Raw genomic sequence first — 57671 nt, 5'->3', positions numbered from 1 at the left:
CGTAGTAGGGTCAAATTGGCAAGAATCTGGTAGTGTAGCATCTACTTTCTGGATCAGAAATGGTGCTTACATGCGTTTGCGTGATTTTAATGTTTCATACGGGCTACCGCAATCTATTGCAAATGCTATGAAAATAAAGAGCGTAAATGTATTCTTCAATGGAACTAATTTATTTGTGTTATCACCTATGACAGAGTTTCATGATCCGGAACAAAAGATGTATGATTCCTACCCAGTGATGAAGACATTTACATTAGGTTTAGATGTTAAATTTTAATGATTATTACTATGAAAAAGATATTATATCCTATACTAGCCCTAGCCTTAGCGACATCTTCCTGTAAGGATGTCCTTGATATTCCAAATTTAGGTTCATTGGATGAAGAAAGAGTATGGAATGACCCTAATTTAGTTAATGCTTATTTAGCAAATCTATATCCATTATTCGGAAACTGGTCTGCAGGAGCAGATAACAATTCAGATCAATTGATAGGAATTAATTTTCCTCTAGATGCGGTGACGGTAAATAATTCCTCTTATAAAGCTTGGGATTATACAACTATAAGAAGAATAAACACGGCAATTCAGAATGTGAATGCAAGTACAGGTTTGTCTACAGAAGTCAAAAACAGTGTGCTTGGCCAAGCCCTATTTATGCGAGCATATATGTATTTTAATATGGTCAAATTTCACGGTGGTGTTCCCTACATCACTGAACCACAAGAGCTAAATAGTGAAGATTTAGAAACACCAAGAAATAGTACGAAAGAATGTTTTGAATTGATTGTTAAAGATTTAGATCAAGCTATATCCTTTCTTCCATCAACTATTCAAAAAGGATCTACTGATTACGGCAAGGTAGATGGAAACTTTGCTGTAGCATTCAAAGCTAAAGTGTTGTTATACAAGGCGTCACCACAATATAATCCTAATAATCCATATGGAAATGAATACTGGGCAGAAGCAAATGCAGCTAACAAAACAGCCTATGAACGGCTTATAGCGAATGGCTATAGTCTTACACCAGATTATTATAATATAGCTTTACAAGAGAAAGGGCCTGAAGTAATCTTTGCTGTGATCAATACTTATCCCAATAAAGTTGCGAGTTACGACTATGGTGTTCGTCCGGGATCAGAAAGTAGAGGTACAGCAAGCTCAGTGCCTTCATGGGAATTCGTAAAATCTTTTCCTATGAAAGATGGTAAGCTTTATTCGGATCCTACAAGTGCATATTACAAAACTGATGCACAATTTTTACAATCATATTGGGAAGACCGAGATCCAAGATTTGAAAAATCAATTGTTTGGAATGGTAAAATTTATGAAGTTTCTGGTAAGATGGGCAAAAGACAATACACTTCCGTAGGTGTTGCGGCGGCATTAGACGATTTTGGAATTAATCCAAACGCACGTACACCATCCGAAAACTTAAATCGCTATAGTGGTTTTTTTATCTTAAAGAATTCTAAACTTTCATTAAAACAAACTGAAGTAGAAACGCAATATGATGTAGATTACGTAGTGATGCGCTTGGCTGAAGTCATGCTGAATTATGCTGAAACTGCGAATGAAACTGGAGATTTGAATACAGCAAAAGATCTACTGAAGAAAATTCGGCAGCGTGCTGGTATTGATGCTGGATCAGATGGCAACTATGGTATCTCTGCTAATACTAAAGAAGGTATAAGAGACGCAATTCTAGCTGAAAGAAATATTGAATTCTCCTTTGAAGGACACCGTTTCTGGGATTTAAGAAGATTGCGTAAGCTTGATGTACTGCACAATAAAACCAAATTTGGTGTAGAAGCAATTGCTATAAATCCTGATGGTTCGGAAATGAATTTGGAACAGGCGGCTAATTTAGCGCGTAATTTTCAACTTGTTGAGAATCAGTTTAAATATATTCTATTGCAAGTCCCCCGTACTGGAGCGCAGGTAAATATTCTGCCTGACACATACTATTTCTTCCCTCTATCACAATCAGTATTGGATAAAAATTCAAAATTGGAGCAAAATAAAGATTGGGGAGGAACATTCGATCCAACGATAAATTAGTCTCTGAAAAAGAGTTAAAGCAAAAGCATCAAGAAATTGGTGCTTTTCATATTTATAGATAATTTGTAATATCTAACATGTATTTTATATTTTTTATAAATAAATAAGGCTATTTTAATAAATGCAAAACTTGTTAATATTATAGCATATTTGGATCACTAAATAATTGTCTAAAGGAGTGCAGGCTATGCAGCATAGGTTATTTTGTCATTTTATATTTAATCTAATCTTAATATTACAATAATAAATAGTTTGTCTTTGAAAAATACTTTTGCAGAAAGTATAACTATTTATGAAATTTAAAATATTATTAGGGGGATGTATTTTAGCGATTGGTGCTGCTAATGCACAAGAAATTGCTAGGGGAACCGTATACCATGATGCAAATCAAAATGGTAAAAAAGATAGAACAGAATTAGGTATTTCGACTGTGTCCGTTAGTAATGGACATGATGTGGTACAGACGAATTCTAACGGAGAATATGAAATTCCTGTTGGGAAAGATAACATGATCTTTGTTGTTAAACCAAGTGGTTTTGGCTTTCCACTAAATGACAAGAATTTGCCGCAATTCTATCATGCCCACAAGCCTCAGGGTGCCCCAAAGTTAAAATATACGACTTACTCACCTACGGGAAAATTACCAAAGCGTATTGACTTTCCGTTATATAAACAAGAAGAAAACAATAGCTTCAAAGCATTAGTATTCGGAGATCCACAAGCATACAATCTGGATGAAATTGCTTATTTCCAAAAAGGAATAATTGATGATATTGAAGTTGCTAATGATATTGCATTTGGTATTAGCTTGGGTGACTTAGTAGGTGATGATTTAGTGTTGCATAAACCATATCAAGATGCAATTCAAAAAATTGGTAAACCTTGGTATAACGTCATTGGTAATCATGATATGAACTTTGATGTGAAATCAGATTCTTTGTCTGATGAGACGTTTGAGTATCATTTTGGGCCAGCGAATTATTCCTTCAATTATGGCAATGCCCATTTTATTGTTCTTGACAATATTATTTACCCTAATCCACGTACCGGTAAAGGTTATTTAGGTGGTTTTAGAAAAGATCAATTGGATTTTATTGAGAACAATTTGAAATTTGTACCAAAAGACAAGTTGATTGTTTTAAATTTTCATATCCCATTGGCGCATACAAATTCTGATGTATTTCGTAATGAAGATAGACAACGCCTTTTTGATATTTTAGCATCCTATAAATATACTGTTTCGATGTCTGCACACACACACTATCAACAACAAATTTTCTATGGAAAGGAAGATGGATGGCGACAAGAAATGCCACATCACGAGTATAATGTAGGGACAACATCGGGTGATTGGTATTCTGGATCCTTTAATGCGCAAGGAGTTCCTAATTCTACAATGCGCGATGGTACACCAAGAGGGTATGCAATATTGAATGTGGAGGGTAACAAATACTCTTTCAATTATAAGGTAGCGGGTGAAAGCAAAGATTATCAAATAAAAATCATTGCACCTAAAGTGATTGATAAGAAGCATATCAAAAGATATAAAATTACTGCAAACTTCTTCCTTGGTAAGAAAGGTGATAAAGTTCAATTCCGTATTGGAAATCAAGATTGGAAAGATATGTCTTATATAGAAGCTGTAGATCCTTCATATCAATATGAAGTTTTAAAATTTGATAATGCAGAAAACTACATTCAAGGTAGAAGACCATCGACTCCTGTTAATTCTTCGCATTTGTGGGAAGCTAAATTTCCAAATTCTTTAGAAGTAGGCAAACATCAAATTGAAGTTAGAGCTACAGATATGTATGGAAACACCCATCACCAGTTGACTTCATTAGAAATCCTTAAATAATTCATAAGTAATACGTTTCAATGTTTAGGATGGAATTTATATTCCATCCTTTTTGTGGTTAATCCATATTGTAAGGGATTTTGGACGGGTTAAATCAATTAATAAAATGTTTTAATAACGACTACTTAATATTCACTAAACATAGTCTTTCTATCCTTGCAATAGAAAAAAACAAATTAATTTAACCCATTATTCCATGAATCGCTACCTATTGAAGGGCTGTATCATCAGTGCCTTAATTAGTTTTTCGAGCTGTGAAGATGAACGCAAATTCACAGCTGTTGAGTATGATCCAAATAAGGAAGTTAAGCTGACCTCATTCTTTCCTACGGAAGGAGGTGCACGCGATAAAATTTTGTTAGATGGTGAAAACTTTGGTCAAGACCCATCTAAAATAAAAGTCTATTTCAACAAGGCGCGAGCTACTGTCGTTTCATCAAGTGGAAACCGTATTTATGCAATTGTACCACGTTTACCGGGAGAGAATCCTTCAATCTCTGTTGTTGTAGGTTCTGATTCTGTTGTCTATGAAAATTCTTTCGTTTACAATACACAAGCTTTGGTGAGTACCGTCACTGGTAATGGCATCAAATCATTTACACCAGGTCCATTATCGGAAGCAACAGTTTATGGTAAATATTTAGAATTAGACCGTGAAGGAAATATTTTCATGTCTTGGCGAGATGGGAATACTGTAGGTAGCACCGAAGCAACATTCGGCGTTGCTCGTATCAATGAAGCAGAAAATATTGTAACGCCACTAATTCAATCACCAGCAACGGGAAGAGTTTTGTTTGCTAATGGTCTCACTGTAGATCGGGCAACTGGGGTTGTGACCGCAGCGCATGAATCTGTACAAGAAGTTATGTTCACTTTTGATCCTAAAGAAGCTTGGTATCCACGTCAACGTAATGCTAAATATTCTACTAGTGATTATGCATCTATTGTTGTGGCTGACCGCTATAAAAACTTTATAACATTCTCTCCTTGGGATGGGAATTTATATACACGTTTTAGGGATGGCAAAGTCGCTCGTATAAATCCACAAACTTTAGAAGCGAAGATCGTACATCAAGGCCCTTATGGTTCTCAATATGGCCAAGCTATCAACCCAGCAAAACCTTGGGAGCTATATATCACGTTGCATTCTAACGCGAGTCCAATCGAATTTAGGCAAGGAATTATGGTCTTGGATCTAAGAGATCCGGATGGAACAGGTGGATTCAAAAGATTGAATGCGCCAGGAGGATCGGCTTTCAAAGATGGGCCAATTGAAGATGCACTTTTTAACCTTCCAAAGGACATTAAGTTTGATAATGATGGAAATATGTTCGTTGCGGATTATGGAAATCATGCGATACGTATGGTATCACCTGACAGAATCGTTACGACTGTGGCAGGACAGCCAGGTAAAGCCGGATTTAAAGATGGAGGGCCTGCAGAATCACTTTTTAATCAACCTTGGGGTGTAGCTGTGAATGAATCGGGGCACATATACATTGCAGATTGGAGTAATGCCAGAATCCGAAAATTAGTAATCGAATAATAATCAATCATTAAAAATGAAAATCATAAAAATATTCTCCTTGTTGTTGTTCTGTGTATTTATTACGCCAGTGGCTGCGCAGCAAGGGAAAGAAGTGTCTATTGCAGGGAAAGTAATAGATGTCAACAATAATATATTACCAAACGTGTCAATATATATAAAAGACAAGCCTTCTTCGGGTCTTTCTACAGATAACTCAGGTAATTTTAAAATTAAAGCAATCTATGGAGATAAGGTGGTTTTCACTTCTATAGGCTATAAGACCCAAGAGTTTGTCGCAATTACTGATACTGTAAATTTAGTAATCACACTCGATGAAGATAATGCGGCGATTGATGAAGTAGTAGTTGTCGGTCTCGGTAATGTACAGCGTAAAATTAGTAATGTCGGAGCAATAACAACGGTTGATGTCAAAGATTTACAAAGTCCTGCACCTTCTATTACAAACCTTTTGGGGGGGCGAGCAGCAGGTGTGATTTCTATGCAGACAAGTGGCGAGCCGGGTAAAAACAATGCAGATTTCTGGGTGAGAGGTATTGGAACTTTTGGAGCCAACAACAGTGCATTAGTATTGATTGATGGATTGGAAGGGAATTTAAATACATTGGATCCCGCAGATATTGAGAGCTTCTCAATTTTGAAAGATGCTTCTGCTACGGCAGTATATGGTGTTCGAGGTGCTAATGGAGTTGTTTTAGTTACTACTAAGCGTGGTTTAGTTGATCGTATTCAATTAACAGCACGTGCAAATACGACTTTATCTGCGTTAAATCGCTTGCCAAAGTATTTAGATGCCTATGATTATGCAAAATTGGCCAATGAAGCAAATGTAATACGTGGTAACACTCCTTTGTACAATGATGTAGAAATGGGTATTATCAGAGATGGGCTAGATCCAGATTTATACCCCAATGTTGATTGGCAAGAAGAAATATTAAATAAGAATTTCTGGTCTAACAGTTACTATGTAAGTGGTCGTGGTGGATCGGAGGTTGCACGTTACTTCCTAAGCTTAGGTGGTAAAACACAAACCGCAGCATATAAGGTTGATAAAAACTCTGTATACAGTTCTAACGTGGGTTTCAATTCTTACAATTACCGAATCAATTTGGATGTGAACCTTACTAAAACAACAAAAGTCTTCTTAGGTTCTGACGGATTTTTATCAGCGTTAACGCAGCCAGGTCTAGCCAATACGGATAATATATGGGGAGCGCAATCACGCCTTACGCCATTAACTATTCCAACTCAATTCTCTAATGGTTTATTACCAGGACGTGGTACAGGAGATCAATCTTCACCTTATGTGATGATCAATAGAACAGGTAAAGCTCTGGATGAAGAGTACAGAGGTAAAACAACCTTAGCGTTGAATCAAGATTTGTCGGGTGTGTTAGATGGTTTGAAGTTTAGAGTGCAAGGAGCGTATGATATTTACAGCTATTTCAACGAAAGACGTCACGTTCAGCCCGCATTGTATAATGCTTTGGGTAGAGCTGCTGATGGATCGTTGATCACAATCTTAACAGTGCCAGAACAAAAAGCTTCGTACAATAAAGATATAAGACAATTTCGTAAGTACTTCCTCGAATCTGTAATCAATTACGATAAAGTATTCAATGAGGATCACCGTACTTCTGCATTGATTTATTATTACATGAGTGATGCCAAAGATACTAAAGATGCTAAAAGTAATTTAGATGCAATTCCATTACGTTATCAAGGCGTGTCCAGCCGTTTCACTTATGGTTATAAAGACAGGTATTTATTAGATGCAAATTTTGGTTACACAGGCTCGGAGAACTTTCAACCGGGTAGACAATATGGTTTCTTTCCTTCTGTAGCATTGGGATGGGTGCCATCTAGCTATGAGTTCCTAAAAGAATCAGCACCATGGTTGGATTATTTCAAGATTAGAGCTTCGTATGGCTCGGTAGGTAATGACCGTATTTCGAGTATTCGTTTCCCTTATTTGACAAAAGTAAATCAAGGTAATTCAAATATCGGTGAGGGTACTGATGTTTGGGGAATAGGTGGTATTGAAACTGTTAATGAAACACGTATTGGCGCAGATAATTTAGCTTGGGAACGTGCTATCAAGACAAACATCGGTTTTGAAGGTAAATTATTCAATAACAAAGTTGATTTCGTGTTCGATATCTTCAAAGATATGCGTAATGGTATTTTCCAACAACGTGTACAGGTTCCAGATTACGTAGGGGTTATTTCAAATCCTTTTGCAAATGTAGGTCGTATGCAAAGTTCGGGTGCGGATGGTAACATTTCCTATAAAGGAAGAATTACTTCGGATTTGGATTTCACTGTCCGTGGTAATTTCACATACTCAAAGACTATGGTTAAAAATTGGGAGCAAGCATACCTTGAACATCCATATTTAGAATACAATAACTTTCCACACAATTCCATCCGCGGTTTACAAGCAATTGGATTATTTAAAGACCAAGATGACATCAAATACAGTCCGCAACAAACTTTTGGTGCGGTGATGCCAGGTGACATCAAATACAAAGATGTTAATGGTGATGGTATGATTGACAATTTGGACAAAGTGCCATTGACACATAGTGACGAACTGCCGTTAATTATGTATGGATTTGGAGGAGAGTTTCGTTATAAAAAGCTTTCACTGGGGGTATTATTTAAAGGTACAGGAAGTAGCCCATTCTTTTATGGTGGAATAGGCTACCGTCCATTCTACGAAGGAGCACTTGGAAATGTATTGGACATTGTTGCAGATCCTGCAAACAGATGGATTCCTATGGATTATGCCATGGCAAATGGTATTGATCCATCTTTAGCAGAAAATCCAAATGCGAAATTCCCACGATTAGCTTACGGCGGAAGCACAAACAATAATCAAACATCTACATTCTGGCAAGGAGACGCCAAATACATTCGCTTGCAAGAGGTAACAATTAGTTATAACGTAAATCCTAATTTCCTAAGAAAGGCTGGTATAAAATCTTTGGATTTACAATTTGTTGGAAATAACCTTTATACGTGGGATACGGTGAAAATATTCGATCCAGAGCAAGCAAGGTTTAATGGTCGTCGTTACCCAATACCATCTACGTATTCGGTGCAAGTTTATGTTAATTTTTAAGAAAGAAAGATAGAATTCAAATAAATGAAAAAGTCAATTCTAAAAAGAGTTTTTGGAGCATCGGTTCTACTAATTTCCTTATCTATGACATCATGTAAGGATTATTTAAACATTGATAATTACTTTGACGATGAGTTTCAAATAGATTCAGTTTTTAGCAATACGCGAAACATGGAAGCCTATATGTGGGGAGCTGCCGCCATGTTTTTGGATGAGTCTAGTACTGTTCGTAATGCACATACACCAGGGCCTATGGCTTCTGATGAAGCATTCAACGGTTTAACAAACGCAAATGGTTCGGGGAATATTTATCATGGGATGGACTTTGCAACAGGACGTATCACGCCGGATTTCTTTGGTGAAGGAACACCCAATTTAAATCAATGGGGTAGGTACTATAAGATTATTCGCAAAGCAAACTTTATATTAAGCAATCTTGATCAACCACAAGACTTGACAAATAGTGATCGTGCTAGAATTGAGGGATACACACGTTTTATAAGAGCTTATGCTTATTATTATCTGTTACTAGACTTTGGACCTCCTATTATTTTGGGTGATGAGATTGTAAATACAAATGAAGATCTTCCATATTATGATAGAGAGCGCGCAACGTTTGATGAAGCAATGGATTATGTTTGTGGGGAATTTGAAAAAGCTGCATTACTTATGCCTTCAGATGTTGGCATTTTAGATTTCGGCAAACCAACAAAAGGTGCTGCTTATGCATTGGTAGCTAGGCTGCGTTTAATGCACGCTAGTCCATTATACAATGGTGGACAAGCGGCTGCTGCTTATTTTGGGTCGTGGACACGTGCTTCAGATGGGGTACACTACGTCTCACAAAATTATGATGAATCAAGATGGGCGCTAGCAGCCGCTGCCGCAAAACGTGTAATGGAAATGGGTAAATACAAATTGCATACCGCAGATGCTGACGAGTTGACCGCTCCACTACCAAAAGGAGTAACTTCTGATCCAAACTTTTACAGCAGCTATCCCAATGGTGCTGGTGGTATAGATGCATTCAAATCTTATTCCGATATCTTTACAGGGGAGGAATATGCTGCTGTAAACCCAGAGTTTATTTGGGCTAAGAATGCGCCATACATTAATACTACAATCAATCAAGGGGCATTTCCACCCTCACTTGGTGGATGGGGACGTTTTTGTGTGACTCAAAAGGTTGTGGATGCCTATTTAATGGACGATGGTCGTACAAAAGAAGAAGCTTCAGCTGATGGTTATTATTCCGAAAATGGCTTCACTTCCCAAGCAAAAAGATTTTCTGGTTACCCACTGAATGCTGGAGTTTATAACATGTATGCTAATAGAGAAATGCGATTTTATGCATCGGTCGGATTCAATGGTGCAGTATGGCAGAACCTAAGTGTCGTGTCAAAAACAAATCATGCAGCAGACTATTATTACCAAGGTGCTGATGGTCGTGGTGGTGTAACAGCTTCTTCTCCAAATTATCCAATCACTGGTTATGTAATCAAAAAATATAATCATCCGATGGATGCGTTGACAGGAACAGGGGCACGTAGAATTGACAAGGCATATTCAATAATTCGCTATGCGGAGATATTGTTGATTTATGCAGAGGCACTAAATAATTTAACTGGAAGTCATACGGTGCAGTTGGGTAATCAAAGTTATACCTTAAGCAGAGATATAGAAGAGATCAAAGCATCATTTAATTTAGTGCGTTATCGTGCTGGACTTCCAGGATTGACAGCTGCGCAATTGAATAATGTAGACTTGTTGCAAGATCAAATTGAGCGTGAGCGCATGGTAGAATTCTTATGGGAAAATCTTCGTTACTATGATGTACGTAGATGGGGAATATATGAAGATACAGAACGTGAGCCTATGAGTGGCATGAATCCTGACGGTGCTACGCCAGAAACCTATTACCGTCGTGTTATTCCAGGTTCATCTTCATTTTTAAAACGTGAGGTTAATAAAAAATTAGTTTGGCTTCCTATTCCTCGTGCCGAGCTACGAAGATTGCCATCTGTGGTGCAGAACCCAGGCTATTAGATTAAAGTAATAACATAAAATAATAATCATGAAACGCAGTATAATAGCGCTACTTAGTTTACCTTTTTGCATGATTTCTTGTAATGATACAGAAGTCTTTGAACAAGAAATGTATAAAAATGTGGTAGCATTGATAAGTAGTTCATACCATAATAATTTTGAAGAAGTAGTTCCTTTGAATGGAGAGGAAGTTACAGGGTATATTTCAGCCTCCGTTGGCGGATCATATGCACCAACAAAAGATCTATCATTAAACTTAATAGAAGAAAATACGCCGTTTAACAGATACAATTGGTCATTATATGACGCCGATTCTTCGCGATATGCTAGACTTTTGCCAAGTGATAAATATGAAATACCCGATTACAAACTTGTGATAAAAGCTGGTGAACGTACAGGTCGTACTTTAATAAAACTTCGCCCAGATGGTTTATCACCAGATTCAACTTACTTCATAAGCCTTGTTGCTGCAGATGCAGAAGGGCTGGAACTTAATCCAACGAAGAAGAATATTTTGTATAAAGTGTCAATATATAATCAATATGCTTCTCAGTCTGCAAATTCGTTTTATAGTATGACAGGATTATTGAACGGTGCAATAACTGCTGCAAGTAAACAATTATTCCCAATTTCTTCAAACAGTGTACGTGTGATAGCAGGTACCGAGTCATTTGTAAGTGATGAAGAAAATATTGCAAATTCAGCAATACTCCTTGAGGTTGATGCGGAAAACAAAGTAAAAATCAAACCCTACAAGAATATAGAAGTAGAGCAAATTGACGGAAATTCACGTTTCCCAAATACTTTTCATGTCGAAGAATCTTTCGGACGTAAGTTTAACGTCTTCTTATTATCCTATCGTTATATTCTCAACAATGAGATTCGTGAAATGCAGGAAGAATTGCGCATGGAAATAAGAAAGTAATGCACTAACCAAAATCTATATCATTTTTCATTAGGCTGCTGTTAGTTACAGCAGTCTGATGAAAAATTAGTAAGGTCTCTTAAAACCTTACAATCTCTTCAATCTGCTCTTTAATAAATTTTTGAGTGATCGGGTCGACAAATACTCCATAGCTGTTCAGTTCGTCTTTGATATGAGGTATGTGGATTTTTAGAGGTAATACGTGCATACGCACATAATTGCAAACACCCGTGAAATGATCTACTCCACGAATATTGCCATATTTACCTGTAGAAACACCAACCAAAGCGGCTTTTTTGTGGTAAAAAGAAGCTGGGTAAGCGCAAGCATCCACGAAAATTTTTAGTGCTCCAGGGTAGCTGCCATTATATTCAGGAATAATAAAAATGAATTTTTTAGCGGCTGAAACTTTAGTCTGTATACTTGCAAAAGCGTTAGATCTTTTACCGTACAAATCGGTATACAAAATGTCGTGAGGCAAATCTTCCAAAGAGAATATTTCCCATTCTTCACCTTTACTGTGCAATTCTTCTTTGTAATAGTTAGCTACTTTTAAAGAGTTACTACCCAGCCTATTTGTACCTGATATAATTAAATTCATTGTGACGTTGCAACTTATCGTAATCGATACACGATTTGTCTAATCGTAAACCAATTTTTTGTATCTTAGCATCCTGAGTAATAGTATCAGGAAGTTCTCAAAAATAGTAAATTTAACATCATTTAAGTATTTAATACCTACAGTAACTGTTAATTTTATCAGAGAACTGCAATTGATAGTATAAAAATTGTAAAGGTTCGGTATCTCATGGGAAAAATAATTGCAATAGCAAATCAAAAGGGCGGCGTAGGGAAAACAACAACTTCGATCAACTTGGCCGCAAGTTTGGCTGTTTTAGAATATAAAACGTTGTTGGTGGATGCAGATCCACAAGCAAATTCTACTTCAGGGATTGGTTTTGATCCACGTGGAATCAAGGCTAGTGTATACGAGTGTTTGGTAAATGATTTGAATCCTCGTGATGCCATTAAAGCAACCGACACGCCACATTTGGATTTGCTGCCAGCACATATTGATTTGGTAGGAGCGGAGATTGAGATGATTAATCTGAACGAACGCGAATACAAAATGAAGAAAATGTTGGATGAAATCAAAGATGATTATGATTTCATCATCATTGATTGTTCACCATCATTAGGGTTAATTACGATTAATGCCTTGACAGCGTCTGATTCAGTCATCATTCCAGTGCAATGTGAGTATTTCGCTTTGGAAGGTTTGGGTAAATTATTAAATACCATCAAAATCGTTCAAAATAGATTAAATACCAATTTGGAAATTGAAGGTATTTTGTTGACGATGTATGATGTACGTTTACGTCTTTCTAATCAAGTCGTAGAAGAAGTTCGTACACATTTTACAGATTTGGTTTTCGAAACCATTATTCAGCGTAATACACGATTAAGTGAAGCTCCTAGCTTCGGTATCTCTGTTATCATGCACGACGCATCATGCAAAGGCGCGATAAACTATTTGAACTTAGCTCGTGAGATTTTACAAAAGAACGGATTGGTAGAAATAAATAAAGAAGAAAAAGCAATCGTATAATGGCAGCATTACAACGTAAAACAGGATTAGGAAAAGGACTTGGTGCGCTATTGCAGGATGATTTGAAAATATCTCCTAATACTTCTTCACGAGAGATCGGTGATACAGCCGCACCTTCAGCAGGTAGTATTAATTTTATAAAAATTGAAGAAATTGCTGTAAACCCATTTCAGCCGCGTACAGATTTTGATGAGAATGCTTTAAAAGAGCTTTCTGAATCTATTGTGTTGCAAGGGTTGATTCAGCCAATTACAGTAAGGCAAGTCAGCAAAAATCAATACCAACTCATCAGTGGTGAGCGTCGTTTACGTGCGTCTATGCTAGCCGGAATTACAGAGATTCCAGCTTATGTGCGTACGGCAAATGACCAACAGATGTTGGAAATGGCGTTGATTGAAAACATCCAACGTGAGAACTTAAATGCTATTGAGGTGGCATTAAGTTTCCAACGTATGATTGAAGAGTGTAACTTGAAACAAGAAGAACTTGGTGATCGTGTATCTAAAAATAGATCTACGGTAACAAACTATCTTCGTCTTTTGAAATTGCCACCAGTGATCCAAATTGGTATCCGTGATGGTAAAATATCAATGGGTCATGCACGTGCACTAATCAATGTTGGTGATATTGATAAACAACTTTTTGTGTATCAGGAAATAATCGACAAAGATTTATCTGTTCGTATGGCTGAGATTTTGGTGCGAAATATTCAAGAGCAGCTAAAACCTAAAAAAGGTAAAGGAGTTGGAAAGCAAATGGATTTTCAATATCAAAAAATTGAAGATGATTTGGCATCTAAATTCTCTACACGCGTACGTCTAAACTTGAAAAACACAAAAGGTAAGGGGGCAATAGAAATTCCTTTTGAATCAGAAGATGATTTAAGCCGTATTTTAGAATTGTTAGATTGGTAATGCCGAAATATTTAATCTTATTTTTTTTTCTTTTAAGTTCGTTTAGCAGCTTTTCACAAGTTGATACAACGAAGAAAGTACCTTTGGACAGCACCGCTTTAAATGCTTTGGATAGTGTAAAAGCAGCGCAGGATACGGTAAAGAAAAAAGAAACGCGCGCAGAGCGTAAAGCACGAGAAAAGGCAGAGAAGGAGCGAGAAAAATATTATTACAAAGATATTTTAAAAGACTCAACTCGCTTAGCGATTGAGGAGCTTTCAACAAAAGCTTGGCGACGGTCTCTTATAGCACCAGGATGGGGACAAATCACTAATGGTGGTAAGTATGTATGGATAAAGTTGCCCGTCATTTATGGTGGACTGGTTGTAGGTTATTTAACGTTTGATTTTTGGAACTGGCATTATCGAAAATTCGTAGATGAAGCCGCTTATCGGATTAATAATAACGGTGCTCCAAATGATCCTGACTTAGAATTCAGTTTTCCATCCACAGAAGGATTAATACGTGCTAAAGATAATTATCGCCGTTACCGTGACATGACTATTTTAGTCACAGCAGGCTGGTGGGGATTAAATGTATTGGAGGCGTACGTGGATTCTATGTTGCGCTTTCGGTATAATATAGGGGATGATTTGGGGTTCAAAATCATTCCTACGATGTTGCCAACATCTAATTTGGCATATAATATGAATTTTGGCCGTCAATTTACACCTGGTGTGAAGTTGACGTTTAATTTTAAATAGATAAACCTTAAATATGAAAATCGTTATACTAGGTTATGGCAAAATGGGACAGCTAATTGAAAAATTTGCGCTCAAAAGAGGTCATGAAATAGCATTAATTGTTGATGCGCACAATAGGGAAACACTTACTGCTGAAGATTTAGCCGACGCTGATATTGCCATAGATTTTAGTACTCCAGACGCAGCTTTAGAGAATATTAGTCTTTGTTTTGAAGCGGATTTACCTTTAGTAGTTGGTACTACAGGTTGGTACGAGCATTTGCAAGAAGTGAAGGAAACTTGTTTGGAAGCAGATCAAGCATTATTATATGGTTCTAACTTTAGTATTGGTGTAAATATCTTTTTTCATATAAATAGATTATTGGCAAAAGCCGTTAATCCTTACCAACAATACGATGTGCAGGTTGAAGAAATTCACCATATCCACAAGCTGGATGCACCAAGTGGAACTGCAATCACTATTGCTGAAGGTATTATTGACAACAATGATGTTAAGAAATCTTGGGTAAATCAAGTCGTAGGGTCAGAAGAAGAAGTAGTCAATAAGCCTAATGAATTATTAATTGAAAGTCTTCGTATAGAAGAAGTGCCGGGTACGCATACAGTATTGTATAGTTCAGAAGTTGATCAAATTGAATTCAAACATACAGCGCACAATCGTGACGGTTTTGCATTGGGCGCAGTCGTAGCTGCTGAGTGGTTATACGGCAAGAAGGGTTTTTATCAAGTAACAGAAATTTTTGATTTTAATAAATAGGCACCGAATACCTTCTACCTAGTGGGTTTTCTATGTTAAAATAAATAAATATGTGGTATATAATATTTGGAGTCTTAACAATTGTAGCCCTTTACGGGTTATTTCTTTTGTTTAAAAAGGCTGGCAAACAAGGTTGGGGAGCATTCATACCTTTCTATCGCGAATATGTAATGACGCAACTGGTAGGTAGACCTGCATGGTGGGTTGCTTTATTGTTGGTGCCGATTGTCAATATTTTTATTTTCTATAGTCTATATTTAGACCTGTTGAAAGCATTTGGAAAACAACGTTTTTGGGAAACAGCTGCTGCAGTGTTAGTTCCTTTTGTTGTATTGCCGATGTGGGGAAGAGATCCCAACGTTAAATATAAAGGTCAATCAGCTACAGATGAATTCAAGAAGCTATATCCATACAAGAAGTCTGTAGGTCGCGAATGGGCTGACGCTATTATTTTTGCTACAGTAGCGGCTTCTTTAATTCGTGGTTTTTTAATCGAAGCGTATATGATCCCTACAGGATCCATGGAAAGAAGATTATTAGTTGGTGATTTTTTGTTTGTAAGTAAGTTAAATTACGGGCCACGTATTCCAAATACACCAATAGCATTTCCTTTTGCTCACCATACTATGCCATTGACTGGCGGTAAAGCTTATTCCGAATTAATTAATATTCCTTATAAAAGATTGCCCGGTTTTCAGGGGATAGAACGAAATGACGTGGTTGTTTTCAATTATCCAATGGAAGCTGATGAGCCATATAACCGTCCTGTGGATAAACGTGAGAACTACATTAAACGTGCAGTAGGTATTCCAGGCGACGAAGTGTCTATGAAAGATGGTCGTTTATATGTGAATGGTGCTATTTCATATGATTCTAAAGATTTACAAACTTCTTATATTGTTTTTGCTGAACCGTATGGGATTTCAGAAGATAATTTGGTAAAGAACCGTTTTGAAGTAGATTTTGGAAATACTGATCCGTCTCAAGGTATTTATGTTTTGCATATAACCCCTGAAGAAGCAGAATCAATACGTTCCTGGTCTAATGTGAAAGAAGTGAGAGAAGTTATATACACGGCGGATAATCCAGATTATATATCATTCCCAAATTACGATTGGAATGAGCGTCAATGGACTTACGATAATTTTGGTCCAATAAAAGTGCCTGCTAAAGGATGGACAGTGAAATTAGATAAATGGACGTTGCCATTATATCAGCGTGCTATTACAGTATATGAAGGTAATACGTTAGAGATAAACGGAGATGATATTTTGATAAATGGTCAGAAAACAGATTCATATACGTTCAAGATGGACTATTATTGGATGATGGGTGATAGTCGTCACAATTCGTTGGATTCTCGTGGTTGGGGATTTGTACCAGAAGATCATATCGTAGGTAAAGCGTTATTTACCTGGTTAAGTTGGGATGCTGATGGTACTTTCTTATCTAAGATTCGTTGGAATAGAATTTTCAAGGGTATTGAATAATACCTTAGTATATAAAAATAGAAAAGCTCTGATTGACTTTCAATCAGAGCTTTTTCTATTTCATAGTAACTATAACTATGCCTTTAGAGCGGCTAAGTAGCGTTTAATAGTTTCTTCTAAACCTAAATATATCGCATCAGATATTAGTGCATGTCCAATACTTACTTCTAATAATCCTGGTATATGTTGGTTGAAATAAGCTAAATTATTTAAATCCAAATCGTGACCTGCATTTAATCCTAGTCCGACTTCTCTTGCTTTTACAGCTGCTTTGAAATAAGGCTCAATCGCTTTTTCTTTATCAAAACCAAATTCAGAAGCATAGGCTTCTGTATACAGCTCGATGCGGTCAGTTCCAGTTTCGGCAGCAGCTTCAACCATTTCTTCAATCGGATCTACAAAAATGGAAACACGAATACCAGCATCTTTAAATACCTTTACGGTTTCCTTTAGATATTCTTTGTTTTTGATAGTGTCCCATCCATGATTTGACGTCAACTGTCCCAATGCATCGGGAACTAATGTTACCTGTCCGGGTTTATTTGCCAATACGAGTTCGACAAATTTTTGTTCTTGACAATTACCTTCGATATTGAATTCAGTTTTAATTTCAGCTTTCAAATCGTAGACATCTTGGTAACGTATATGACGTTCGTCAGGACGTGGATGTACGGTTATGCCTTCAGCACCAAAACGCTCACATGCTAGTGCAGCAGCGACCAAGTTAGGTACATTTCCACCACGTGAGTTGCGCAGTGTAGCTATTTTATTAATATTTACGGATAGTCTTGTCATGGTTTACTGTATTATTGGTCAAAGGTAAAGAATTATTACGAGTAAGTTGATGGTAGACCTTAACTCGAATTGCCAATTTTCTCTTACAATATTGCAACATTGACCAAAATTCCTGCTATAAATTTTATAAATTGCATAGTAAATGGATGGAATAAGCTTCAATATATTAGAAGGATTTAGATTGCTTGATATCATTGATATCATGTTGGTCGCAGTGATCATTTATTATATTTACAGTCTAATCAAAGGAACGATTGCTGTGAATATTTTGATTGGTGTAGGGTTGTTTTACGGGATTTATTTGGTCGTAAAACAATTGGAAATGCGCCTGTTGACTGAAATATTTGGTGGGTTTATATCCGTTGGTTCCATTGCACTCATAGTTGTATTCCAACAGGAGATTCGTCGATTTTTATTACATATAGGTAAGAATATTTCTTTACGTCGTAAGAAGTATCTTTTGAATTTTATAGGTTCAAAACGCACTGTAACGGAGGATCATACTGAGCAAATCAAGATTATCGTGGATGCGTGTCGTAGTATGTCGAAGGCAAAAACCGGTGCTTTGCTTGTTTTTTCCCGTTATTTCGATGAAGAGTATTATCAATCAAGTGGTGAATATATTGATGCGCCCTTATCAAAACGTTTGTTAGAGAGTATTTTTTTCAAAAATAGTCCATTACACGATGGTGCGGTAGTTATTGTAGATTTTCGAGTAATGACAGCCAGCAGTGTTTTACCTCTTTCTGATAGTGAAGACTTACCGCCACAGTTTGGTTTGCGTCACCGTGCGGCCATAGGTGTGACCGAAGTTTCAGAAGCCGTAGCCGTGATTGTTTCGGAAGAAACTGGTGAAATATCTTTCGCCAAAGACGGAAATATCAATATGAATCTTAGTGCAGAGGAGCTTGAAGAATTATTAAAGGATGAATTGTAGTTTTTGAATTTAATTTAGATAAACTGTGATATATTCGAATTATATTCGATCGTTTCGCTTTTCATCCGTAAGAAAATCAAAATGTTTTTATTAAATTTACCTAAGTATAAACATAAATTTTGGTATCATGCATTTTGAAGAAAATAATCCTTTGGACATTGTTTTAAACGATTTATTCGAACATTATCGTAAGAATGTCGCAGACGTAGATAAAATCACAAAAGCATTATTGGAAAAAGAAGTTGTAGGTTCACAGGATGATATTGTGAATGATCATATTGCTTTCCGTACGTTGGGTGTTCCCAATTTAGGTATTGCTTCTTTCGAAAAGATATTCCAAGCATATGGTTATGTGAAGCGTGATTATTATTATTTCGAAGGTAAAAAATTAGATGCCTACTGGTTTTCTCCACCAGCAGAAGGTTATCCCCGCATTTTCGTATCTGAGTTGCGTGTGCGTGAATTGAGCCAAGAAGCGCAAGATATCATTTATAAATATACATCTGCGATTACTTCAGATCCGGTTGGTGATTTGGATTTGACAAATGGTCAAGAAGCTGCTGCATTTTTGCAAAAGCCTTTATGGGCATTGCCGACTTCAGAAGAATACCAAACTTTATTAAATGAGAGCGAGTATGCTGCTTGGGTAATTTACAACCGTTATTACTTAAATCATTATACGATTAGTATTCATGAATTAAAAGATGGCTACAATACATTGGAAGAATTTAACGACTTCTTGTTGAGTATTGGTGTGAAGTTGAACAACTCTGGTGGTATAATTAAAACCAGCGATGATAAGCTTTTGCGTCAAAGTAGTACAGTTTCCGCTTTGTATGATGCTACTTTTGCAGATGGCAAGACACTTGAAATAGCAGGTAGTTATGTCGAATTTGCCGAACGCTCGGTGTTACCACAATTTGCACACTTACTCAAAGAAGATATCAAATCGAAACATCGTCGTGATGGGTTTGAGACCAATAACGCAGACAAAATTTTTGAAAGTACGTATACAACACAGATAAAGGGTTCGTAAGGTGGAAGAAAAGTTGCAGAAATTAAAAGAATCGCTTTCGGGCGATCTTTTTTTCGATGAGAAAATGCGTTTGCTCTATGCTACAGATGCATCAGCTTATCGGGAAATACCTTTGGCTGTTGCTATTCCTAAATCCGAAGCCGATATTCAGCAATTGATCGCTTTTGCAAGAGCTAATAATACATCTTTAATTCCAAGAACAGCAGGAACTTCGTTAGCAGGACAAGTCGTGGGTAGCGGCATTGTCGTGGATGTTTCGAAGCATTTTACCAAAATATTAGAAATCAATACAGATGAACATTGGGTTCGTGTGCAGCCAGGTGTCATTCGCGATGAATTGAATATGTATCTACTCCCGTATGATTTGTATTTTGGTCCTGAAACATCTACTGCCAATCGTGCGATGATAGGAGGGATGGTCGGAAATAATTCGTGTGGTTCTAATTCTTTGATTTATAAGAGTACCCGAGAGCATACACTTGAAGTAGAAGGCTATCTTTCAGACGGCTCGAAAGTAACTTTCAGTGATTTGACTTTCGAAGAATTCCTAGCAAAATGTGAACTTCCCACTTTGGAAGGTAAAGTGTATACGCATATGCGCTCGATTTTGAGTGATTATCGTAATCAAGAGGAGATACGTCGGGAATTTCCGAAGAAATCTGTAGAACGTCGTAACACAGGCTACGCAATTGATTTACTTTTGGAAACAGATCCTTTTACCGTTGGGGCGGGGAAGTTTAATTTTTCGAAATTAATCTGTGGTTCTGAAGGCACACTTTTATTTATTATTTCGATAAAGCTGCACGTTAATACACTTCCCAAAAAACCTACGGGCTTACTTTGTGTACATTTTCAATCATTAGATGATGCGTTGAAAGCGAATTTAATTGCTTTGAAGCATAAGCCATTGGTTAGTGAACTGATGGATGATTATATTCTAGGATGTACAGAAAATAACTTAGAACAACAGCAAAATCGTTTTTTTGTCAAAGGAAATCCTAAAGCCATTTTGATTGTAGAATACGATGGGGAAACAGAATCAGTGTTACAACAAAAAGTAGATGCTGTAGAAGCAGATATGCGTGCAGCAGGATATGGTTATTATTTTCCATTAATAGTAGGCGCAGATAAAAAGAAAGTTTGGGATTTGCGTAAAGCAGGGTTAGGATTATTGAGTAATACGCCCACGGATGCGAAACCTGTTGCTGTCATTGAAGATACGGCAGTCGATGTAGAAGATTTGCCAGCTTACATTTCAGAATTCAACCAAATTTTAGCAAAATATAACCTGTATTCGGTGCATTATGCGCATGCTGCTACTGGCGAATTGCATTTAAGACCAATTATCAATTTAAAGACCAAAGAAGGAAATCAACTTTTTCGAGATATTGCTTTTGAAATAGCTAAACTTGTCAAAAAATATAAAGGCTCATTGAGTGGTGAACACGGTGATGGACGTTTGCGGGGTGAATTCATTGCCTATATGATTGGTGAACGTAATTACCAGCTACTAAAGGATATAAAGAGAACTTGGGATCCCTATGGCATTTTCAATCCTGGAAAGATTGTCGATACACCAGCCATGAAGACCTTTTTACGGTATGAACCAGGTATTGAAACTCGCAATATAACTTCTACTTTTCGTTATAAAGGTCAAAATATTCTTCAGCATGTAGAGCAATGTAATGGCTCGGGGGATTGTCGCAAGACAGAGTTGTCTAATGGCACTATGTGTCCTTCGTATATGGCGACTCGCAATGAGCATGATACGACACGTGCGAGAGCGAATATCTTACGTGAATTTTTGACAAATTCAACTAAGGAAAACCCCTATAATCATCCTGAAATAAAGGAAGTCATGGATTTGTGTATAAGTTGTAAGGGTTGTAAGGTGGAGTGTCCGTCGAGTGTGGATATGGCTAAGGTCAAAGCTGACTTTTTACAAGCGTATCACGATACAAATGGACTACCACTACGAACGCGCATGGTCGGAATGGTGGATCAATTGACGGCGCTGATGTCTTATATTCCGAGTATTTACAATTGGGGGACATCGAATAAGTTTACAAGTAAGCTTGTAAAAAATATTTTAGGTTTTGATAATAGACGTAATATTCCGAAGATCGCTTCTCAGTCACTTCGCAAATGGTTTTTGAACCGAGAAAAACCTTTGTGGAATGATAGAAAGCCAATCAAAGAAGTATATTTCTATTGTGACGAATTCACAAACTATAATGATGTGGAGTTGGGTAAGAAAGCCATTTTGTTGCTGGAAGCTTTGGGATATGAGGTTTTGGTGATAAATCATGCTTTTAGTGCTAGAGCATTAATTTCGAAAGGAATGTTGCGCGAAGCGCGAAAACTTGCTAATGAAAATGTGCGTATCTTCTCCTCGCGCTTGACAGATGAAATCGCTCTGGTGTGTGTAGAGCCATCTGCGATTTTATGTTTTCGGGACGAATACGTGGATTTGGTGGACGAAGAGCTTGAGGCAGACGCACAGCGGATTGCTCCTTTTGCTATGGTGATAGAGGAGTTTTTGTGGAAAGAGATTGAAAAAGGCAATATTAGTAAAGACGTTTTCATCGAGCTGCCACAAAATATATTATTGCACACACATTGTCAGCAAAAGGCTTGGAAATTGCAGCAATGTACATCTTCGCTATTAGCTTTCCCACAAGGGTATGAGGTGGAAGTGATTCCGTCAGGTTGTTGCGGAATGGCAGGTGCTTTTGGGTATGAGAAAGAACATTATGACATCTCTATGCAGATTGGAGAATTAGTACTTTTCCCGCAAGTTCGTGGAAAAGCTCAGGATACAATCGTCGTTGCTACAGGAGGTAGTTGTCGACATCAGATTTACGATGGAACAAAGGAAATCGCGATTCATCCCGTTGAAGTCTTATATAAAGCATTAAAAGACAAAAGTCATCTTTTATAAGATGACTTTTGTCTTTTAAGATATTTGATTCTTACAAATTATTTAGCTTCATTAAGTGCTTCTGTATTCAATTTGATATACTCACCATTATTAGCTTTTTTTGCCATTTCAATACCTTCTTGTGCGGCTTTTCTAGCACCAACTTTATCACCAGCTTTATTTAAAATTCTTGATTTCCAATATTTGATATGTGCTGCGCCAGTATTTCCTTCATCCGCTAATTTTACCCATTCCGCAGCTTTTTTGATATCTAGATTATTGGTGAAGTAATGTTGAGCAGCTTGGAAATAAGGTTTTTTCTCGCCTTGCATCGCTTGTTCAATACTAGCCATGATTTCTTTAGACTGATCTGTCGTAATAGAAAATGCTACTTTCGTATTTTCCCAAGCTAATGAAACACTCGTTGAATTCGTAGTAACATCATCAAAAGTAATGGTGAATGTTTCTACTTTATTAGCCAATTTCTGTGGTTTTACTTTGAAACGTAAGAAATCATCAGCTTGATTGTATTGATAAGCGCCCCATTGTTTTGGATTTTTACTTAAAATAACCGTCCATTCTGTTGGCGTTGGAATGGTGAAAATACCGTACGTACCTGCAGGAACAACATTTCCCTCGATATTAACCTCTTCATCCAATGTCAACGTAGGGATATTGTTAGCACCTGTACGCCAAACTTCATTATATGGAACTAACCCACCGAATATTTGACGACCTTTCATACTTGGGCGTTGATAGGATAAGATAATGTTTTTAATACCTAACCCCTGTATAACTGTGGTGGTACTACTTGCAGGAGGTAACTGCACCTGCGCTTGGCTCAATTCTGTTCCTAAGAATAATAAAGCTACTGTTGCTATTGATAAAATAGTTTTTCTCATTTTCCCTTTGTATATTTTTTAGTGTGAATTTAATAAATTTTTCAGGCTTTTGACCTGTGCAGGTATTAAATCGCGATTAATATTTTTGTTACTGAATTTTTGAATCTCCTGTTCTAAAGATTTTAGCTCTTCCATCTTCCCTTCTTTTGACAATATAGCACGTAATGCTTTGATTTTTTCAACGGTTTGAATGCCTTCACGCAATTTTTCAAAACGAATACTCGTTTCGTTTTCTGGATAGACCAAATATGTGTCCCCAGCTGCCCATGAGCCAAAACGGGTATCTTCAAGTGGATTCCCATTCCAACAGTCGTAAGCCCAACGCAAATATCCATCAAAACCACGTTGAATGGTATTCACGATCATATAAATTGGCTCATGATACCCCGAACTTGTGAATGTATTGGGGAATATTTCGGTACAACAGGTGTAAGCTGTCGTCTTGTAACCCTTCGCTTTGCGCGAAGCCAAAATATCTTCTGCCATCGTATCGTAAAATGGAATTGCGTAATCAATGATGTCGTCCGATAATTCGGGATGGTAGTAGCCTGCCAGCGAGATTTGAAAGTTCGGATCTGCTTTTTTGATAATTCCAATAGCGGCTTGCATATCTTTCATAGGACGCTCATCCATTGCAATAGTAGTTTTCTTAAACCAACCTTTTTTCTTTAGGTGCGCTGCAAAATCTTTTAAGAAAGGATACCAATGATCTTCGTATGCTTTTTCACTTGGTTTAGCTTTCAAAACTTGTCTTTGTTGTGTTGCCTCATCGAAATAATAAAATGACAAGTTCCACGGAATCATACTATAGCAATTGATGTAATCCGATACTCCTACCTCATGCATATATTCCACCCAACGATCAAATAAAGTATAATCGTAATGCCAAGTTCCATCTGTTTTCTTGGTCCAACGAATCATCGCGTCGTATTTGTCAAATGTTTGGCTATTCCAAGGATCATAGATCAAAGTAGTGGTAATGTTCTTTTGCCCAGCATTAGCTAAGCGTTCCATTGAAGGTTTTATTTTTTCTAAATGTTCTTTTGAAAAAACTTCTAAATCGTAATAACGTGCAGAAGAATATGGGTTCTGCCATAAATCCAAATGGAAATCCCAATCTTTTGCTGCATCTAATTTATGTTTTGAAACATTGATAATATAAGGCAATGTGAGCTCTTTGGTTTGATTGCTAGATGTTATTTTCACGTTCACTTCTCCCTTATAAATTCCAGGTTTGGCATCCTGAGGAACTGTTACACTCAACCACAATGGTCTTGTTTCCTTTGAATTGAAAGTATAAGTAGTTGAATTTAAAATACGGTCGGCCACTAATGTAGAATCTAAAATTACATTAATCCCACAAGCCGATTTTAATTTGGATGGATCATCACTGATTACATATGCGATGGGAGCGAATTGAATATTATTTTTGGTAATGCGATTTTTGTTTGATTTAAGATCTGAAACTGAAAGTTCTATAGTTGAATTATCAAATTTCATATCCTTAGTCCAAACAGCGAGTTGTGAATTTATGGTTTCACCTGCCCACGCCTCTGCTTTCCAAGTTTTGTGTATTACTGTTGTGGGAACATTGTGTTTAGATACACTGAAATCAGGATCAATAAATGAAAATTGAATTCCACTTTGGAGTTTGTCCCATGGGTTGTGGTCGGCTAAATGTTTTTTTGGATCGGCAATTTCTTTAAATTGTGCGAAGGATGAAGCACAAATTAAAGTAAACATCAAAGTAAGAAGTCTTTTCATAGTCTATAATTTGATGCTCAAAATACGAAATTAATTCTTCTTAAATAAGAAAGGCTTTCGATTGAAAGCCTTCACGTATTATTGTTTGTATAATATTCTAAATTTGATTGTATTTTCGATCTTCTTGAGCTGTGTGATTAATTTTTTATCATAATTCGAATCAATATCTGTAACCACATAACCTAAATCACCACGTGTCATCAAAAATTGCGATAATATGTTGATTTGATTATCCGCATAAATATTATTGATACGTGCTAAAATGCCTGGTACATTTTTGTGAATATGTAATAAACGGTGACCTTTTAATTTTTTAGGTAAAATCAAATGTGGGAAATTACGACTTTGATCTGTATCACCATTGTTGATAAAATCAGCCATACGACGCGGCACAAATTCAGCATTGGTGTGTTTTTCTTTTTTATCATCAAAAATTACAATACCTTTTTGCGTACACAACGTTCTGCTTACATTACCTTTTACATCACCTAAGTAACCCAAAGTTTTCAATTTATCCGCTCGAGACAATTGTTCGTTTGATACTTGTACACCATTACCTAACAACAACATTCCAACATCTTTGGTGTATTTTTCTTCAAAAGTATCTTTCACACGGATAGAGAAACCATCTCGCTTCAAAATGTGCGCTGAAATCTCAGGAACATCACCTACAATCAGACATAAAATACGATTCTTTGGGTAAGAAATTGCCGAAGGCAATTGATTGACGTACAAGAATTCGTCAAAACTTGGGGTAACGTGATCCGCATTGTCCGTAACACTTTTGCGTGAAATATTCTCTGTGAACGCGAAAAATTTCTCAATCAATCCCGATTCTTTCAGCTGAAAATCAGAATAACCATCACCGATACCATAAATAGTACCTTGGATGTTTAGATCTTTCAAAAGCTGTACTTTACCACCTTCATTCGAAAGCGGATTAGTATCGTCATAGCCAACAATGTAGCCGTTTTCATCAAATTTGAACGTATTGGCGTAAATGTTTTCTTCCAAAATCCCGTAAGGTGATACTACAGGAATAATGAACTCTTTGAAACCACCGGATACAATCCAAGCAGTCTCCGAATTTTGTTTGAAAAATTCCCGATTTCTGTCAAAGGATTTCGAAACTTTTTTCTTCAAATGCTTGATCAGCTTTTGTAAATGCTCTTTATTTGCTCGTAATAAAGCAATACGACCAGCCAGAGCCTCACGGAAAGAAATTTTTCCTTCCATCGCTAAGTTGGTAAAGCGTTCGATCTCTTTGTAAACCTTTTCTTGATCTGGACTACCTTCTAATGATATACGAGCCAGCTCGTCCAATGCCTCCACTTGTGTGAACGTACTGTCGAAATCAATGATGTAATAATTTTTCACTGCTGTTTAGATTGTTTGTGTTTTGTTGTTATTATAATATGTGTTCGCTATTTCTTCTAGCGTGTGATTCAAAGGTTTGAATGAATAATTAATCGTCGAGACAATCTTTTCATTCGAATAAGCCAAAAGATCGGAAGCTGCACGAGTAGATTCTTCGGTAATGACAGGCTTTTTACCTGTAATCATTGAAGCTACTTTTGCAGCACGCCATGCAAACGAAAGCATCCAAGAATTCGCACGAATGGTAGGAGCTTTTTTATTTATCAATTTTGCTATACGCGATAGCAACTCTTTATTCGAAATGTTTTCCGAATTCAGAATAAATCTTTCGCCTGATATGGATTCGCTATTCATCAGTTGCACCATGATTTTACTCACATCTTCTACATCTACGATGCCTACCGAACCGCCTGTAAATATTTTGATTCCATTGTTCACCAACTCGAATATTGCACCTGAACCTTTTTTGTAAGATCCTATACCCATAATCACGGAAGGATTAATAATTACCGCATCCAGTCCTTCGTTAATCCCACGCCATACTTCCAATTCGGATTTGTATTTCGATAAGGAGTAATTGGATATTTTGGGATTGAATTCCCATTTGTCTAGTTCGTTGACAGGTTTATTGTTTTTACTTGTACCCAATGCTGCTATCGAACTCACGTGAAGCAGTCTAGCTTTGTGTGCCAAACATAAATTTACAATATGTGAAGTACCTTCTACATTGATCAAAAACATTTCTGGGGCATCTTCCTTTTGGTAAGATACTTTAGCGGCGCAGTGATAAACTTGCGAAATCCCTTTGAATACCTCCTCCAATGCAAAATAATCCGTCACATCGGCATCCACCCATTGTATCAATGAAGAAGATTTTAATTTATCTGGAATACTTGAAGATGACCTCTTTGTCGCCACGACTGCATGCCCTTGATCGATTAACAATTTGATGAGCGCTGACCCTAAAAATCCTGTTCCTCCAGTTACTAATATCACGTGCTTTGTTATATAATGTTTTAGCCATTCAAATATAGATTTTTAGGCTATGGAATGCAAAAGTTATACGGTATTTATATGATTTGAATACTTTTAAAAGTTTTATGATTTGGATGAATAAATGCATATTTGCATAGCGATATACCAAATATAGTTTTTCGTTATTAATAATTTCCAAATATGTCATTAGCAGATTTTTTTTCACCCATTAGCTTGTCGGATATTTCTTTGAAAGATGAATATCTAAATTCTCAATTTGGACGTGTTATTCAAATCTATCAAGATGAATTCCCGAATTGGGAGGATGAAGAAAACAGACCAAATCTAGCTATCATAGGTGTAGAAGAAGATCGTGCTTCGATCAATAACAAAGGAACCGCGAAAGCACCTAATGCTGTACGCAAACATTTGTATGAGCTGTACCAAGGCGATTATAAAACAAAAATTGTTGATTTTGGAAATATCATAGCTGGCAATTCGATCAATGATACCTATGCAGCACTGAAAGTTGTTGTGGAGGAATTGGTCAAGAAAGATATTGTTCCGATTATTATTGGCGGAGGTCAAGATTTGACGTACGCGCAATACCGAGGTTATCAGGAGTTGGAGCAACGTGTGGAAGTTGCGGTTATTGATGCGAAGTTTGATTTGGATCAAGAGCATACGGAGGATATGCCGCTGAATTCGCAGACCTATCTGAATCATTTAATTTTGCATCAACCAGACTATCTTTTCAACCTTAATAATGTCGCGTATCAGACGTATTTGGTGAGCAAAGAATCCATCAATATGTACGACAAACTGTTCTTCAATGCACAGCGTGTCGGTATGATTGCTGGAAAACTGGATCAGGCGGAGCCAATAATTCGTGCTGCGGATATGGTTTCATTTGATATTGGTGCTATCCGTGCATCCGAAGCTCCAGGCAACGCTAATGCGGTACCGAATGGTTTATTTGGCGATGAAGCGTGTCAATTGGCGCGATATGCGGGTATGTCGGATAAATGTAGTTCAATCGGTTTTTATGAATTTAATCCCACATTTGATCCAATGGAACAAACTGCAATGTTAGTTTCACAAATGATTTGGTGTTTTGTGGATGGCTATTACAACCGTAAAAACGATGCACCTCTAGTTCCGAAATCGGCTTACATCATTTACCGTACGCCATTAGAAAATGAAGAGCACGAATTGGTTTTTGTGAAAAGTAAAAAGTCCGATCGTTGGTGGATGCAAGTGCCTTATTTTGGTACAAAATCTGTAAACGAGCGTTTTTACTTAGTGCCATGCCGTTATGAGGATTACCAACTTGCCGTTTCTGGCGAAATGCCTGATATTTGGTGGAAAACACATCAAAAATTACAATAATATTCGATGGTCTTTTCAGACCATTTTTTGTTTAAATAAGATTTATGGAATATATATTAATTGCACTAATTGTTTTATTACTTGTTGTTTGTATTTATTTTGCATTGCAAAAAGCAAGAGGAGTTTCTAAATCAGAATTCGATAAGCTTAGTCAGTATAAGCAAGAACTGGAAATTGAATACGCGAAAGTAAAGCAATTTGCTGAATTGCAAGCACAGGAAAAGGAGGAGCTGAAACGATTGCTCGAGCGTGAGCAAAATGAGCGCAATGCCTTAGAACGAACGTTGGAAGGGACGAATGCATATTTGCAAGCACAACAAGAAAAATTCGAGGAGCAAAAAGAAGAAATTCAGCGTACCAAAGCGCAATTTAACAATGAGTTTCAAGTTTTGGCGAATAAGATATTAGAAGAAAAGACCCAAAAGTTTACGGCCCTGAATCAACAATATTTGGGTGTTATCTTAGATCCTCTGAAAGAAAAAATTAAAACTTTCGAAGAGAAAGTTGAAAAATCTTATGCTCAAGAATCCGCTGAGCGAAATGTATTGAAAGGTGTCGTGGAACAATTGATGCAACAAAGTTTGCAAATTAAAGACGAAGCTAATAATTTGACACGTGCTTTGAAAGGTGATTCCAAGAAGCAAGGAAATTGGGGCGAAGTGATTTTGGAACGCGTTTTAGAACGTTCGGGGTTAACAAAAGATCAAGAATACAGATTGCAAGTTTCTTTGCAAGATGAGCAAGGGCGACGATTGCAGCCTGATGCGATTATAGATTTACCAGATGACAAGCAGTTGATTGTCGATTCTAAAGTTTCTTTAGTTGCCTATGATAATTACATCAATGCTGAGACCGAAGAAGAATTGAGTTTGCATTTAAAATTGCATGTGCAGTCCATTGAAAACCATGTGAAAGAACTTTCGGCTAAGAATTACCACAGTTTGTACGGCATTCATTCACCAGATTTTGTCATGCTTTTTATGCCAATAGAATCCGCATTGAGTGTTGCGGTGATGCATAAGCCAGAATTATTTTCGGATGCTTGGGATAGACGAGTTGTGATTGTGAGCCCTTCAACATTGTTGGCGACATTGCGTACAATTGCTTCCATGTGGAAACAAGAACGTCAGAATCGAAATGTCTTAGAAATAGCACGGGAGGCAGGCGCGCTTTATGATAAGTTCGTCGGATTTTTGACCGATATGCAGCAAATTCAAGTGCATCTAAATAAAGCTTCAGAAAAGCACGATGAAGCCATGAAGAAGCTTTCAACTGGCGCTGGAAATGTAGTGCGACGCGTAGAAAATTTAAAATCGCTTGGCGCGAAAGCGAATAAACAGATAGATGATAAGTTTTTGGATTCGTAGGAAACAATAAAGGGAAGATTTCCATCTTCCCTTTATTGTTTAAGTCAATACCGTTTTGCTTAATATCCCATTGCCGTATCATCACCACGATGATCTGCTCCAGCCTGTAATTTACCGTTTGGTAATACAATAATATTTTCTACCCGGCCGATATTTCCTCTTATGTGAATTTTATAACCGTCTTTTTCTAAACTTAAGCGCGTTTTTTCATCGATAGCTTTTGCTTCTACGTCTATACGATCTGGTTTCCATTGGTGATGAAATCGTGCTGTACTAACAGATTCTTGTGCTGTCATGCCAAATTCCAATACATTTAATATTGTTTGAAAAACCGAAGTAATAATTGTAGAACCGCCAGGTGTACCAACGACCATTTTCAACTTGCCGTCTTTCTCCACAATAGTAGGCGTCATAGCAGACAACATACGTTTTCCAGGTTCAACAGAGTTCGCTTTGCCGCCTAATAAACCATACATATTTGGTGTACCCGGTTTTACGGAGAAATCATCCATTTCATTGTTTAACAAGAAGCCCGCTCCGTCAACCCATACTAATGATCCATATGATCCGTTGATAGTCGTTGTCAGCGAAACCGCATTTCCTTCTTTGTCGACAATGCTATAATGTGTAGTTTCTTCAGATTCGTAGCCAGGAAATTTGCCTGCTTTGATCGTTTCACTATCTGTTGCTTTTGCTAAAGATACATTTACCATTCTACTTTGATTGTAAGCCGCAGAAGTTAAATGTTCTACTGGAACACGGTAAAAATCTGGATCACCTAAGTGTGTTGCGCGATCTGCGTACACACGACGCTCTGCTTCGACCATCGCTCTGACAGTGCTGTCTGATTGAAAACCCCATTGTGCTAACGGGTATTTTTCGACAGATTGCAATAAGGCCAATAGTGCCACACCACCACTCGAAGGTGGAGGCATAGAAATAATTTTATGGCCTTTGTATTCACCTACAATTGGTTTACGCCAAATAGCTTGGTAATCTTCTAGGTCTTTGTGCGAAATAATACCGTTGCCACGTTTCATTTCGGCTACGATATAGTCGGCAGTTTTACCCTTATAAAATCCATCACGACCTTCGCTCGCTATACGTTTTAAAGTTTCTGCTAATTCTAATTGTACAAAATTATCTCCTTCTTTCCAATCTTCCGTTTTGATAATAGCCGCACCATTAGGATTGTGTTGGATAAATCGAGCTTTGTAATTATTGAACTCACCAGCTTGTTGTTTTGTTATTGGAAAACCTTTCTCTGCTAATGCTATTGCGGGAGCAACAAGTTCTTTCCATGGCAAGGAAGCATATTTTTTAAAAGCTTCATCCATTCCCGCAACTGATCCTGGGACACCTGCAGCGAGCTGGCCATATAGACTTAAGTCTGTTATCGGGTTACCATCTTTGTCCAAATACATATCCTTAAAAGCTGCAGCAGGTGCTTTCTCACGAAAATCTAATGACGCTACTTCTCCAGTCTTACTGCGGTAAACCATAAAACCACCACCACCAAGATTTCCTGCATTGGGATATACAACAGCCAAAGCAAATTTGACTGCGATCGCTGCGTCTACTGCATTACCGCCTTTTTTCAAAATATCAACCCCCACCTTAGAAGCCAAAGGATGCGCTGTTACCACAGCTCCATTATCATAAGTACTACTGATAGGTTGCATTTCAGTTCGTTGAATCGAAATACAACTGTAACTCAGAAAGGAAACTACGATAAAATAAATGATGTTTTTCATATGATATGTAAGGTTTGCTTGTTTGTGCCTAAAGATACTTATATTCAGAAAAAAAAGGTAATATTAAGCATAAACTCTAATTATCAGATTTTATCAACTAAAAATGGAGCGTATCACGCTCCATCCATATTTTATAATGTTAATGCTAATCGGGTAAATGCAAATCGACCGTTGAAACCAAACTGTTGTCCTGTTCTGGAATACAAAAAGTATCCTGCCCCTTGTAAGGAGCTTCCGTCGCGTACTTTATCTGGGTATACATCAAACAAATTGTTTGCTCCGACAGTCCATTTCAAATTCTTGGTTAATTGGTAGCCCAAACTTAAATCAGTTACAACTTTACCACCGAAAGTTTGTCTATCTGCATCGACATTCGTTGCGCCTTCCACTTCACCGAAGTACACATTACGTAGAAACACATTGAATTTATCAAGTGTGTAATTGAATGAAAGATTGATCTTTTGACGAGGGACAGCAGATTCTAAATAAATGCGAGAAGCCTGATCAAAATAGATGTTTTCTTTGCCAGCTAATTTCTCCGAAGATTTCACTTCACCCAAGATATTTGTTTTCACAAATGTTCCAGATAAATCCGTTCGCAAAGTTCCTTTTCCAATGTTTTCGTTGTACGTTAAGACTACATCCAAACCCTTTGTTTCGGTGTCAATTGCGTTTGCAAAGAAACGGGCAGAAGAAGCGTTCGCGGTTTGTAGTAAGCTGTAAATTTCTTTGTCTTGTTCGCTTGCTCCAGCTGCATTTGAACCAGTAAAGTTTCCAGTATAGACGATACGGTCATTTATACGAATGTAATATCCATCAATTGTAGCTTTTAGTTTTCCAAAATTTCCAGTCAATCCAGCGCTGTACGAATGCGAAGTTTCTTGTTTCAGTGACGGAATACCTAACAATTGTGCTGGACGGCTATCGTTTGTGAAAGTTCCAGAATTAATAATTTGTCCGTCTACGAATAAACTTGAAGTCGCATTAAAATAACGTTGGTGTAGAGAAGGTGCTCTAAAACCACTACTTGCTGCTGCTCTAAAATTGAATCGTTCGTCTATTTTGTAGCGTGTACTAATTTTCCAATTTAAAGTAGACCCAAAATCAGAGTAATTTTCGAAGCGCAATGCACCTGTCAATAAGAAACTAGGAGTGAAGTTCACTTCCACATCTCCATATGCAGCTATAGAAGAGCGTGATTCGTTAATGGCATTGTCAGGTCTGAAACCGCCAAAAGCTTGTGCTCCTGAAGCGTATGCTGAGCCATTAGCTGCAAATCTAGTCTGCACATTGCCCTGGAAATTTGGAATCAATATTGGATTACCTGCTCCGTCCGTGCCTACTCGAATTGCTTTACCATAGTCCGCATACGAAGCTTCTTCACCTGCCACAATTTTATAATTTTCGTAGCGATGTTCTAAACCAAATGCAACGTTAATTCCAGCTAATGTTTGTTCAAAAAATCTATTAACATCAAAATTGGTCGTATTTTGTGCAAAACGGTAGCCGCCATCATCGAAGGATGTCGGAGAGGCTTTTAGCAATGAGGCGTTTAGTGAGTTTTCAGTTTTAAAATCAATGGCATTTCGACCGAACGAATTGGAGAAATCCGCATTCCAATTTCCTATTTTACCTTTGATGCCTGTCGCAAATGATTGGTCGTAATTGTCTGTAACAATTAATGGAAGAAAACCTAAAGGATAAATTTCACTAATATTCTGTGTAAGCTGTGCTGGTTGTCTTCTGAAAGCTGCAGATTCGCCATTGCGGTAGTTCAAACCACCAAAAGCGTAGAATTCTGCATTTTCACGGAGAGGAATAGCCGAATTGAAGAACAATGCACCTCCTCGCGTCTGCGCCTGTCCTATACGCGATACAAAGTCAGCTCTTGTCAATCCTCTTTTTGCTAATTCAGCATCTGTTATATTTGCGCCAGTAGGTGAAGGATAATCTGTTGGATTGTTATAGTCATTAAATATAACTCCCGTGAATTCTTTTTGTCTGTTTGTTGGTTCGCGGAAATCATAAGAACCAGAGAAGTTAATATATCCGCCTCGGTCACCTAATGGTAAACCAAAATTTAGGTTAGCCTGTACTGACTGTCCATCGAATTTGTTTTCCGCATTTTCAGAGGCAAATCCACCATACGTAGCTGAAGCACGCAATTCTTGTACATTATCTTCTAAGATAATATTGATTACACCAGCAATAGCGTCCGAGCCATATTGTGCGGCAGCACCATCGCGAAGTATTTCTATACGTTTTATCGCTGCGGTAGGAATAGCATTCAAATCAGTACCTACAGAACCTTTACCAAATGTTCCGTTGATATTTACTACAGAAGTCGTATGACGACGCTTTCCGTTGATTAATACCAATACTTGATCTGGGCCCAAACCTCGCAACGACGCTGGGTCTATATGATCCGTTCCATCCGAAATAACTTGTGTATTGGAGTTAAATGATGGCGCAACATAGTTTAGTAATTGATTCAGAGAAACTTGTGCCACATCCTTAGTTAAGTTTTTGATGTCAATAACATCTACAGGAGCTGGAGTTTCCAAATTGGAACGCGGAACAGCTCGACTACCGACTACAACTACTTCATCCAATGAAGTCGCATCTAGATCAAAGTTTAGCACATTATTGATTGCTTCTGTAATATTTTTAGTTACAGATTTATAACCAACATAAGATACAGTAATTGATTTTGTATTTGCTGTAATATCAATTGTATATGCGCCTTGCGTATCTGTGGATTGTGAAATTCCATCATTAGTGCGTACGGTAGCACCTAATATGTTCTCGTTATTTGATTGTACTAGTCCAGTTAGTTTTTGAGTTTGTGCGAAAACATTTACGGTTAGTAAAGTGAACAATAAGAGGGTGTTGATTTTGAGGGTGTAAGTTTTGTATATCTGCTTCATATCTCACAATTTTAAATAGTTAACGCTGCAAATATATAAAATCTATCTATTAAGTAGATTAAATTATTTTGAAATTATTTTTCTTTTCGAAAATATTCGTTTGTTCTAGATTTCGAAAGGATATATTTTATCTAAATTTTTAATTTAAAAACTTTAGATAGTATAAGAAGTGTGTTATAAAGGGATATGGAATAATTCAACTATGCTACTTCAATTTCTCATTATTTTTATGCCTATCGCTATCACGGTTTGTTTTCTTATCCAAATTCTTCTGCAAAGCTTCCGTCAAGTTTACGCCTGTTTGATTAGCTAGACAAATTAATACAAATAAAACATCAGCCATTTCATCCGCTAGATTCACTTCCTTATCTGAATTTTTAAAGGACTGCTCGCCATATTGACGCGCCATGATGCGTGCCACTTCACCAACTTCTTCCATCAGCATCGCGGTATTAGTCAACTCGTTGAAATAACGTACACCTGTTGTCGTTATCCATTTTTCCACGATTTCTTGTGCTTCTTGTATGGTCATAATAGCTTAAAAATTATCTTTATCCTTTGTGTTCATAATTATCGTCACAGGTCCATCATTGCGCAAATCGATTTTCATATCTGCACCAAATATACCCAATTGGACTTCTTTGTTTAAAAGTGAACTTAGCAACTTGCTCATATCTTCGTACATGGGTTTCGCTTTATCGGGTTTACCTGCACGAATAAAAGAAGGTCTATTGCCTTTTTTTGTTTGTGCAAATAAGGTAAACTGTGAAATCAACAAAATATTTCCGTCAATATCTTGAATCGATTTATTCATTAAACCTTTTTCGTCGGAGAAGATGCGTAGATTGACTATTTTATTTGCCAACCATTCCATATCTTCTTTGGTGTCGCCTTCTTCAACTCCCAATAATACTAATAAACCAGCCTCTATTTTACCTGTGATTATATCATCTACGGTACATGAAGCATGTGTGACACGTTGTATAACTGCTCGCATGGCTTAAAAGTAGAAAAAATACTCAAATTAATTTTTGCGATGTTGATGTAGTAGTGAAAAAACTCAAGACTTAGCTAACCCGCCTAAAATATTCTAGTATATATTACTCAGCCTTCAATCCAATTGATATATTTGGAAAATAAATTAATTATCCAGTTATTTTATTTATGAATTATATAAATGAATTTATTTCTTTTTTAAAAAGACCAAAGGACTTTCAATTTGATATTTCGAGGTCTGAGAAATGGAAACTTTTTGCTATACTATTGCTCCTAAATATTGGAGTGCTATTTATAATTGTATATCCAATTTATTATTTTGTGAATTGGTTAATTCCGCTGCGACAGGCTGATTATTTGCAGAATTTCACTTTAGCCAAAAGTATTGTATTTCTAGTTTTTATTATTCCTTTTATTGAAGAACTTTTCTTCAGACTTGTTCTGCGATATTCTGGATTAGTAGAAGCTACTATGAGTCGCCGCTTTTGGGATCGTATTTTTCCATATTTGATATATGGTCTTTCCATTAGTTTTGGGTTAGTACACGTGAGTAATTATGCGAATAACGATTTCTGGTTTTATGTTTTTGCACCCTTATTAGTTATTTCACAATTATTTGGTGGATTCGTAACTTCGTATTTACGTGTTAGACTTAATTTTTGGTGGGGCTGTCTGTTTCATTTTAGTTGGAACTTTATTTTTGTAATAGTTTTAACTTTAGCTGAAAATTTAGTTTCTAAGCCTTATATCCAAAAGACAGATAATTATTCATTAACTATAGAAGAGAAACCTTTCTTTGAATCCGATGTTAAAAAATCAATAAATATTGATAGTTTAGAAGGTAAGTTGAAACAATTGGATGCTCAGCAATATCAATTACAAGCCGTATTGGATACTTTGTACGGTAAAGATAAGTATTATACGGAGAGTAATTTTTTGAAAATTGATTTTGATTCTCAAGAGGGAATTGATAAAGCTGAATTTATTGACTTGGTAAAAGAAGAATACGATATTATTTGTCTGAAAACCTATAAAAAGATAAATTAAAAAAGCGGCAATCAAATTGACTGCCGCTTAATTCAAATAGTTAGGGAAAATATTAGAATCTTAAATTCAAGCCGAACATAAAATTAGTTGTGGCCTGAGGGTAATAGAAATTGTAATAATCGCGTGTGCCTTGTGACTCAAAAATCTGTCCCCAAGTGTATCCCGATGTTACATACTTCGCATTGAAGATGTTGTTTACCGAAGCTAGCACATCTATATTCTTAAGCCCAAAAGCTGAAAAAGAATATTGGGATTTTAGATTTGTGTAGGTGAATGGATCAATAGAACGTTCTTTAGCCGTGGTGTTGTCAAGATAAACTCTGGAAACGTACTTGCTTACAAGTGATATTGACCATTTTTCCGCTGGTAAATAGGTGAAATTATTGGATAGGATAGTACTTGCTGCGTTGGCGATTGTAGTCCTCTTGTATTCATTGATTTCCACACCAACTTTTTCCCAGTTATCATCCAATATGGATACATTCTCCACGAAGTTCTTGATTTTATTTTCACTCAATGCTGCCGTTGCAGACCAGATGAATTTTGGGTGAATAGCCCAACTTGCATCTAATTCTACACCTATCCGATAGCTGTCAGGAACATTTTGACGGATAGGCGAGCCCACATTATTGATAGCACCCGTATTGATCAACTGATCTTTGTAGAGCATGGCATATACATTTGTTCCTAAATTTATGTTTGAAGTTTTGAAACGATAACCTGCTTCTATATCCTGCATTTTTTCAGGCTTTGGAAATTGGTTTAATGGATTTTCTACATAATCTTTTCGAACAGGCTCTTTGCTCGCATAGGCGTATGAAGCGTACACATTTGAGCTGGGATTAATAAAGTAGGTCGCTCCAAATTTGGGATTAAAGAATTTCAAATTGTCTTTGAAATTGAGGATTCTTCGACTCCCATCATCGAGGAATTCGTCGTCAGAACCCTGTCCTGAATAATTGATATGACGGTATTGCAAATCCAAGTTGAATAACCATTTGTCATTTTTGTAATCCGTCTTTAGATATATATTGAAATCCTTTTTAGTAGCATCATTCAGATAGTACTTGTCATCGAAGGATTTATTCGGGAAAATAGCAACATCAATTGCTTCGCCATAGTGATCTCCTGTGTACTGATTGAATGCTCCGCCTAATGTATAATTCCAAAACGAAGAAGGTTTAAAATTTAGCGAAAATGTTGTACCATAGAAGTGATTGTCCAACCATCTTCTGCGTACTACATCCGAACTTTTGATCTCTTCGCCATTTTGTATTACATTCGGAATATTGTATTTATATAATTTGTCATCTGCTTTAAATTCTTCAAAATAGCCTTTGCCTCTGGTATAGTGCAATGCTGTATTTAGATTCCACTTCTCGTTTGCTAAGTAGGTGTAATGTAAATGCGAATGCGTTTGTGTATAATTATCGGTTTGATCGTCATAGGTGTAATAATTATATCGTCTATCTGCATTCATTAGCCTATCCAATTCAGGTCCTCCATAGATTTCTAATGCATTATAAGCATACCTTTCTAATTCATCTTTACCCGTTCCTTTTAGAATAGGTTCAGGTGTGCCATACCAAGCTTGATATGTTTTCTCTTTTCCTGTGAAAACAGTTGCTTTCAAGATATGCTTGTCTGTATACAAGCCCCCGTCAATATAAAAAGATTTCAAGTCTGATGTTGCTCTTTCGATATATCCATTTGAGCTGATTCGTGATAATCTTGTATTGAACGAAAATTTATTGTTGATCAATCCTGTTCCTGCTTTAATCGTGTTTTTCCAAGAATTGAATGATCCGAAACTATTATTTAATTCCGCATAAGGTTTAGTTTCCAGAGCGTCAGTCTGAATATTTAGTGAAGCTCCGAAGGCTCCAGCGCCGTTTGTTGAAGTTCCGATTCCACGTTGAATTTGTATACTTTCGGTACTCGATGCAAAATCAGGAAGGTTAACAAAAAATGAGCCCATACTCTCTGCATCATTTAGGGGAATTCCATTTAATGTCACATTGATACGTTGATTATCTGAACCGCGAATAGTCATGTTTGTATAGCCAATTCCTGCTCCAGCATCCGAACCAATAATTACACCAGGAGTTTGATCCAATAAATAAGGAATGTCTTGACCGAGGTTGTTTTTTTTGAGTTCTTCCTTATTTAAATTTTTAAATGTGGTGGCAGAATTTTCCTTTGCACGTGTAGCATATACAAATACAGCATCCGATTGTATTTGGGAAAGTTCTAATTGGATCGTATAATTTGTTTGTGCAGTAGTTGCACTCCCAGAATATTCCTTGTAGCCGAGATGTTTTACACGAAGGGATACTGATTTTGAATTTCCTAAACTAAAGCTTGCCGTTCCACTCTCGTCAGTTTGATTTACGGTATTACCAACCGTCACGGTTGCATTTGCAAGTGGCGAAGATTTCTCATCTACTACCATCACAGTAATGTTTTGTTGTGCGAAACATACAGTCGCAAGTAGGACAAATGTCCAAGAAGCAATAAAATGCTTAAACATAAGTAAAAAATATTTTTTGAGTTAAACCCAATTACTGCAAGGGGTTACAGTAACCTCTATTTAACCGCCCATTCCCTACGCTGGCATTATCCAGATCAGGTGTGTTTAATTTCTTTCCTAAAAATTAAACCGGGTATATTCTCAGCCTGTCTTTGTGTTTGAAACAAGGCACCCCTATTTGATAATAGCGAAATTAGCTTTTTTTATCGTATAAATAAAAAAATGATATAATTTTTACTAAAAAATTGTATCTTTCTCAAAAATTAGATTCAGTCTATTTTTTAAAAATCACACAACACACACACAAAGTACATGATACAATACTTTACGGCTGATTATGTTATTCCTGTAACGTCAGATCCTATAAAAAATGGTATAGTAGCTATAGAGGATGGGAAAATAATAGGTATCTATAAGGAGTTAGATTCATCTATTAAAGCTGATGTGAAATCATTGTCTGGAGTTTTAATTCCAGGATTTATAAACACGCATTGTCATTTGGAGTTGTCTCATTTGGTTAAAGTAATTCCTGAAAAAATTGGTCTTGTAGAGTTTATAGGGAAGGTCATGGAATCTCGTGGCAACGATGTCACGAAGATAAATAAGGCTATGAAAAATGCGGATGATTTGATGTTTAATAATGGTATTCAGGCTGTTGGTGACCATGCAAATACCTCGTTATCTGCAGATATCAAACATAATAGCAATATTATATACCACACATTTGTAGAAATCATAGGTCTAAGGGAAGAGGAAGTAAATGCTAAAATTGATGAAGCAAGGGACATTGAGTTCTACTTTAATTCTATGCATTCATCTATCACTCCACACGCACCTTATTCTTGTTCCAAGTCATTATTTAAGGCTTTTAAAAAATCCATCACTGAGGACAATATAATTTCTATTCACAATCAAGAAAGTGAAGAGGAAAATAAATTGTTTAGATATAAGACAGGAGAATTTTTAAAGTTCTATGAGAGATTAGGTTTGGATTTGGAAGAGTTCAAAGCTCAAGCTCGTAATTCAATCCAGTCATATTTAAATTATTTACCTACAGCAAATCGTACTATATTAGTTCATAATACGTATACTTCGATTAAAGATTTGGATTTTATTACACGTATGGGACGCAAAGTGACTTTATGTTTATGTCCAAAAGCGAATCTTTACATTGAGGATACTTTGCCTAAAGCTCAATTATTTAATAATCATAAATTCGATATTGCATTAGGTACAGATAGCTTGGCTTCCAACGATACTTTAAGTATTTTGGATGAGTTGAAAACACTGCATAATGCTACTCGAGATTTAAACTTCTTAGAAACCATAAAATGGGCAACTATTAATGGAGCTAAAGCATTAGGTCTTGAAAAAGAGGTAGGCTCACTGGAAGTAGGTAAAAAGCCTGGCTTAGTCTTATTAAAAAATATGACTAATCTAAAGATGACCGATGAGGTAACCTTAGAAAGAATTATTTAATTGCTTACTTTTGCTTTGATGAAACACATAAATATCAAAGTAAAAGGTAAAGTTCAAGGCGTATATTTTAGAGCAACGACAAAGGCTGTAGCAGACCAATTGGGTGCTAAAGGCTTTGTCGTGAATTTGAAAGACGGGTCTGTATATATAGAGGCCGAAGGGGATAATTTTGCTTTGGATGCTTTGGTTGAATTCTGTCATGAAGGCCCTGATGATGCTGTAATAGAGTCTGTGGAGGTAGAGGAGATCGTTGAGCTAAAGGGTTTCAAGAATTTCGAAGTACTTAAACGTATTTAATTATCTCGCCTGTGTCTGCTATTAAAAAATTACTTAGCGATACCGTAATTTACGGACTGACAACCATTATATCCCGTGTCTTAAATTTTCTTTTGACACCATTTTTTACCCGTAGTCTGGAGACCTCACTCTACGGAATTTTTACCAATCTGTATGCTTATGCAGCGATGATCAATGCCGTGTTGGCATTTGGTATGGAGACTACCTATTTTAGGTATTTGCAACGTGTAGAGAAGGAAGACAAGGAAAAAGTCTTCAACACTAGTTTTGTTGTTACTTTATTTGCTACTGTGGTTTTTGTCGGTAGTATGTTTATCTTTGCTCAACCTATTGCTACCTTTATTAAGTCAGTAGAGCTAGATCTTGAAGAATACATTGTATTTGTAAAGTTTTTTGCTGTTATATTGGCAGCAGATGCATTAGCTGTAGTGCCATTTGCTCGTTTGAGAGCTGAGGGGCGTCCAATTCGGTACAGCACGATTAAAATTATAAATATTCTTGTCCTTGTATTTTGTAATCTGTTTTTGCTTTTTTGGCTGCCAAGTTTAGTTAAGGAATATACATTTTGGCAAAATATCTCTTCGGGATGGTTTAGAAACGGTTGGTTAGGCAATGTTTTTATATCTAATCTGATTGCAAGTTTGGTGACTTTGGTAATGCTTATCCCTCAGATTTTAAAATTCTCTTTTAAAATTGATATGGCTTTGTTGAGGAGCATGCTTAATTACAGTTTTCCAATTTTAATAGCGAATATTTCCTTCATCATTAATGAGCACTTGGATAAAATGATGTTCCCGAAATTGGTTCCTACAGCAGATGGGGAGCGAGACTTGGGAATTTATGGTGCAGTAGCTAAGCTTGCTATCTTTCTGAACCTTTTTGTGACAGCTTTTCGTTTAGGTGCAGAACCATTTTTCTTCTCTTATGCCAAAAATCAAAATGCGAAACAGGTTTATGCTAAGATTATGGAGTATTTCATCATTGCGATGGTCTTGGTCATGATTGGTCTTTGTGCAAATATATCTTGGCTAAAGAATTTTATCCGTGGAGGAGAGTTAACAGCAGAAGTGTATTGGACAGGGTTGTACATTGTGCCTATTTTACTTTTCAATAATGTTTTGCTGGGTATTTATATGAATCTTTCGATATGGTATAGATTATCTGATCAGACACGCTATGGACTTTATATATCTGTTGTCGGAGCAATTATTACGGTGATTTTAAATGTTGTACTTATACCGACATATTCGTATTTGGGCGCAGCACTTTCTACTACGCTAACATATTTTGTGATGGTGACGATGTCATATTGCCTTGGTCAGAAAAACTATCAAATCCCTTATAATGTGTTGAAGTCTTTCTTTTATCTTATTTTAGCGATCATTTCAACCGCCCTTATGTACTATGTCTTTAATAACAATCTATTGTTAAGTAATGCGTTATTGATTGTAGTTATAGGTTTGGTTTTTTACTTAGAAAGAAATTTTATTAAATCTGTAGCGGTCAAGCTTAAAAAATAGTTATATATTAGATTTAAATTATTTAACTGTTTATGAAAAGACTTTTACTCTTTGTGATGATTTTATCATCTTTTAGTTCTGTATTCGCGCAGGAATCAACAGAACAATTACCTCATTTTAGAAAAAATGACATTTTAATTGATCCTTTTTGGCTTATAGGTGGTTTGGCATTAAATGCTTCTTACGAGCGAATTATTTCTGAAGATTCGGGTATAGGAGCGAATGCTATATTTGGGTTTGGTGATGATCTGGAAGAATTTACACAAATATCACCATTTTACAGAGCTTATTTTGGTAGTAAGTATGCTTCTGGTTTCTTTATTGAAGGTTTTGCTCCGATAACTGTAAGTAGAGAGTACGATAATGTTTTTTGGACAGATGAAAATAATAGGGGTAATAGTGCGGTATATACTACGGGTGGCTTAGGCTTTGGTTTAGGTGCAAAGTGGGTTGCAAAGAAAAAATTTGTTTTTGAATTGAACATAGGAATTGCACGTAAGTTTATAGGCGACCGCGGACCTGGTAGTGAAGTGACGGGCAAAGGAATGTTAGGTGTTGGATTTGCCTTTTAACAAAATAAAATTAGCCGTTTAATCTTAAACGGCTAATTCTGAAAAATTATATTTTATATCTTCTAATACTTCGAGTATTTCTTTTTCTGAAGAAAGACTTACTAATTTCATACGTTGCTCTTTAAAATTAGGTATGCCTTTGAAATAATTGGAATAATGTCTGCGCATTTCAAATATCCCTAATTTATCACCTTTCCACTCAATGGATTTCGTTAAGTGTGTTTTACAAACTTCCACACGTTCCGCAATTGTTGGCCCATCTAAGCGTTCGCCTGTTTCGAAGAAATGCTTTATCTCTCTGAAAATCCAAGGATAACCAATAGCAGCGCGACCAATCATTATGCCATCTACTTCAAATTCTTTACGCCAGGCTGCAGCTTTCTCCACAGAATCCACATCGCCATTTCCAAAAATTGGGATTTTAATTCGCGGATTTTTCTTTACATCACGTATCATCGTCCAATCCGCTTCGCCTTTATAAAGTTGTGCTCTCGTACGCCCATGAATTGCTAGTGCCTTTATACCAACATCTTGCAGACGTTCAGCCACTTCGTATACGTTTTTTGTATTGTCATCCCAGCCCAAACGAGTTTTAACAGTTACAGGTAGGTGCGTAGCCTCGACAACAGCTTTAGTCATAGCGACCATTTTATCGATGTCTTGTAATAAAGAGGATCCGGCACCCTTGCATACCACCTTCTTCACAGGACAACCGTAGTTGATGTCGATCAAATTGGGGTTTGCTTTGGTACAGATCTCCGCAGATTTACGCATACTTTCGATGTCGCCACCAAAAATTTGAATTCCGATAGGTCTTTCGTATTCGAAAATATCAAGTTTCTGAACAGATTTAGCTGCATCACGAATCAATCCCTCCGAAGAGATAAATTCTGTATACATCAAATCCACTCCATTTTGTTTGCAAACATACCGGAACGGAGGATCGCTGACATCTTCCATCGGAGCTAACAATAAAGGGAATGCTCCAAGGTCAATATTTTCACCAATTTTTACTGACATGCTACAAAAGTACGGAATAATTTACAAAATATTAAAAGCAACTATGTTGCATTATTATTTTTTTGTATACTTGCAACATTGTTGCAACAATAAGTTTATTCATTTTATCAATTAAAAATTATGTTAAGAAAAATTTCATCCAAATTGCTAGGGCTTGCTAGCGTAATTATGTTGTTAAGTGCATGTGCTGATAAGGAAGATTCAATTATAGAGTTGGATTTGAGAAAGTCAGAATTAGTTTTTACACCAGTCACTGGTGAATCAGTTCAAGCACATGGAGATCATTTTCATGGTTTAGATAATGGAGAATTAGGTTCTCCTTCTGTACTTACATTTGATAAAAATGGCAAAGTTGTGGGCGATGATTTATTAAAGATTAAGTCGGATGTTGCGTATAAAATTGATTTGAAGTCTTGGGATGAATCAGGGAAAGAGATACAAAATGATTTTATTAAGGACAAGTTGACGGCAGATGAGTATAAGGCTTTTCTAGTAGGGGCAGATTTTAAGCTAAATCCAGATTCTGAGAATGAACAAGGAGCGTTATTTCAACCACGCGAGAAAAAATATGGTGATAACACGGATGTTTCAGGTAAGTATGAAGTTACTGGTGTGTTGTCTTATTTTATTTTGGGCAAGGAAAATCAAGAAAAATTGCCTACCAAAGTTACTTTTGTGCTACGCAAATTGAATGAAGGTATAAAAGGAAAGATAGAGCGTACCGATTGGAATAGAGCAGACTATAAAGCTGCATTTCCAGGTCAAAATGTACTGGAACTTAATTTTGAAATCCACGCACAATAAATAAATCTTAAGGAGAAGTGATTTAAACTTCTCCTTAATTTAACTATTTTATTTGATTTACAAACTCTTTTATTGCCTGTGCAGGATCGTCAGTTTTCATAAAGTTTTCGCCAATAAGGAAACTATTAAACCCTCTTTCTTTTAGATCCTTGATTGTCTCAGGATTTGAAATTCCACTTTCTGATACTTTGATATAATTATTTGGAATTTTATTAACCAAATCATAGGAGTGTTCAAGCGAAACTGAAAAATCCTTCAGATTGCGGTTGTTTACACCGATCGCATCAATGTTTGGAAAAATATTTTGAACAAGCTCTTCCTCATTGTGTACTTCTAATAATATATTAAGTCCTAATGATTTAGCGTAATTGGAAAAATCTTCTATTTCTTCTGGTGTTAAGCAAGCTGCTATCAAAAGAATAATATCTGCACCATACGCTTTTGCTTCAGCGATTTGGTATTTGTCAACTATAAATTCTTTTCGTAACAAGGGGATAGTAAGTACAGCACGAGCTTGTGTCAAATCAGCTAAAGTACCTTGAAAAAAATCAGTATCCGTTAACACGGATATTGCGGAAGTGCCTGCATTTTGATAGCCTAACACGACTTCTTCAACAGTAGAATGTCCGTTAATCAACCCTTTCGATGGTGAAGCACGTTTATACTCTGCAATAATTCCAGTTCTATCGGGATGTAGTACGGATTCTTTCAGTGAATAACAAGTTCTCTCGAATAGTGGGTATTGGATCAATTCCTCTAAAGAAACTTTGGATTTCGCTTCTGCAACCTCCTGTCTCTTTCTTTCTACGATTTTATCTAAAATAGTCATTGCTCTTATTTTAACCAATTAGCGATTAGTAACTTACCGTTGTCCGTCAAGACAGATTCTGGATGAAATTGCATTCCACGTACGTCATATTCTTTATGTGTCAATGCCATGATTATTCCATTTTCGTCTACTGCCGTGACATATAGTGAATCGGGTAGGGTATTTGGATCCACTGCCCAAGAGTGATAGCGACCAATTTTAGAGTCTTTTGGGAAATTTTGAAATAATTTTTCCGAATTATCTATTACATTAATCGGCGTAGCTACACCGTGCAAAGGCTTTGGTAAATTAAATAATGTTCCGCCGAAAACCTCAGCTATAGCTTGTTGACCTAAGCAAATACCCAAGATGCTTTTAGTCGGGGCATATTTGCGTATTACATCTAGCAACAATCCTGCTTCTTCGGGGATACCTGGCCCTGGAGACAGCAATATTTTGTCAAATTGCTCAACATAGTCTAATTCGAATTTGTCATTACGTACGACCACGTAATCTTGATTCAACTCTTGCAATAAGTGAACTAAATTGTATGTAAATGAGTCATAATTATCAATGACCAATATCTTTGCTTTCATTCTTTTTGAATCTACCTCACTTTTTAAAATCGAATCTATTTTTTCGAATGTTTCTGATTTTTTGATGTATTGTTTTTTTAATTCTTCCAATTCGTTAATGCGACTATTTATTGTGGCAATCGAATCGTTGAAGTGTTGTATATCTGTACAGTAATCTAATGGACGTATCATATATTTTGAGCTAAATCTAAAGCTCTGCGTAATGCAGCAATTTTGTTATTTACTTCTTGCAATTCTTTCTCTGGATCTGAATCCAATACAATGCCTGCACCAGCTTGGTAATGCAATACATTCTTTTTACTAAGGAACGATCGAATCATGATGGCATGGTTAAAATCTCCATTGAATCCCATATAACCCAAAGCACCCGAATAGAAAGAGCGTTGCAAACCTTCGTAACGATCAATCAGAGTTAGTGCCATATGCTTTGGAGCCCCCGAAAGTGTTCCAGCAGGATAAGTGTCACCGACAACGTCAAATGGGTTGGTATTCTCTTTTAATTTGCCTGATACCTTAGATACCAAATGTATAATATGCGAATAATATTGGGCTTCTTTGTACGATTTCACTTCCACATGATGACAATGTCTGCTCAAGTCATTGCGCGCCAAATCCACTAACATCACGTGTTCTGCAGATTCTTTAGGGTCATTTTTTAATGATTCCGCAATTTTTTCATCCTCTTCTAGATTCCCAGTTCGTTTGAAAGTACCAGCAATAGGATAAATAGTTGCCACATCTTTTTTGATGGTAATCTGTGCTTCAGGTGAAGATCCGAATAGTTTGAAATCGCCATAATCGAAATAGAATAAATATGGCGAAGGATTGATCGAGCGAAGTGCGCGGTATACGTTGAATTCATCACCAGCAAAAGGTGTTGAAAAACCTCTTGAAGGAACAATTTGAAACACGTCTCCGCGTTGGATATGTACTTTCATTTTGTTTACCAAGGTTTTGAATTCTTCATCTGTCATGTTCGAAGATTCTTCTCCTTTGACTTCAAACGAATATTCTGGGAAGTTTTTATTTTGAATCAAATATTCTAAACGGTCTAAATCAGATTCTTCACCATCTAAAAGATTTTCGAAAATATAAAGCTGATTTCTAAAGTGGTCGATAGCAATGACATATTTGTAGACATGGTATTGCATGAAAGGTATATTTCGCGCGTCATCTGCATCAGCGGTCAGCTTGATGTCTTCAAAATGTTCAACAGCATCGAATGTAAAATAACCGAATAAACCATTAGAAATTACATTTACCTCTGGAAGTTCAAGTCCCTCAAAAGATTTGCGAAATGCAGATACCTCTTCGCGTAAATTTATTTGACTTGCTTGTTTAATTTCTTTTGGTTGATTTGGGTAGGATATGGATAATTCTTGGTCATTTAAAATAATTCCAGCGATTTGTTGGCAACATATATAGCTGATGTTATTGTCGCGGCTGTGGTATTCGGAACTTTCCAACAGGAGACTGTTTGGAAAGGTATCTCTTAATCGCAAATATATACTCACCGGAGTGGTCGTGTCCGCTAGTATTCTTTTATAATTAGTTTTAAATGAATATCTCATATTTTTCAAATAAGTTGTCAATAATAACAAAAAAAGCCCGATGTATATACATCGGGCTTAAATGGTTTTGGTTGATTTAATAAAAATGTTTTATCTTGAATACCATTATAGACTAGTTCCCGATGCTTATAGCTTCAGGCCACCACCAATACTGATATGTAACAATCGTTTGCATTAACGATACAAATATTGTAATTAATTTTATATATTCAAACAAAAATTGAAAAAAAAATAACAAAACTTATGAATGTTTAATCATTTAATAAATCAGGTCTTCTTTCCCTTGTTCTTACAAGCTGCTGTTCGTCACGCCATTCGTTGATTTTTGCTTCATTTCCGCTCAATAAGATATCTGGTACACGAAATCCTCGCCATTCTGCGGGTCGGGTATAGATCGGTGCATCCAATAACCCATCTTGAAATGAGTCTGAAAGCGCAGAAGTCTCATCCGATAACACACCAGGTATTAATCGTACTACAGCGTCAACAACAATAGCCGCTGGTAATTCACCACCAGAAAGTACATAATCCCCAATAGAAATTTCTTTTGTAACGAATACATCGCGGATGCGTTGATCTATACCTTTATAATGACCACATAGGATGATAATATTTCCTTTAGTGGATAAATCATTTGCAATACTTTGATTTAAAGTGACACCATCTGGGGTCATATAAATTATGTCATCATAATCTCTTTCGCTTTGTAATTTTTCAATGCATAATGCAAAAGGTTCAATTTGCATAACCATACCAGATCCTCCTCCGTAGGGGTAGTCGTCCACAGACTTTTGTTTATTAACGGCATAATCACGAAGATTATGGACATGAATTTCTGCGATTCCTTTTTTTTGGGCACGCTGAAGAATGGAATGCGCAAAGGGACTCTCTAGTAATGATGGTAATACGGTGATGATATCAAATCTCATTTTGCAAAGATAGAAAACATTGTATTGAAATGGGAAAGTATCTCTTTACAGTTTTGTGACAGTAGATTTTTAATCTTAATATTTTGTTAATACAATGGTGTTCAAAATTAAATTCTGTTAAAGTTAGCTTTTATCGAATGATTGCCACTTTATTTATTTGTTGAATATTTAATAGTTATGTGTGGTTATTTGTTGATTAATCTTAACCATCTATATTTTTTATTGAAAAACTTGCAATAACAACTTCTATATTATACATTTGCCTTCCATTCTGTTAAATAATGTTAAACAGAATTTTCACAACTAACTATTTATTTATTCTAAATTAATGAAAGGCACATTGTATGCAATTCATTAATAGATAATAGTCTACCGTCTATTCTCCTCTTAAAAGTTGTATATACAATTTAGTTTGTAAATATTTTAAAACAATTAATAAACACATGAAACAAAAGTTACTCAGTACTATGTTTGCGGTAGCTTGCATTGCAAGTTCATCGTATGCACAAGAACGTCAAGTGAGTGGTAAAGTAACTGCAGCGAATGGATCTCCAATAGGTGGTGTTTCTATTTCCGTAGTAGGTACTTCAACAGCAACTCAAACTGATGCATCTGGAAGTTTTACTTTATCTGCAGCTCCTGGTGCTACTATAAGTGCTTCCTCTATTGGCTATATTACACAACGAGTGAGTGTTGGCAATTCTTCTATAATTTCAATTGTATTGCAAGCAGATGATACAGAATTAGAAGAAGTAGTAGTAGTAGGTTATGGAAGCACGACTAAAGAGGCGTTCACAGGATCAGCTAAGAAAGTTGATGGCGCAAACTTACAACAAAAGAACGTATCTAACATTTCCCAAGCAATTGCTGGTGAAGTAGCAGGTCTTCAGGTCGTTAATGGTTCAGGTCAGCCAGGTACAGCTGCTACCGTTCGTATTCGTGGTTTTGGTTCTGTAAATGGTAATAGAGATCCATTATATGTTGTAGATGGAGTTCCTTATTCTGGGAATTTAACATCTATCAACAATTCTGATATTGCTTCTGTAACCGTTTTGAAGGATGCAACAGCTACAGCTATCTACGGTTCTCGTGGTGCGAATGGTGTAATTGTTATAACTACAAAAAATGGTCGTGGTCAAGAGTCATTTATCGAAGCTGATGTTAATGTTGGATCAAATATGGCTTTATTGCCTCGTTATGATGTAATTAAAAGTCCAGAACAATACGCAGGTTTAGCGTGGGAAGGTTTATACAACTATGCGCAGATTATTGGTGGTTACACTAATGAACAGGCTACAACCTACGCAAATGGACAAATTGTGAGTGCGGGAGCAGGAAAATTAAATATTTGGAATGTAACAAACGGATCTGAATTAATAGATCCTGCTACAAGAACAGTATTGTCTTCTGCAACGCGTAAATTCGATCCTGAAAATTGGGAAGATTACGCTTTCCAAAATTCTACTCGTACAGATGTGAATGTTAAGTTTGGTGGTTCTTCTGATAAGACAAACTATTTTACTTCATACGGATACTTAGGGGATAAAGGATATTCAATTAATTCAGATTTTGAGCGTTTCTCTGCTCGCGTAAACATTGACCATAAAGTTAAGCCTTGGTTGAATGTTGGTTTGAATCTAAATTTATCGAAGTCGGAGCGAAATAACAATGGACAATCAGAAGATTCTGGAAGTATTTTCTGGTTTGTGGATAATATTCCTTCAATCTATCCATTGTTTACAAGAAATGCTGATGGTAGCAAAATTGAAAACACTATATATGGTGGTTACGAATTTGACTATGGTCAAAACAGAAGATTTGGCGCTTTAACTAACTCAATCGCTGATGCAACTTACGGTGTTGATCGTCACAACAGAAGTGAATTGAATGGTAGAGGTTATTTGAATTTTAATATTGTAGATGGATTAACATTTGAAAATTCATTTGGATATCAATATTACAACAATAACTATGTATCTAAGAATGACAAATTCTTTGGCTCTGCGGCTTCGACAAACGGTTCATTGTATAAAAATAATTCAGAAATGAATTTTTATAACATTTTGAACTTGTTGCGTTACAAAAAATCATTCGCTTCTCATAACTTTGAGGCATTGGTGGCTCACGAGTCAAGTGAATTTAAAGTACAAAATACTATTCTTTCGGGTAATCAATTGGTAGATCCATACTCTTTGGATTTCAACAATGTGATTGTTACAAATCCAAATTCAGGATATACTAATTCATATGCGTTAGAGAGTTTCTTCGGGCAAGTGAATTATGATTATGATGGAAAATACTTGTTATCAGGTAGTGTTCGTCGTGATGGTTCGTCGAGATTCTTGAATAACAAATGGGGTACTTTTGGTGCTATTGGTGCTGGATGGGTTGTCTCAAATGAGGAATTCATGAATATTGATGCTATCGATTTCTTGAAATTAAAAGCTTCTTATGGTGTTATTGGAGATCAAGGTGGTGTAGGATATTATCCAGGTTATGATAAATTTAACATTGTAAATGTTAATGACAAGCCTGCCTTTTCATTTGATACAAAAGGTAATCCAGACTTGACTTGGGAAACATCTAAAATGTTCCAAACAGGTGTTGAGTTCAGATTAGGTAACTATTTGACAGGTAATGTTGAATACTATTTAAAGAACACATCAAACTTAATATTTGACAGACGTATAGGACCTTCAATCGGTTTTGCTATGGTTCGTGTAAATGACGGAAATCTAAGAAACCAAGGTTTAGAATTTGATTTGACAGGTCATATCTTGAAAAATAGTGATTACTATTTAGACTTATCGATTATTGGTGAGACTTTCAAAAATAAGATTACTAAGATGCCTATCGATCCTTCTACTGAATTACCAAAAATATTGGATATTCAAGGGAACTATGGTTGGGCAGAAGGTCATTCAATCTATGATTTTTACATAAGAGATTTTGCTGGTGTAGACCCTAATGATGGAAGAAGCACTTGGAAAGTGTTCTATACGGACAATAATGCAAATGGTCAATTTGATGCAGGAGAGCAAATTGCTTCTTTGAATCAATTTGAGAATCCAAATCAAGATGAAATCAAAGAAGGTACAACTAAAACGTATTCTCAAGCAACTCAATTTTATACAGGTAAATCTGCTGTTCCCAAATTGAGAGGTGCATTAAACTTGAGAGCAGGTTACAAAAACTTTGATCTATCTGTTCAAATGTTATATTCTTTCGGTGGTTATGCTTATGATGCAGCTTACGCAGGTTTGATGGGTAATGGTACAGTAGGTGGTAACAATTGGCATTCGGATATCTTAAATAGATGGCAAAAACCAGGTGACATTACGGATGTACCTCGTATTTCTAACAATGCTACAACTGATCAAAACGTGAGTTCAAGTTCTACACGCTTTTTAACAAAGGCAAATTACTTGTCACTTAACAATATTCGTTTAGGATACAATTTTGACAAAAGTTTGGTGTCTGTTATGGGATTGAAAAACCTAGGTGTTTGGGTGTCAGCTGATAACTTATGGTACAAGTCAGCTCGTAAAGGATTCTATCCTTCAACTGCTGAGGCTGGTAACTCTAATATGTACAGATACTCTCCATTATCAACAATTTCTGCTGGTTTAAGAGCTAAATTTTAATACTAATGAAAAATAAATTATATACGATAATACTGGCTGCAGCAGCATTAAGCTTTTCGAGCTGTAGCAAAGATTTTCTAGAGAAATATCCTTCTGAGCAAATTTCTACAGAACAACTTGTAGATTTATCTCAGCAAGACCCATCTATTCTTGATGGCTATTTAGCGGGTTTATACGCTAAAATGTATGAAACAGGTAGTGGTGGTACAACTGGGCATGATGATTTTGGTCAAAAAGGCTATGATATCTTTTCTGACCTATTATCAGGCGATATGGTTTTGGGTGGTGATAATTACGGTTGGTATTTGAATATTGCCAACTTAACAGCTACTGAAAATTATACGGTGAACCAAGCTTACACACCTTGGAGATATTACTATTCTGTTATTTTCAATGCAAATAATGTTATTGAAACTTTGGGTGGTAATGATGCAGAATTAACAAATCAAGTGGCTCAACATATGATGGGACAAGCTAAGGCAATGCGTGCTTATGCTTATTTCTATCTTGTTAACCTATATTCTCGTGAAGGATATGGTACAGGTAATGAAAAGGTTTTGCCAATCTACACTTCCATGGCTACTGCTAATAATCCAAAATCAACGACTAAAGAAGTTTATGATTTAATTATTAATGATTTGACTGAATCGGTGGAGTTGCTTGCTACGTTTAATAGAGGAACTGTTAAACATGCTATTGATAAATCGGTAGCGCAAGGTTTGTTATCTTATGCATTGTCAGCAAGAGGTACAAATGAAGATTTGAGAAATGTTGTCACTATTACTGATGAAATAATAGCTAGTAATAAATTTAAAGTTACTACTGCTAATGAAGTTGTTGCTCAGTTAGATGAAGATGGAGCTTTACTAAACCCAGAGTCGGGATTCAATAATGTAGCGACTCCTAGCTGGATGTGGGGTGTAGACCTGACATTAGCAAGTGACCTTGACTTGGTATCATGGTGGGGACAAGTAGATTTATTTACTTATAGTTATGCATCTGCAGGGGACCCTAAAATCATTGATAATAGTTTGTTCGAAACAATCAAAGATAGCGATGTGCGTAAAGGACAATTTGACGAAGATTATTGGCCAATAAACAAGTTTTTTGCGCCTGAGAGAAGAGTAGATGGTCAACGTTATATTGTAACAGATTATGTTTATATGCGTTTCGAGGAAATTCTATTATTGAATGCAGAAGCAAATGCAAAATTAGGTAATGAATCTGCTGCAAAAGCATCATTGAATTTAATCCTTGAAAACAGATTCGCTAATGCTGCTGATTACGCTTATGTGAATAATCTTACTGGTCAAGCGTTATTGAAAGAGATTTACTTACAAACTAGAATCGAACTTTGGGGTGAGGGTAAATCATACTTATCGTTGAAAAGAAATAAAGAAAAGGTTACAAGAGGATCTAATCACTTGTTCTACGAAAATACAACTTTCAATTACAATGATCCAAAATTGACATTTTTGATTCCTCAATCAGAAGAATTAAACAATCCTAATTTGAATAAATAGTCAATACAAATGCTAAAGAAAGCCCATAAGTGTATACTTATGGGCTTTTTAGTTGAATATTTAGCCTATAAATTTTTTATATGTATGAGTACTTTTGATCTTATGGAATATTGTTCTAAATCATTACTGTCCTAAATAAAATTTAGTACGTGCAAAACCTACCTTCTTTTATGAATTAAGAAAGCTTTTGATAAAAAATCAAATTATATCCCCAGTATTGACTTTAAAAGAGCTTGAATTGCCCAATTCTATCAGCAGGTTTACCAGAAAAGAATGGATCGTTTGCCCATTTCTAGAGATCAATCTTCACAAATATATTCAAGCGAATAAAGTTCACCAGATTAGATAAGTTCCAATCGTATTTAGCCTTCTTTTGAATGTATTTAAAGAGTAGTATAACCTATTAATGCAGTCCAAATTTGGATGTAGACGGCATTTTCTGAGGTCCCTACAAAACTGGTTACTTTCAGACGCTGTTTAAGATGTTTGAAGAAAGTTTCAATCTCCCATCTTTCCTTATATAAGGCCGCTACTGTTGATGCTTTCCAGGTGAAATTATTTGTTAAGAACTCATATTCAGCATTATTTATGCTGTCCCAAAAGCGAACTAGACGCATTTTCTTTCCTTGATAGTGCTTTTTAGCATCCCCATCAAGCTCAATGATCTGATCCTGAATAACTCCGCTTTCTTTGAGTGCTTCACTTTGAACTGATCTCACCACAGTATATTTCATATTGCTCTTACTGCGTGTGACAAAAAAGCTCTGGGTGCTGTCCAAAACGTTCATCCAAGCATAATCAACGTAGCCTCTATCCACAACCACCACACAGCCCTTAGGAAATGAAATGGTCTTGGCGATTTTAGATTCATGTTGTTTACCATCTGTGATATGCACAAAACTGGGCATACAGCCATCATAATCAAGTATAGTATGAAGTTTAATAGCTCCCTTAGCACTGCGGAATTTAGCCCAGTCAAATACACTTAAGCATAAGGGAATAATAGTAGCATCCATGAGATATACTTTACGTTTGAGTCTGTTAAGCTCGGCGCGTCTTGGTGAATCTTTACGCCACAAATCATCCAAAAGTCTATAATACAAATCACGGAATATGCCATGATTACGATGTTTGTTGATGTAAGATAAGTTCGACTTGCTAGGTGTTCTGGAAATTCCCATATGGCTCATGTTTCCTGTAGTACTACGGAGACCATTAGAAATGTCACGAACGGAATCTGCGGAGGAAAGATGGCAGAAAAGCATACTCACAAAATGTGTCCAACTATTAATTCCTTTATGGTGTTTATCGGACTGATATTGTTGAACCAATTTATTAAAAATGTCACGGTCTACTAGACCTAATATCTGAGAAAATACGTTTATATTTACCATGGCGGTAGTTATATTTTAGCGAAATAAATATAGCAATCCTTGCTATATTAAACCACCGCCATTTTTCCCTTATTTAGGACGCCTCTGGTTCTAAATAGGATTACTCCTTTTCAGTTTTACTAGCTATAGGTAGCATAAATAGAATTCTAGTCTTGAAAACATTAAACTAGTTAAGTGTTGCTTGTTGAATATTATCAAAACGATAGTGCCCTAACTATTAAAAATCAGTGTAATGAATGAAATAGTTGTTTGGCTTTATTTATGAAATAAATCCATTTATTTGTGCTCATTTTTGACAGCAATAACTTGATAAATTGTTTATTCATAATTTTAATGTTTACATTCAATTTCGTTACTTTTTAATATTTTTTATTGTCATTCAATTTCTTTAAAATGTTTTAAAAGTAAATCAAAAGTATTTTTGTTGAAAATAAAATAACCAATACAATATTTTTAAAATCTTTTATTGAAGTGTTAAAAAGTGTAAAATATTTTTTTATATGTTTGCATAGTACCAAATGAATTGTGAATAAAAGTTGTATTGACAACACTAACAATTACTAAACAAAAACAAAAACTTATGAAACAAAAGTTACTCAGTGCAATGTTTGCAATGACTTGTGTAACAAGCATGTCATTTGCGCAAACTCGAGAGGTGAGTGGTTTGGTTACATCATCTGATGGAACTCCAATTAGTGGGGCTTCTATTTCGGTGGTTGGGACAAATACTGCAACTCAAACAGATGGATCAGGTCGATTCAGAATTTCCGTTAGTTCAGGTGCCACGTTAAGTGTATCTTATATCGGATACATTTCTCAACGTGTATCTATTGGCGGGTCTGCAAATTTGTCCATAGTACTTACTCCAGGAGATCAAGCTTTAGAAGAGGTAGTGATAACTGGATATGGCACTGTAAAAAAATCGGACTTTGCGGGAGCTGCGGCAACTATTGGACCAAAAGAAGTCGAAAATAAGCCTGTAGCAAATATTACTCAAAATTTGCAAGGAAGATTGCCAGGTGTTCTTGCAAACTCAGGGTCAGGTCAACCAGGTAATGGCGCGACAATCACTATTAGGGGTATTAAATCTATACAAGGAGCTGGTGCTCAACCTTTATATATTGTAGATGGTATTCCGGTTTCAGGATTAGAAAGCTTAAATCAAAATGATTTTGAATCTGTTACAGTTCTAAAAGATGCAAATGCTGCAGCTTTATATGGTGCCAGAGGGGGGGTAGGAGTTATTGTTATTACCACAAAGTCGGGTAAAAAGGGTAAATCTGATATTACATTCAGAACACAATTGGGATCAACTGCTCCACCGAATTTTGATAGGCTTAATTTGATGAATACAGCAGAGTTACTAGCATATGAAGAGCGTACAGGTGTCATAACACAATCAACTAATGCTAATTTTTCTAATGTACCGGGCTGGTATTATAGTCCTTTAAATCCAGCTAACGCAAATCTGTCTCAAGCTCAAAAAGATGAGTATGCAAGGAAACTTGATAGTACTCGTAACATTAATTCAGATATTAAGGATATATTGTTTAGAAATGGATTGTCTCAAAATTATGAGATAAATCTTCAGGGAGGGGCTGATAATATTACATATTTTTCTAGTTTGGGATATTTTTCTCAAGAAGGTATTGATAAAACTTCTGATTATGATCGGTATTCGGGACGTTTTAACATGGGGTATGATAAGGGACGTTTCACTTTAAAATG

General features: G+C 36.3%; 43 protein-coding genes (2 of these 43 cut by a window edge). 26 read left to right on the top strand and 17 right to left on the bottom strand.

Annotation, left to right across the window (positions count from 1 at the left end):
- The 7 genes from GOQ16_RS02035 to GOQ16_RS02005 form a co-directional block, all read left to right on the top strand.
- Positions 1 to 277: the end of a SusC/RagA family TonB-linked outer membrane protein gene (locus GOQ16_RS02035; RefSeq protein WP_160067409.1), read on the top strand. The gene continues 2990 nt to the left of window position 1, outside the view; 277 of the gene's 3267 nt are visible here — the last part of the coding sequence; its start codon lies off the left edge, out of view; it ends in the stop codon at positions 275 to 277.
- Positions 278 to 288: 11 nt separating this feature from the next.
- On the top strand, positions 289 to 2058 hold the full coding sequence (locus GOQ16_RS02030) for a RagB/SusD family nutrient uptake outer membrane protein (RefSeq protein WP_149912773.1): 1770 nt from the start codon (positions 289 to 291) through the stop codon (positions 2056 to 2058).
- A gap of 292 nt (positions 2059 to 2350) precedes the next feature.
- Positions 2351 to 3916, top strand: coding sequence for a calcineurin-like phosphoesterase C-terminal domain-containing protein (locus GOQ16_RS02025; RefSeq protein WP_160067407.1), 1566 nt, complete (start codon positions 2351 to 2353; stop codon positions 3914 to 3916).
- A 196-nt stretch (positions 3917 to 4112) separates the two neighbouring features.
- Positions 4113 to 5462 carry an IPT/TIG domain-containing protein gene (locus GOQ16_RS02020; RefSeq protein ID WP_160067405.1) on the top strand — a complete coding sequence of 450 codons (1350 nt, stop codon included), beginning with the start codon at positions 4113 to 4115 and terminating at the stop codon, positions 5460 to 5462.
- A 16-nt stretch (positions 5463 to 5478) separates the two neighbouring features.
- Positions 5479 to 8586, top strand: a complete 3108-nt coding sequence (locus GOQ16_RS02015; protein WP_160067403.1) for a SusC/RagA family TonB-linked outer membrane protein — start codon at positions 5479 to 5481, stop codon at positions 8584 to 8586.
- 24 nt (positions 8587 to 8610) lie between these two features.
- Positions 8611 to 10632 carry a RagB/SusD family nutrient uptake outer membrane protein gene (locus GOQ16_RS02010; RefSeq protein WP_160067401.1) on the top strand — a complete coding sequence of 674 codons (2022 nt, stop codon included), beginning with the start codon at positions 8611 to 8613 and terminating at the stop codon, positions 10630 to 10632.
- 28 nt (positions 10633 to 10660) lie between these two features.
- A complete protein-coding gene (locus GOQ16_RS02005; RefSeq protein ID WP_160067399.1) occupies positions 10661 to 11557 on the top strand; it encodes a BT_3044 domain-containing protein in 897 nt (298 codons plus the stop codon).
- Between the two features lie 79 nt (positions 11558 to 11636).
- Here GOQ16_RS02005 and GOQ16_RS02000 read toward each other — a convergent pair whose 3' ends face one another.
- Entirely contained in the window at positions 11637 to 12158 is a 522-nt protein-coding gene (locus GOQ16_RS02000; RefSeq protein ID WP_160067397.1) for an NADPH-dependent FMN reductase, read from the bottom strand.
- Between the two features lie 207 nt (positions 12159 to 12365).
- Here GOQ16_RS02000 and GOQ16_RS01995 point away from each other — a divergent pair, with 207 nt between their 5' ends.
- Genes GOQ16_RS01995 through lepB form a run of 5 tightly spaced genes read left to right on the top strand, consistent with a single transcriptional unit; the run spans position 12366 to position 17070 of the window.
- On the top strand, positions 12366 to 13166 hold the full coding sequence (locus tag GOQ16_RS01995) for a ParA family protein (RefSeq protein ID WP_149912783.1): 801 nt from the start codon (positions 12366 to 12368) through the stop codon (positions 13164 to 13166).
- The gene (locus tag GOQ16_RS01990; protein ID WP_160067395.1) at positions 13166 to 14080 is read left to right on the top strand and encodes a ParB/RepB/Spo0J family partition protein; all 915 of its coding nucleotides are present in this window, start codon (positions 13166 to 13168) and stop codon (positions 14078 to 14080) included. The genes GOQ16_RS01995 and GOQ16_RS01990 overlap by 1 nt, the downstream gene beginning before the upstream one ends.
- Positions 14080 to 14823: a DUF5683 domain-containing protein gene (locus tag GOQ16_RS01985; protein WP_160067393.1), complete on the top strand. Its 744-nt coding sequence runs from the start codon at positions 14080 to 14082 to the stop codon at positions 14821 to 14823. Before GOQ16_RS01990 ends, GOQ16_RS01985 begins: the two co-directional genes overlap by 1 nt.
- Before the next feature lie 13 nt (positions 14824 to 14836).
- Positions 14837 to 15580: a 4-hydroxy-tetrahydrodipicolinate reductase gene (gene dapB, locus GOQ16_RS01980; protein WP_160067391.1), complete on the top strand. Its 744-nt coding sequence runs from the start codon at positions 14837 to 14839 to the stop codon at positions 15578 to 15580.
- A gap of 50 nt (positions 15581 to 15630) precedes the next feature.
- Entirely contained in the window at positions 15631 to 17070 is a 1440-nt protein-coding gene (gene lepB, locus GOQ16_RS01975) for a signal peptidase I (RefSeq protein WP_160067389.1), read from the top strand.
- A gap of 75 nt (positions 17071 to 17145) precedes the next feature.
- On the opposite strand, the gene GOQ16_RS01970 is transcribed toward lepB, so the two are convergent.
- Positions 17146 to 17865, bottom strand: coding sequence for a pyridoxine 5'-phosphate synthase (locus GOQ16_RS01970; RefSeq protein WP_160067387.1), 720 nt, complete (start codon positions 17863 to 17865; stop codon positions 17146 to 17148).
- A gap of 142 nt (positions 17866 to 18007) precedes the next feature.
- On the opposite strand from GOQ16_RS01970, the gene cdaA reads away from it, so the two are divergent.
- The 3 genes from cdaA (at position 18008) to GOQ16_RS01955 (ending at position 22779) form a co-directional block, all read left to right on the top strand.
- Positions 18008 to 18802, top strand: a complete 795-nt coding sequence (cdaA, locus tag GOQ16_RS01965) for a diadenylate cyclase CdaA (RefSeq protein WP_160067385.1) — start codon at positions 18008 to 18010, stop codon at positions 18800 to 18802.
- 127 nt (positions 18803 to 18929) lie between these two features.
- A complete protein-coding gene (locus tag GOQ16_RS01960) occupies positions 18930 to 19838 on the top strand; it encodes a DUF1338 domain-containing protein (protein WP_160067383.1) in 909 nt (302 codons plus the stop codon).
- Between the two features lies 1 nt (position 19839).
- Entirely contained in the window at positions 19840 to 22779 is a 2940-nt protein-coding gene (locus GOQ16_RS01955; protein ID WP_160067381.1) for an FAD-binding and (Fe-S)-binding domain-containing protein, read from the top strand.
- A gap of 38 nt (positions 22780 to 22817) precedes the next feature.
- Here GOQ16_RS01955 and GOQ16_RS01950 read toward each other — a convergent pair whose 3' ends face one another.
- The 4 genes from GOQ16_RS01950 to GOQ16_RS01935 all read right to left on the bottom strand — a co-directional run bounded on the left by GOQ16_RS01950 (position 22818) and on the right by GOQ16_RS01935 (position 27797).
- Positions 22818 to 23660 (bottom strand): DUF2911 domain-containing protein, encoded by an 843-nt coding sequence (locus GOQ16_RS01950; RefSeq protein WP_160067379.1) that lies wholly within the window; start codon positions 23658 to 23660, stop codon positions 22818 to 22820.
- Between the two features lie 18 nt (positions 23661 to 23678).
- A complete protein-coding gene (locus tag GOQ16_RS01945; protein WP_160067377.1) occupies positions 23679 to 25424 on the bottom strand; it encodes a DUF4091 domain-containing protein in 1746 nt (581 codons plus the stop codon).
- A gap of 78 nt (positions 25425 to 25502) precedes the next feature.
- Entirely contained in the window at positions 25503 to 26801 is a 1299-nt protein-coding gene (locus GOQ16_RS01940) for an HAD-IB family phosphatase (RefSeq protein ID WP_160067375.1), read from the bottom strand.
- A 6-nt stretch (positions 26802 to 26807) separates the two neighbouring features.
- A complete protein-coding gene (locus GOQ16_RS01935) occupies positions 26808 to 27797 on the bottom strand; it encodes an NAD-dependent epimerase/dehydratase family protein (RefSeq protein ID WP_160067373.1) in 990 nt (329 codons plus the stop codon).
- Between the two features lie 180 nt (positions 27798 to 27977).
- Between GOQ16_RS01935 and GOQ16_RS01930 the strand changes: the two genes are divergently transcribed.
- The gene (locus tag GOQ16_RS01930; RefSeq protein WP_160067371.1) at positions 27978 to 29165 is read left to right on the top strand and encodes a formimidoylglutamase; all 1188 of its coding nucleotides are present in this window, start codon (positions 27978 to 27980) and stop codon (positions 29163 to 29165) included.
- A gap of 44 nt (positions 29166 to 29209) precedes the next feature.
- Positions 29210 to 30532 carry a DNA recombination protein RmuC gene (locus tag GOQ16_RS01925; protein WP_160067369.1) on the top strand — a complete coding sequence of 441 codons (1323 nt, stop codon included), beginning with the start codon at positions 29210 to 29212 and terminating at the stop codon, positions 30530 to 30532.
- A 59-nt stretch (positions 30533 to 30591) separates the two neighbouring features.
- Here the strand turns inward: GOQ16_RS01925 and ggt are convergent, their stop codons facing one another.
- The 4 genes from ggt to dtd form a co-directional block, all read right to left on the bottom strand.
- Positions 30592 to 32286: a gamma-glutamyltransferase gene (gene ggt / locus GOQ16_RS01920; protein WP_160067367.1), complete on the bottom strand. Its 1695-nt coding sequence runs from the start codon at positions 32284 to 32286 to the stop codon at positions 30592 to 30594.
- A 131-nt stretch (positions 32287 to 32417) separates the two neighbouring features.
- Positions 32418 to 35213, bottom strand: a complete 2796-nt coding sequence (locus GOQ16_RS01915; protein WP_160067365.1) for a TonB-dependent receptor — start codon at positions 35211 to 35213, stop codon at positions 32418 to 32420.
- A 205-nt stretch (positions 35214 to 35418) separates the two neighbouring features.
- Complete coding sequence (locus GOQ16_RS01910) at positions 35419 to 35745, bottom strand: nucleotide pyrophosphohydrolase (RefSeq protein WP_160067363.1); 327 nt, start codon at positions 35743 to 35745, stop codon at positions 35419 to 35421.
- 6 nt (positions 35746 to 35751) lie between these two features.
- The gene (dtd, locus tag GOQ16_RS01905; RefSeq protein ID WP_160067361.1) at positions 35752 to 36210 is read right to left on the bottom strand and encodes a D-aminoacyl-tRNA deacylase; all 459 of its coding nucleotides are present in this window, start codon (positions 36208 to 36210) and stop codon (positions 35752 to 35754) included.
- A 167-nt stretch (positions 36211 to 36377) separates the two neighbouring features.
- Here dtd and GOQ16_RS01900 point away from each other — a divergent pair, with 167 nt between their 5' ends.
- Positions 36378 to 37256 carry a CPBP family intramembrane glutamic endopeptidase gene (locus tag GOQ16_RS01900; protein ID WP_160067359.1) on the top strand — a complete coding sequence of 293 codons (879 nt, stop codon included), beginning with the start codon at positions 36378 to 36380 and terminating at the stop codon, positions 37254 to 37256.
- Between the two features lie 52 nt (positions 37257 to 37308).
- Here GOQ16_RS01900 and GOQ16_RS01895 read toward each other — a convergent pair whose 3' ends face one another.
- Positions 37309 to 39786, bottom strand: a complete 2478-nt coding sequence (locus GOQ16_RS01895) for a TonB-dependent receptor (RefSeq protein WP_160067357.1) — start codon at positions 39784 to 39786, stop codon at positions 37309 to 37311.
- A 312-nt stretch (positions 39787 to 40098) separates the two neighbouring features.
- Between GOQ16_RS01895 and GOQ16_RS01890 the strand changes: the two genes are divergently transcribed.
- Genes GOQ16_RS01890 through GOQ16_RS01875 form a run of 4 tightly spaced genes read left to right on the top strand, consistent with a single transcriptional unit; the run spans position 40099 to position 43654 of the window.
- Positions 40099 to 41265, top strand: coding sequence for an amidohydrolase family protein (locus GOQ16_RS01890; RefSeq protein ID WP_160067354.1), 1167 nt, complete (start codon positions 40099 to 40101; stop codon positions 41263 to 41265).
- A gap of 18 nt (positions 41266 to 41283) precedes the next feature.
- Positions 41284 to 41562 (top strand): acylphosphatase, encoded by a 279-nt coding sequence (locus GOQ16_RS01885; RefSeq protein ID WP_160067352.1) that lies wholly within the window; start codon positions 41284 to 41286, stop codon positions 41560 to 41562.
- Positions 41563 to 41573: 11 nt separating this feature from the next.
- Positions 41574 to 43082, top strand: a complete 1509-nt coding sequence (locus GOQ16_RS01880; protein ID WP_160067350.1) for an oligosaccharide flippase family protein — start codon at positions 41574 to 41576, stop codon at positions 43080 to 43082.
- Between the two features lie 32 nt (positions 43083 to 43114).
- Positions 43115 to 43654, top strand: a complete 540-nt coding sequence (locus GOQ16_RS01875; RefSeq protein ID WP_160067348.1) for a hypothetical protein — start codon at positions 43115 to 43117, stop codon at positions 43652 to 43654.
- A 24-nt stretch (positions 43655 to 43678) separates the two neighbouring features.
- Here the strand turns inward: GOQ16_RS01875 and dusB are convergent, their stop codons facing one another.
- Complete coding sequence (gene dusB / locus GOQ16_RS01870; RefSeq protein ID WP_160067346.1) at positions 43679 to 44674, bottom strand: tRNA dihydrouridine synthase DusB; 996 nt, start codon at positions 44672 to 44674, stop codon at positions 43679 to 43681.
- A 120-nt stretch (positions 44675 to 44794) separates the two neighbouring features.
- Between dusB and GOQ16_RS01865 the strand changes: the two genes are divergently transcribed.
- Positions 44795 to 45478: a hypothetical protein gene (locus tag GOQ16_RS01865; protein WP_160067344.1), complete on the top strand. Its 684-nt coding sequence runs from the start codon at positions 44795 to 44797 to the stop codon at positions 45476 to 45478.
- A gap of 43 nt (positions 45479 to 45521) precedes the next feature.
- Here the strand turns inward: GOQ16_RS01865 and trpC are convergent, their stop codons facing one another.
- From trpC to trmD, 4 genes are all read right to left on the bottom strand, one after another.
- Positions 45522 to 46307 (bottom strand): indole-3-glycerol phosphate synthase TrpC, encoded by a 786-nt coding sequence (gene trpC, locus GOQ16_RS01860; protein ID WP_160067342.1) that lies wholly within the window; start codon positions 46305 to 46307, stop codon positions 45522 to 45524.
- Between the two features lie 5 nt (positions 46308 to 46312).
- Positions 46313 to 46882: an anthranilate synthase component II gene (locus GOQ16_RS01855; RefSeq protein WP_149913622.1), complete on the bottom strand. Its 570-nt coding sequence runs from the start codon at positions 46880 to 46882 to the stop codon at positions 46313 to 46315.
- 167 nt (positions 46883 to 47049) lie between these two features.
- A complete protein-coding gene (locus tag GOQ16_RS01850; RefSeq protein WP_160067340.1) occupies positions 47050 to 48453 on the bottom strand; it encodes an anthranilate synthase component I family protein in 1404 nt (467 codons plus the stop codon).
- Between the two features lie 251 nt (positions 48454 to 48704).
- On the bottom strand, positions 48705 to 49382 hold the full coding sequence (gene trmD / locus GOQ16_RS01845; RefSeq protein WP_160067338.1) for a tRNA (guanosine(37)-N1)-methyltransferase TrmD: 678 nt from the start codon (positions 49380 to 49382) through the stop codon (positions 48705 to 48707).
- A gap of 443 nt (positions 49383 to 49825) precedes the next feature.
- On the opposite strand from trmD, the gene GOQ16_RS01840 reads away from it, so the two are divergent.
- Both GOQ16_RS01840 and GOQ16_RS01835 read left to right on the top strand, forming a co-directional pair.
- Entirely contained in the window at positions 49826 to 53026 is a 3201-nt protein-coding gene (locus GOQ16_RS01840) for a SusC/RagA family TonB-linked outer membrane protein (RefSeq protein WP_160067336.1), read from the top strand.
- A 5-nt stretch (positions 53027 to 53031) separates the two neighbouring features.
- Positions 53032 to 54549 carry a RagB/SusD family nutrient uptake outer membrane protein gene (locus tag GOQ16_RS01835; protein WP_160067334.1) on the top strand — a complete coding sequence of 506 codons (1518 nt, stop codon included), beginning with the start codon at positions 53032 to 53034 and terminating at the stop codon, positions 54547 to 54549.
- Positions 54550 to 54932: 383 nt separating this feature from the next.
- Here the strand turns inward: GOQ16_RS01835 and GOQ16_RS01830 are convergent, their stop codons facing one another.
- Positions 54933 to 55943 (bottom strand): IS4 family transposase, encoded by a 1011-nt coding sequence (locus GOQ16_RS01830; protein ID WP_160067332.1) that lies wholly within the window; start codon positions 55941 to 55943, stop codon positions 54933 to 54935.
- 580 nt (positions 55944 to 56523) lie between these two features.
- Between GOQ16_RS01830 and GOQ16_RS01825 the strand changes: the two genes are divergently transcribed.
- Positions 56524 to 57671: the 5' end (the start) of a SusC/RagA family TonB-linked outer membrane protein gene (locus GOQ16_RS01825; protein ID WP_160067330.1), read on the top strand. Its footprint extends 1966 nt past the window's final position; only the first 1148 of its 3114 coding nucleotides appear in the window; its start codon is at positions 56524 to 56526; the stop codon falls past the right edge of the window.

The organism is Sphingobacterium bovisgrunnientis (assembly GCF_009829085.1).
Classification (GTDB): domain Bacteria; phylum Bacteroidota; class Bacteroidia; order Sphingobacteriales; family Sphingobacteriaceae; genus Sphingobacterium; species Sphingobacterium bovisgrunnientis.
This window is presented reverse-complemented; position numbering and strand designations above follow the sequence as displayed.

Bases quoted from the DNA above. Each gene is read 5' to 3' on its own strand.
- GOQ16_RS02015 (WP_160067403.1), top strand. From the start codon at position 5,479: ATGAAAATCATAAAAATATTCTCCTTGTTGTTGTTCTGTGTATTTATT.
- cdaA (WP_160067385.1), top strand. From the start codon at position 18,008: ATGGATGGAATAAGCTTCAATATATTAGAAGGATTTAGATTGCTTGAT.
- GOQ16_RS01970 (WP_160067387.1), bottom strand. From the start codon at position 17,865: ATGACAAGACTATCCGTAAATATTAATAAAATAGCTACACTGCGCAAC.
- GOQ16_RS01945 (WP_160067377.1), bottom strand. From the start codon at position 25,424: ATGAAAAGACTTCTTACTTTGATGTTTACTTTAATTTGTGCTTCATCC.
- GOQ16_RS01950 (WP_160067379.1), bottom strand. From the start codon at position 23,660: ATGAGAAAAACTATTTTATCAATAGCAACAGTAGCTTTATTATTCTTA.
- GOQ16_RS01840 (WP_160067336.1), top strand. From the start codon at position 49,826: ATGAAACAAAAGTTACTCAGTACTATGTTTGCGGTAGCTTGCATTGCA.
- GOQ16_RS01875 (WP_160067348.1), top strand. From the start codon at position 43,115: ATGAAAAGACTTTTACTCTTTGTGATGATTTTATCATCTTTTAGTTCT.
- GOQ16_RS01990 (WP_160067395.1), top strand. From the start codon at position 13,166: ATGGCAGCATTACAACGTAAAACAGGATTAGGAAAAGGACTTGGTGCG.
- GOQ16_RS01830 (WP_160067332.1), bottom strand. From the start codon at position 55,943: ATGGTAAATATAAACGTATTTTCTCAGATATTAGGTCTAGTAGACCGT.
- GOQ16_RS02010 (WP_160067401.1), top strand. From the start codon at position 8,611: ATGAAAAAGTCAATTCTAAAAAGAGTTTTTGGAGCATCGGTTCTACTA.
- dtd (WP_160067361.1), bottom strand. From the start codon at position 36,210: ATGCGAGCAGTTATACAACGTGTCACACATGCTTCATGTACCGTAGAT.
- trpC (WP_160067342.1), bottom strand. From the start codon at position 46,307: ATGACTATTTTAGATAAAATCGTAGAAAGAAAGAGACAGGAGGTTGCA.
- lepB (WP_160067389.1), top strand. From the start codon at position 15,631: ATGTGGTATATAATATTTGGAGTCTTAACAATTGTAGCCCTTTACGGG.
- GOQ16_RS01885 (WP_160067352.1), top strand. From the start codon at position 41,284: ATGAAACACATAAATATCAAAGTAAAAGGTAAAGTTCAAGGCGTATAT.
- GOQ16_RS02000 (WP_160067397.1), bottom strand. From the start codon at position 12,158: ATGAATTTAATTATATCAGGTACAAATAGGCTGGGTAGTAACTCTTTA.
- GOQ16_RS01900 (WP_160067359.1), top strand. From the start codon at position 36,378: ATGAATTATATAAATGAATTTATTTCTTTTTTAAAAAGACCAAAGGAC.
- trmD (WP_160067338.1), bottom strand. From the start codon at position 49,382: ATGAGATTTGATATCATCACCGTATTACCATCATTACTAGAGAGTCCC.
- GOQ16_RS01995 (WP_149912783.1), top strand. From the start codon at position 12,366: ATGGGAAAAATAATTGCAATAGCAAATCAAAAGGGCGGCGTAGGGAAA.
- ggt (WP_160067367.1), bottom strand. From the start codon at position 32,286: ATGAAAAACATCATTTATTTTATCGTAGTTTCCTTTCTGAGTTACAGT.
- GOQ16_RS01915 (WP_160067365.1), bottom strand. From the start codon at position 35,213: ATGAAGCAGATATACAAAACTTACACCCTCAAAATCAACACCCTCTTA.
- GOQ16_RS02005 (WP_160067399.1), top strand. From the start codon at position 10,661: ATGAAACGCAGTATAATAGCGCTACTTAGTTTACCTTTTTGCATGATT.
- GOQ16_RS01850 (WP_160067340.1), bottom strand. From the start codon at position 48,453: ATGAGATATTCATTTAAAACTAATTATAAAAGAATACTAGCGGACACG.
- GOQ16_RS01960 (WP_160067383.1), top strand. From the start codon at position 18,930: ATGCATTTTGAAGAAAATAATCCTTTGGACATTGTTTTAAACGATTTA.
- dusB (WP_160067346.1), bottom strand. From the start codon at position 44,674: ATGTCAGTAAAAATTGGTGAAAATATTGACCTTGGAGCATTCCCTTTA.
- GOQ16_RS02025 (WP_160067407.1), top strand. From the start codon at position 2,351: ATGAAATTTAAAATATTATTAGGGGGATGTATTTTAGCGATTGGTGCT.
- GOQ16_RS01855 (WP_149913622.1), bottom strand. From the start codon at position 46,882: ATGAAAGCAAAGATATTGGTCATTGATAATTATGACTCATTTACATAC.
- GOQ16_RS02030 (WP_149912773.1), top strand. From the start codon at position 289: ATGAAAAAGATATTATATCCTATACTAGCCCTAGCCTTAGCGACATCT.
- GOQ16_RS01865 (WP_160067344.1), top strand. From the start codon at position 44,795: ATGTTAAGAAAAATTTCATCCAAATTGCTAGGGCTTGCTAGCGTAATT.
- GOQ16_RS01835 (WP_160067334.1), top strand. From the start codon at position 53,032: ATGAAAAATAAATTATATACGATAATACTGGCTGCAGCAGCATTAAGC.
- GOQ16_RS01895 (WP_160067357.1), bottom strand. From the start codon at position 39,786: ATGTTTAAGCATTTTATTGCTTCTTGGACATTTGTCCTACTTGCGACT.
- GOQ16_RS01925 (WP_160067369.1), top strand. From the start codon at position 29,210: ATGGAATATATATTAATTGCACTAATTGTTTTATTACTTGTTGTTTGT.
- GOQ16_RS01890 (WP_160067354.1), top strand. From the start codon at position 40,099: ATGATACAATACTTTACGGCTGATTATGTTATTCCTGTAACGTCAGAT.
- dapB (WP_160067391.1), top strand. From the start codon at position 14,837: ATGAAAATCGTTATACTAGGTTATGGCAAAATGGGACAGCTAATTGAA.
- GOQ16_RS01910 (WP_160067363.1), bottom strand. From the start codon at position 35,745: ATGACCATACAAGAAGCACAAGAAATCGTGGAAAAATGGATAACGACA.
- GOQ16_RS02020 (WP_160067405.1), top strand. From the start codon at position 4,113: ATGAATCGCTACCTATTGAAGGGCTGTATCATCAGTGCCTTAATTAGT.
- GOQ16_RS01930 (WP_160067371.1), top strand. From the start codon at position 27,978: ATGTCATTAGCAGATTTTTTTTCACCCATTAGCTTGTCGGATATTTCT.
- GOQ16_RS01985 (WP_160067393.1), top strand. From the start codon at position 14,080: ATGCCGAAATATTTAATCTTATTTTTTTTTCTTTTAAGTTCGTTTAGC.